This is a genomic window from Vibrio sp. 10N.286.52.C3 (assembly GCF_041468865.1).
Taxonomy (GTDB): Bacteria; Pseudomonadota; Gammaproteobacteria; order Enterobacterales; family Vibrionaceae; genus Vibrio; species Vibrio crassostreae_C.
The window spans coordinates 170794-228464 of the sequence record NZ_JBFRJM010000028.1 but is presented as its reverse complement, the minus strand read 5'-3'; the positions used below and the strand labels follow the sequence as shown (position 1 = coordinate 228464).

The window sequence follows — 57671 nt, the reverse complement described above, 5'->3', positions numbered from 1 at the left end:
TTTTAGTGGTAATTTAAATGCTCAATAATGAATGTTGTGATTAAGGTAACTTATATTTTATAAATTTCATACGTATGGTTTAAGTGCTGTGTATCTCACTTTGATATTAATTTTAGTTCTATGAAGGTTTGGCAATTAATGAATTTCGTAGAAACGGTAAAGCTTCATCTTTCAGGCGTTGGTTATCCAGAGGCTAGTGTTAAAACAGGGCAGGTTCGATCTATATCGGCGCTCGTTTATAAAACCATCAAAAACAAAGATATCTCTAATGTTTTGTCCCTGTGTACTCAATTGCTTGAAGAAAGGGATTGGGCGTTAGGTGTTATTGCTTACGACTGGGCTTTTAGAGTAAGAAAACAATATTCGAAAGAAACGTTTCCAATCTTTGAGCATTGGTTAATGGAGTATGTCATTGACTGGAATGATTGTGATGACTTCTGCACTCATGCGTTTGGTGAGTTACTGTCTCAATACAATGAGTTGTTCGAACTCATAACCAAATGGGTCGAGCATTCGAATTTTGCTGTACGTAGAGCTGCTGCTGTCATCTTAATTTATCCGATCAATCAGAATCGATACTCAGCGTTGGCTCCGCTTTGTGTGGCAGATCTATTGCTAGAAGATGGACATGACCTCGTGCAGAAAGGATATGGTTGGATGCTTAAAGTCCTCAGTAAAAAGGAACCTCAACAGGTTATTGGTTATTTAAACGCTAAGCATGCCGCAATACCAAGAGTTGCTTTTCGCTACGCGATTGAAAAGCTGGACGATAAAACTAAGCGAGAGTTAATGTTACTTTAACCACTGGCACTCCTCAAATCATCATCAGAATCCGGTGTGATTAATTATAACGATTAAAATAGGAACCCAAGGTGCAAGAACAAACTAGAGGACTCGATCGAGAAGGGTTCATTCAAAATCTTTATTCGCCAAAGAACATTGCGCCTGAATTTCAAGAAGTGGTGTCAGCAGTCGTTGATTCGCTGCTAAGAGAGCTTCCAGGTCAAGTTGATGGTATCTACTTGTATGGAAGCGTGCCTGGAGGAACGGCCATTGTTGGTCGCTCTGATTTGGATGTTTCTATCGTACTCGCTACGCCTGTTGGTCAGAGAGAAAAGGAAGTATTTAACCTACTTTCCGGCACCATACCCCAAACCTATCCGCAAGTGACCAAGCTTGATATCGATCCTGGCTTCCTGCGGGATGTTCTGCAACCCAACGAAGAATTCCATTGGCAGTTTTGGCTCAAGCATTGTTGCTGTTGTATTTGGGGGAATGATCTATCTATAAAGTTTCCACGATATAAGCCCAGCAATGAAATAGCCCAAGCTCTTAATGGCGATTTATCGACTTTTCTTAAGCAAATGCCCTCGAGTTTCAAAACAATGACTGATGCGGATATCGTTAAGGTAATTGGTAAAAAGTTAGTGCGAGCGGCGTATTATTTTGTGGCTGAGCAAGACGGCAGTTGGTACACCAATCTGAGCCAGTGCGCTGCAGTCGCCAAGCGCTATTACTCCAATCAAAGCGACGATATTGAGCTAGCTCATCAATACGCTCTCGGAAATTTGATATCTAAAACAGAAGCTTTTGAATTGTATGAAAGGCTGAGTAAAAAGCTTGTTGTAAATTAAGCATTAACACAAGCTAGAACAACAAACTTAACTACCTTTGTAACGGCTTTAGGAAAATTAGATGGATGTCCACGAGTGTGTTTCTTTTATCATGCTGAAGGAATCGCAGGTATTACTAGAAAAGCGTAGTGAGTCTAGGGAGACCGATCCCGGTTTAATCACTATACCTGGCGGCCATATTGAACACGGTGAAAACCAGGTTCAGGCGCTGTTTCGTGAACTTGATGAAGAGCTTAATGTTGTTCCGATTGATTACCAATACTTGTGTTCGCTTTACCATCCTACGAAGGAACTTCAGTTGATTCATTATTTTATCGTGAGTGACTGGGAAGGAGATATCACCGCTCAAGAGGCTGATGATGTTAAGTGGTATTCACTAGGTTCAGCTCCTGTTGGTATAGCAGCCGATGGTATTGCTTTGAAAGAAGTAGAGCGCGTGGGTAGGTATCTTTAGTTTGGATTCGATAAGATGTTTTGGACGTTTTTTGAGGGCTCAAAAACGGTGAAACCCCGATGTTGGTAGCATCGGGGTTTCGAATTTCTAGATTTCTCGACTGGTAAGATCGATTATCTTTTCTATGCAGAAGGCTGGATTAATCCAATCTTATTCCTTGGTAGGGAATTAGATGCGGATGAAGTCCATGTGCTCAACTTTTGGCTTGAACGCGTGACGTTGAACGTCTTGTGGCTTAACCTTAACTTCTGCGCCGTCAATCAGTAGAGTGATTGCTTCGTAGAATTCAGGCTTGTCCATTTGGTTGATCACGTCAGCGTGAACAAGTTCGATAGCTACAGCTTCAGCTTCGCCACCGTAGATTACAGCTGGGAATTTACCAGCGTGACGTAGGCGGCGGCTCGCACCTTTACCTAGTTCAGTACGTACTACTGCTTCAAATTTCATAGTTTTACTCTCAAATTAGTAAAAATTAACTTCACACCTCAATGCGACCTTGAGTGTGTGGTAATGCTTAAACATAAAAGTTCATGCTTAAGCGAGCGCGGATACTAACATCACATTCCAATATGAGCAAGTCAGAAGCCCATCTCAAAGTGAATTTCCTTCGATAATGGGTTCGTTTGGAGATAAAACGTTCGCTAACGCTTGTTTAGCGCATTTTACTCCCTTTTACATCGCAATCCTTATCTATTTATATCACTGCTAAATCATCAAGTTAATGAACGGAAAATGAATGTTTGCCTAAGACTTGGTTAAGTCTTAGTTCGTTAATCTTATTGTTAATTAAACAGCTGAATGAATAGGTGAAAATATGGAACCGGTAAGCATTGTCGTAATTACGCTAAACGAAGATAAACGCATTAGCCGCTTGATGGAAGAGTTGAGCGCGCAAACCCACCAAGAGTTTGAAGTGATTGTTGTCGACTCGAACAGTGAAGATAACACAAGAGAAGTGGCACAAGCTTATGAAAACGCGTTGCCAAAGTTAACTGTCCATCACATGGAAAATCGTGGTGTGAGCCTTGGTCGAAACACAGGTGCTTCATTGGCGAAATATAACAGAATTCTTTTCTTAGATGCCGATGTGAGCTTGCCTCGAAACTTCCTTGCGAAAGCGCTTTATGAACTAGAAGAGAACAAGCTTGAAGTGGCCGGAGTATACATGAGTTCGAAAGGTCTGCCGCTTGTGCACAAGTTTGGTTACGGGCTATTTAACGCAGGCTTGTTTACTACCCAGTTCTTTTTCCCAACGGCGATTGGCGCGTGTATTTTCTCGACGAAACGAGCGCATGATGAGATTGGCGGTTTCGATGAAGAGATCGTACTGTGTGAAGACTGTGACTACGTAAAACGTGCGAGCAAAACATGGCGATTTAGATTCCTGAATATGACTTTTGGGTTTGACCCACGTCGTTTAGACCAAGATGGCGTTGTGAAGACAGGCTCTACTTATCTTAAAGCCAATGTAAGACGCTTCTTTAAAGGTGAAATGCGTAACAACGAGATGAACTACAAGTTTGGTCACTACAAAGAACAGTAAGCGTTGAGGTTGTTATGTTTGATGGACTAGGGTTGTTTCTGGGAGCATTGGGTGATGCTCTCATTGGCCCAAACCTATTTGTACCGGGAGAGCCCTTCTTTATCGCAGCGGGCTTTCAGCTGTATTCAGGTGCATGGATGGCGTTGGTTTTAGTGATGCTAGGTGGTTTGCTTGGTGACCAACTCAGTTATTTCATTGGTTATAAATACGGTGCTAAGGCGCAACGAAGGCTCATTAAGTTTCGTCCTAAAACCAAAAGATTAATTGCGCGCTGCCGCTATCTGGTTGCTCGCAAAGGCACGTACATCATTCTTTTTGCTCGTTTGTTAGGGCCTATTGCTTGGGTTGTGCCATTTATAGCTGGCTCGCATCGTGTACCGTGGCGCAACTTCAGTGTATTAGCCTTTATCGGCTTGGCCCTTGGTGGCGGACAGTTTGTTGCTTGGGGTATGTTACTGGCACACGGCGTTGAAAACTTTCCGTGGCTTAATAGCCTTAAGATATTTATCTCTGAGCATCATAGTTTGATCGTCGGGGTATTAGCGGTATTGGTTTTCACCATTATTGGTTATCGAATGAAGTGGCGACGTTTGGTACTTAAGTCGAGTGCGCTGTTATTGGCGTGGGTATTGTTTGCAAATTACGCACACTTTTTCTGGAAGGCCGATGATTTTCAGAATCAACAAGGTACGGCTCAAATTAGTAAAGTAGATTGGAACTCGGTTTCCTATAAAGCATTCCCAGGGAAATCGTCATTCTATTCAGCACAAGCGATCAACGTGATTTATGTTGGCGCAACCCCAAGAGATTTAATGCAGCAATTAGGCTGGATAGAGAATCAAACCTTTTCTAGAAATGAGATTGAATGGGCTGGTTATCTCGCATTGCTCAGAGACAAAACGCCGCCAGTGTCCGATTTATATTGGCGAGATAAGCCGCAAGATATGGCGTTTCAATTGCCGGGTAACCTGATGAAGCGCAGCCATATTCGCTGGTGGCGTGCTGGTGTTGATATTCAAACTAATCAGCCTCAATGGTTAGGCGCAATCAGCTATGATGATGGCCTTAAAGTCACTCCTTATTCAGGTATTGTGACCATACTTCATAACATTGACCCTAACGTTGATGAAGAGCGAGATAGGCTCGCTAATCAGATTCGTACGTTACTGCCTGATATTGAGTTAGATAAGTATCCATTGGCAACTGTGGAAGTGATCGATGAAGATCATGATTATTATACTGATGGTAGAATTTTAATGATTGGAGCAACGACCCTGAGTGATGATTCCCAAGCTTGGGATGTCGCTGTGAACGATATATAGAGTTTGTATATAAGGTCGATAGAACTAAGCCCTAGCATTACGTTAGGGCTTATTGTGTTTAACTTTTACTTAGCTTGTTCAGCCTTTACTTATTTTAAGTACCAGAGAGGCTTTTAATCCGCCCATTGAGCTCTTGCCGAGCGTTAAGCTGCCTCGGTAACTGTGCGCCATTTCATTTACGATGTTAAGCCCCAAGCCTGTTCCTGGTGTGGTTTCATCGAGTCGAACGCCACGTTTGGTCACTTGCTCAAGTTTCTCTTCAGGAATGCCTTGGCCATCATCTTCAATCACCAATTCTATGTTGCCATCGTCGAGTTCATTTGCATGGACTCGAATAATGCTGCTCGCCCACTTGTAACTGTTCTCGAGTAGGTTACCGACCATTTCATCAAGATCGGTTTTTTCTACCGCCACTTCAATCTCAGAGTCTAGCTCGTTAATCATGGTGACTTCATTGGCGGCATACACTTTATCAAACGCCATTGAGATCGCTTCGACACGCTCGCAAGGTGAAGACTTCACAGAAAGAATGTTCATTGCACCGGCCATACGCGCTCGGCCAAGGTGATAATCTATTTGGCTTTGAATCTGATGAATGGGCTGTTGCAGCAGTGCTTTGTCATCCTCGGGCAGTCGCTCTATCTCATTTTTCAGAACGGAAAGCGGTGTTTTCAACGCGTGAGATAGGTTTCCAGCGTGGTTGCGAGCTCGCTCCAATAACTCTTGATAGTGGAAGAGTAGGGCATTGAGGTCAGAAACTAGCGGAGAAACCTCTTTCGGGTAGTTATCGCTTAACCCTTGTTGCTCGCCGTTTCTTAACATTACCAGTTCACGTTGCATCTTGCTGAGTGGTAATAACGACCAACTGACTTGAATGCCGATGAGCAGTAGCACACCCACAAACAACAACATCAGAATCAACCATACTTGACTAGTAAGCTCGGTCAATGTGGATTCTAGTGGGTCTTCATCAATACCTATGGTGATGGTAACGGGCTCATTTAGTTCAGGTAAGTAGATGTCTTGCTCAATGTAAATCAGCTTCTCATCTTGTGGCCCTTTGACCGATGTGTGGATAGGAGAACGCTTGATGGTGAGGTCTTTGTCCCATAGAGATCGAGCTCGAATAATCTGGTCTTGGGTAGCAGCTCGCCAATAAATACCACTGTAGGGTTGGTTAAACCTAGGGTCAGACAGACGCTCTGCCATGATGAGGTTACCATTGTCGTTGGTTTCTATGTTGGCGGTTAACTCGTCCATGGTTAGGCTGAGCTGTTGCTTGACGTCATCGACCAAGTAATCGTTAACCAACTTAGGTATTCCAACGCCTGCCGCTAATATCATCGCACCTAGCCAAAAAGCCGCGGCGAGGAGCAAGCGGCTTTTTAGACTGATGTTTTTCAGTGTTCGTTTTTTTAGATTCATACGTTATCAGCCTGTCTTTGCTCATCTTGCTATGAGAACAACGATGGTCAGCACAGGCTGTCCACTTAATTGATGGTTGTGCTTAAATTGACGACTGCTCTTAGCTTAATTAAATACAGCATTATTCAGCATTCAGTTGGTAGCCAAGGCCACGAACGGTTTTGATGATCTTAGGTGCGATTTTCTTACGAATACGCCCGATAAACACTTCCACGGTGTTTGAATCGCGGTCGAAGTCTTGTTTGTAGATGTGCTCAACCAACTCAGTGCGCGAGATAACCTTGTTTTGGTTATGCATGAAGTAAGCAACAACTTTGTACTCTAATGCTGTCAAGCTGACGGCTTGGCCTTGCCATAACACTTTAGAACTGCGTGTATCTAGGCTTAAATCACCAATTTGAAGTATCGGTGCCGCACTGCCTGACGCTCGGCGCAGTTGAGCTCGGATACGGGCAATCAGCTCGACCATCTCAAATGGCTTAGTTAGGTAGTCATCAGCACCGGCGTTCAAGCCCTCAACACGTTGAGTTAGCGTGTCACGAGCACTTAAGATAATCACTGGCGTGTTGATGTTTTCGTCTCGAATGCCTTTTAATACCGTTAGGCCGTCAAGCTTAGGTAAACCTAAATCGAGGACAATCGCGTCCCATTCTTCTGACGTTGCACGGTAGAGTGCGTCGATACCATCTTGAGAGAGCTCTGGAACCCAGTCGGCCCCCTCAAGTGTTTCAATAATTTGTTGGCCCAAACGAGGCTCATCTTCAACGACTAAAATTTTCATAATTGTTCTTCTAATTTCTTCTAATGACTGTTCGTCGTGCTTAGCTCTTCGTCGTACGTAACTAGTCGCCGTGTTTAATTGCGTCTTTAAAGTTGCGGCCTTTGATCATAAGCATTTCTAACGTCTCAGCGTTGTATTCGACTTTGATGATGTTGTTTTGGTAATTGATTTTTAGTTCATACACCCAAATGTCGTCATCTTCTTCTAGTTCTACTTTAATGATTCTGCCATGAAGATCGTTTTCAACCGCCGCATACATTTCTGAGAAAGGGCGAATGTAGCCTTCTCGTACGGCTTCATAGACTTCGTCTTGATCTTCTTCAAATTCGATGCTGGTTCCTGCTTTATGAACGTCCTGCACTAATTCATGACCATTATGATGTGAGTCAGCCCATGCGCCAGCAGAAACAAATAAGCCTAAGCTTATAGAAAACAAAGAAATCATAGCTTTACTAAACATAGCGAATCCTAGAGAAGGTTGATAGCGTTCAGTATAAAAAAGTAATTCTGAACAGAAAGTGAACCTGATTAATAATGAGAATTTGATACCGAAAAACTTAACGCTTAAATGACGCAGGCTTTAATACATAAGATTAATTGCCGAGTGTTAAGAACGTAAGACTTACTTTTATTCTTAACCTTAACGCTGCTGTAGTTCGTCTTCGAATATCTTGTCTCTCATTTTCCAAAAGCGTCCGACTTTACGGGCAATCACGAATTGAGGTGGGCGGAATCTATGTTGGTGAGCAACCACTTTCGTCGGTGAGGCTTCTTCGAAAGGGCGATGTCTGTCTGCAAGGTGAGGGCGAACAAACTGGTCTTTGAAGTTCTGCTTCTGCTTTTTGCTGGTTAATGACCAAAACTCATGCACTTGCGCTTGGTTTTCTCCGCGATAGGTGACCTTAAGTTGTGATTTACCTTTCTCGTCTTTAAGCACGTTGAGGTCCATTTCCAAGCATTCAAATACCAAGGCATCTTTTAGGTTCAGTGCTTCTTTTAGCTTTTTGTCTGGGTCGACTAAGGTTGCATCGCACTCATGACAAATGCGCGCAGCAATGTCATTATCAGCACCACATTCACCGCAATATTTCGCTCGGAAGCGATAATTACAGTGCTCGCGCTCGCCCGTGTCTTCATCGGTAAAGTAGCCTTGGCATTTGCGCCCAAAGTGCTCAAGCAAGAAGCCATTGCTGTCTAGCTTGCCCCAAAAGTTATTATTGAAGCCGCACGCAGGGCAAGGGATGGTGATGATTTCACTGTCTGAATCGGGTTTAGGGTCGCCAACCTCAGGTTGGTAGAGGTCGTAACTGTTGCCCGCATAGTCGAGCACCAAACACTCTTTTTTACCCGGAGATAGGCGTAAGCCACGGCCAACGATTTGTTGATACAAACTGATGGATTCTGTCGGGCGCAAAATCGCGATTAAATCGACGTGTGGCGCATCAAAACCTGTGGTTAATACCGATACGTTAACCAAGAACTTGATTTTACGTTCTTTGAAGTCGCTGATAATTTGGTCACGTTCGAGAGTTGGTGTATCACCAATCACAATTGAAGCTTCACCTTCTGGCAATAAGCCGAGGATCTCTTGCGCGTGTCGAACGGTCGCAGCGAATACCATGATGCCTAGTTTATCTTGGGCTAGGTGAATAATCTGATCGACAATCTGTGGGGTCGCTCGTTTCGATTGCTCGATCACCATGTCGAGTTCTGCTTCTTTGTAGCGACCAGTGCTCGCGGGCTTTAACTGCGAAAAGTCATAGCTCAACACGGGTGCATCAATCATGCGTGCAGGAGTTAAGAAACCTTCATCGAGCAGGTAACGAATCGGCAGCTCAAAGATACAGTCGCGGAAGAAACGTGGCTCATCTGAACGCACTTGACCGCGAGTGTGGTATTGATAAATCCAACCCATCCCAAGACGATATGGGGTCGCTGTTAATCCAAGCACCTTGATGCCCGAATTATTCTCGCGTAAGTGAGTGATGACTTTCTGATAACTACTGGTCTTTTCATCGGGAACACGGTGGCATTCGTCGATAACCAACAGCGAAAATTGGTTAGAGAATGAATCGAGATTTCGCACCACAGATTGCACCGAAGCAAACACGACTTGTTGGTCGGTCTCTTTGCGTCCTAAACCCGCAGAGAAAATCGAGCCTTTCAGCCCGTAACCTTCATACTTTTCATGGTTCTGTTCAACCAACTCTTTTACGTGAGCAAGCACCAACACTCGACCTTTCGCAAGCCTTGCTAACTCTGCAATCACAAGGCTTTTTCCTGCACCTGTCGGAAGCACGAGCACTGCCGGAGTTTGGTGTTTTCTGAAGTAATGAATCACTGATTTTACAGAATCAGCTTGGTACGGGCGGAGTGTATACATATCGCGTCTTGTAAGAAGGAAAACAAATAGTGTGAAATAGCTCAACTAATTGAGCAAAGGTGACTATAATACCCGACTTAGATTAGTTGAGGTATTCATGCGTTTAGATAAATTTCTGTGCGATGCATTAGGCGTCACTCGAAGAGAAGCAACACACTTATTAAAATCCAAGGCAGTGACAGTAAATGATGTCATTCAAAAAAGCGGTTCACTCAAGGTAACTGAAGAGTGCGTTGTCGAATGGCAAGGCAATGAACTGAATGTTCACGGCCCACGTTACATCATGCTTTATAAGCCTGAAGGCTTTGTTTGTTCGCATGAAGATAGCGCAAATCGTATCGCGTTTGAATTACTTGATGAAATCAAAATGGACAAGCTGCACTTTGCTGGCCGTCTAGATATTGATACAACAGGTCTTGTGTTGATTACAGACGATGGTAAGTGGTCTCACCGTATCACTTCGCCAAAGCACAAGTGCGAGAAGACGTACCGTGTGTGGTTGGTTGAACCTGTTGAAGACGATTACGTTGAAAAATTCAAAGAGGGCATCCAGCTTAAGAGCGAAGATGGCCTAACACTTCCTGCACACCTAGAAGTTCGTGCAGAGCGTGAAGTATTGCTAACGATTCACGAAGGCAAATACCACCAAGTTAAACGTATGTTTGCTGCTCTTGGTAACAAGGTAGAAGCACTACACCGTGAACGTATTGGCGAAATTGAGATGGACGAATCTTTAGAGTTAGGTGAATACCGTTACCTAACGCAAGAAGAAGTCGATTCAATCTGGAAATAGCCCTTTCGTTGTAAAGCCGACCATGGATAGCGTCGGCTGATGATGTTGACTGGTACTAGGAAAGTCTCAGCCAATCTTTGACTCGCGTACTCACGCTAGTCCCTAGCTCTATCAGTTGAACATTCGGAGAACCATGCAAACATCGACCTCACAGAGCCAAAGCTCCCAACTAGAAACACCTCAATTAGGCTTAGTGCTGTTTTTGATTCTAGGTGCGATTGGTGCACTTACTCCGCTAGCCATTGATATGTATCTGCCAGCGATGCCGACCATTGCTAAAGATCTTGGTGTGACGGCGGGTGAGGTACAAATCACGCTAACAGCCTATACCGCAGGTTTCGCGCTGGGGCAGTTGCTGCATGGCCCGTTGGCGGATAGCTATGGTCGCAAGCCTGTACTGCTTATTGGTGTGTTCTTGTTTGCTATCGCTTCTATGGTGAGTGCGACAACTCATGGCATTGAAGCGCTGACTTACATCCGTACCGCTCAAGGTTTTGCTGGTGCTGCGGCGGCCGTTATCATCCAAGCGGTGGTAAGAGATATGTTCGATCGTGAAGATTTCGCAAGAACCATGTCTTTCGTTACTTTGGTGATGACAGTTGCGCCATTGGTTGCTCCGATGATTGGCGGTTACTTAGCGTTGTGGTTCGGTTGGCGTTCAATTTTCTGGGTTCTGGCTATTTTTGCGGTGATCGTGATTCTGGCGGTATCGATGAAGATCCCAGAAACGCTTCCTGCAGAAAACCGACAACCATTGCGCTTTAAAACAACGATTCGTAACTATGCTCGACTGTGTAAGAACCCAACGGCGATGGGCCTGATTTTCTCTGGTGCATTCTCATTTTCAGGGATGTTTGCGTTCTTAACGGCAGGTTCATTCGTTTACATCGATATCTATGGCGTTCGCCCTGATCTGTTTGGCTACCTGTTCGGCTTGAATATTGTTGCTATGATCTTGATGACGAGCATCAACGGTCGAATCGTTAAGAAAGTGGGCTCTCACGCTATGCTCAGAGTCGGTTTAACCATTCAACTGTTTGCGGGCTTAGGTCTGTTAGTCGGTTGGATGTTAGATATCGGTTTGTGGGGTATTGTGCCATTCGTGATGCTGTTTATCGGCACACTGTCTACCATTGGTAGTAACTCAATGGCGCTACTTTTAAGCGGATACCCGAATATGGCAGGCACAGCATCTTCGCTTGCGGGCACATTAAGATTTGGTACTGGTTCTGTGGTGGGAGCAATTGTTGCAATGCTACCAAGTGACACTGCAGGGCCAATGGCTATGGTGATGGCAGCATGTGCAATACTGTCAGCATTACTATATTGGACATTAGGAAAGAAGGCATAATGTCAAAATACTATATTGAAATTCAGAAGTTAGTGAACGATGCGCTGGGCGAGCTATATGCTCTGCATAAGTCTGGCAAAGCGATCGACGCGCCTATAGCGAACAACCTTTATCTTGTTCGTTGGGTAACAAAAGCGATTAAATCTCAAGCTTATGATCGCGTGATTGTGCCTGACTTAGTTCGCTGGCAGAAACAGGGTCGCTCAAAAGGCAACAACTCTGATTTAACTTTTACCTTTAAACGTATTTCTGCGTTTTACGGACGTTTTTTCCCTGAAGGCGAAGAGCCTAAAACGCTAAAAGACAGTGATGTTGAAGCGTTCATGGACAAAATGTACGAGATGGGTTGGAGCGTATCGAGTGAAGACGAGCTAACGACTGGCGGCAAGATTCAATTCTTCACCGATGGCGAGCACTCTTTTGCTTTATGCGGTAAACAGTGTGACGACTCTTTCGACGGGGAGTTGATGGTTAAGCCAATGAACTGGTTTGTTCGTGGCAACCATGCTGAGTTCATCCAAGCGGCGATGGGAGCGGGCTTCATGCTTCACAAAGTAACGGACTATAAGTCTGCGGTGAAGTATCACGGTGAATACATCGTTTACCCTGCTAACCAAGGCAACCAACTGGCTGAGATCCCAATTAGCGTTATCGGCTAATAGCGGATTCGAGATGAGAGATACGAAGAGCGGAATTATCCGCTCTTTTTTGTCTCTCATAGCGCGTGTCGCTAATTTGCTGTTAAGTCTTTTCGCATCCCGTTACCCGAATCCCGCATCTGCTTTTAATCCTGTTCTTTAGCTTGCTTCTCAATTGCCTTCACCATGCCTTTAAAAATAAACAGGTGGGCTGGCATCATAGCAAACCAATACAGTAACCCTAGAAACCCCTTTGGATGCCACCAAGCCGAGATATTCAGCTCGCGAGAGTCACCGTGGTCAGAGACAGTAATCTCGAGTCGCCCTAAACCGGGGCCTTTCATACCGAAAAGCAGAGATAAAAACTGATTCTCTTCACAGCGAATGACCTTCCATGAATCGATTTTGTCACCGACTTTTAGGTTGGGCCCTTCTGGCATTTGTCGAACCGGTACACCGCCACCGAAAAGAACATCCAACCATTCGCGTGTGCGCCATAAAGTGTTAGCAAAGAAGTAACCTTGCTTCGGGCTTCCGATTTGCTGAGCAACATGCCAAAGCGATTCCAATGAAGCGCTTGAGGTGATACTTGCGCCTGTTTTCTTCGGGTAATAGCCATACCCAGCTTGCCAGCGTTTGAATGCGGTTTTATCAAAGCCCCATACATTGCTTTTGACAAAGTTTCCTTCAGCGTGAATGGCTTGTTCAACCATATTTTCGAACGAGATAAGCTTCTGAGGGTACTTTTCTCTAATGATGGTCGAACTGGCGATGAAGTCGTGCTTTAAGCCTGCAAGTAGTGCTCTACCTATGTTAGACGGTACAGAAGTCACCACACCTAACCAATATGAAGCAATCTTTGGTGTCAGTAGCGATGTCGCCCATAGTCTGAGTGGACGATCGGCGGTTTTAGCAATATGAGCAAATTGGTTTCGGTAAGAGACAATATCCGGCCCGCCAACCTCAAAGGTTTGGCTTTCGCTAGGCGTGTCTTGTGCGAGTTTTAGTAAATAGTGGTTCAGGTTCTGCAAAGCAATCGGGTTGGCTTTAGAGTCAACCCATTTTGGCGCAATCATAATCGGCAAGTTGTACACGAAATCTCGCATGATCTCGAATGCCGCAGATCCTGGGCCAATGATCACGCCAGCTTGAAGTTCGGTAACGGGTACAGGCCCTTTACGAAGCAATTCGCCGGTTTTCTTTCTCGCTTGAAGGTGCTCTGAATCACCAGTCTGAGGCTGTAAAGAACTCAGGTAGATGACGTGTTGATTCTTTGGCCCAAGAGCAGAAACAAAGTTACGGGCTAAGTTCAGCTCATAATCGATAAAGTCGTGGCCTTCCGCCATGCCATGGACGAGAAAGAAGATAAGATCAAAGTCGGGGACTAAGGCTTGTGTCGCAGCTTGATCGGCCAGATCAAGATACTCAAGCGATAAGCTTTCGTGAGGCTCGGTCCGTGCCTTTAAATAGTCGATATGCCTTGCTGCTGCCGTGACTTGATAGCCTTGCTCAAGCAGGAGAGGGAGGAGTTGCGAACCAACATATCCAGAAGCGCCTAAAACCAGTACTTTCTTCATTGTTACTCCATTTATATCTGTGGTTAAAAACCGAACATTGATATAATAGCGCGATATTTATCTTTATTCATCAATACGTTCCGTTTAGGTATCTCTCTATGTTGCTCTCTTCAATTATTCATCACACACGAGGTGATTTTGTTCGCAGGCTTATTGCGATTGCACTGCCCATCACCTTGCAGAGCATTATGTTTTCAAGCCGAGGCTTGGTGGATGTATTGATGTTGGGCCAACTTGGCGAAGCAGACATCGCAGCTGTGGGGGTGGCGAGCCGAGCGATGTTCGTGACGACCATTATGCTGGTGGGTGTTACCACGGGCGGTGCTCTTCTTACTGCTCAATATTGGGGCGCGGGTAACAGACAAGGTGTGAGAGAAAGCACTGCGCTGACGTGGCTGGTGTCGACACTGTTTGCTTTACTGACTATCGCGTTTTTCGTTTCATTTCCTGCACAAATCATGGGCGTGACGACCGACTCTCAAGAGGTCATCAACTTAGGCGTTGAATACATCGTAATTACGTCATTTAGCATGCTAGCGGTATCGTGTGTCAGCAGTATGGCTGTGGGTTTGAGAGCGATGCACAAACCCGGGCTAAGTACATTTTTCAGCGGTATCGGCATCCTGTCTAACGTGTTCTTAAACTGGGTGCTGATCTTCGGTAACTTAGGCTTTCCTGCGCTTGGAATCAAAGGTGCGGCGATTGCGACGGTACTGAGTGGCGCGATTGAAGTCGCGACTTTGTTTGGTTATCTCTATTTCTCTAAGCATTTATTAGCATTTAAGTTTTGCGATATTAAAGCGGCAGCTTCGATTGATAAGGTGGTTCGCTTCTTGAAGCTGTCTCTGCCGACCACGTTTAACTTCTTAGCATGGGCGGGTGGTTTGTTTGCTTACCACGCGATCATGGGGCAATCGGGCGTTCAAGGTCTGGCTGCGCTATCGGTCATGACGCCGGTTGAATCTATCTCATTGAGTTTATTGATTGGCCTTTCGAATGCGGCAGCTGTTTTGGTGGGTAATCAACTTGGTGCGAAAAACAATGAAGCGGTTTACTATCAAGCGCTTGGCTTAACAATTTTGTGTTTCTTAACTAGTATTGTTGTAGCCGTTTTTCTCTATTTCGTTCAAACGCCAATACTTAATGCCTTTAGCGCACTGACGGAAGAAACCAGAGCCCTCTCAGAGAAGTTCATTCTGATCCTCTGTGTGGGTATTGTCATTCGCTCGGTGCCATTGACTGTGATCGTTGGGGTGTTGAGAGCGGGTGGTGATGTGAAGTTCTGCCTCTATCAAGATTTGATTGCTCAGTGGGTGATCGGTATCCCATTGGCAGCCATCGCGGCTATCTATTTTAAGTTTCCACCTGAGTGGGTATATCTGCTTTTCCTAACGGAAGAAGTCCTCAAGTGGGGCGGGTCGCTCTATCGCATGAAAACAAGAAAATGGATTAAAAACTTGATAGGAAGTTGAAGTAGGGCGCACCAATCGCATCACTTTATCGTTGGCGTGTGATCTATCTTTCAAAATACTTCCTCCTAACAGGGAATTAGTGTAGATTCTCCTTCCAAATTCTAACTAATGCGAGCTGTTTAATGTTAAAGCTGTCAGACCTATGTAAAGGCTATGTCGATGGGGGGGAGTTTCACCCTGTTTTGCAAGGTGCTGAATTAACATTAAACCAAGGTGACCAGCTGGCATTAATGGGAGAAAGCGGTTCAGGTAAAAGTACTTTACTGAATCTTATCGCGGGCTTAGACCTAGCGGACTCAGGTGAAATCGCTTTTCCTCACTTCAATATGCACGACTCAACCGAGCGTGACCGCACCGCTTATCGCAGAAACAACATTGGCCATATTTTTCAGCAATTCAACTTACTGCCAACGTTAAATATTGCCGATAACATCCGTTTTTGCCGCCAGTTAAAAGGCTTACCTGAAGACAAAGGTCTCTGGAGACAGATTCTCTCTGCTTTAGATCTTATGCCTTTACTTGGCCGTTACCCTGAAGAAGCGTCTGGTGGCCAACAACAACGTGCGGCCATTGCGCGTGCGCTGTATATGGAACCAAAAATATTGCTGGCCGATGAGCCGACCGGTAGTTTAGATGAGCGTAATGCAGAAGCGGTAATGCGTTTGCTGACCTCTTTGGCTCGTCAATTAGAATGTACGTTGCTGTTGGTAACACACAGTGAAAAAGTAGCTCTGCATATGGATGGTAGGATCCGTCTGCAAGGAGGGCAACTGCATGTTATGGCCCGTAGTTAAGGCACTACTCGGTCACTATCGACGTTACCCACTGCAGATTATTTTGGTATGGCTTGGTTTAACCCTCGGCGTATCACTTTTGGTTGGTGTTACTGCTATCAACCAACACGCCAAGCAAAGCTATGCGCATGGCGAAAAACTCTTTTCGAATCCTCTTCCTTACCGTATTCGACCAAAACACAACGCCAATAAAATCCCGCAAGGCTTTTATATCCAACTTCGCCGTGAAGGTTTTCAACAGTGTTCTCCTCTTGATCACCATCGTATCACTGATGAAAATGGCGCAAACTTCATGGTTGTCGGTATAGATCCTGTTTCTATGCTTCAGCTACAACCTGGTATAGCGTTAAAAGATCTCACCGCTTTGAACCTCATGAAGCCACCATATCCAATCCTTGTCAGTGATGATCTTGCTGAACACATGGAATGGCACAACGGTGATTACATCCCTTTGATGGATGGTTCTGAACTTGGTCCTGTGGTTGTTGATCAAAATAATATGATTAATGGTACAAGGTTGATTGCGGATATCTCCTTGCTCCGAATGCTTAAACGAAGTGCTGGGCTTTCAGTGATTGCTTGTTCAGACATGCCCACTGAGAAGTTTGAACGTCTTAAAAATATGTTACCTAATGGTTTGACGATCTCTCGTAGCTCTAAGGCAGAGCTTGAGTCGCTGACCAGTGCGTTCCACTTAAACCTAAAAGCGATGGGTATGCTGTCGTTTGTGGTTGGCTTGTTCATTTTCTATCAAGCAATGTCGCTTTCTTTTATTCAGCGTCAACCGTTAGTCGGGATTTTAAGACAAACGGGTGTGTCTGGTTGGCAACTGACTAAAGCGCTCTGTTTAGAGTTACTGCTATTGGTTTTACTGAGCTGGATCTGCGGCAATGTATTTGGCGTGATGCTAGCAAACCAATTGTTACCTGCCGTATCTTCAAGCTTGGGCGATTTATACGACGCTAACGTCGGCTTAACGATCGACTGGAATTGGCGTTGGAGTGGTTACAGCTTACTGATGGCATTGATTGGTGCTTTCTTAGCGTGTGCGTGGCCACTGGTTCGTTTACTTAAGTCTCAACCGATTCGTCTGTCTTCTCGTTTGTCTTTGATGCGTTTTGCGGGTACCGAGTTCACTTGGCAAGCGTTGATTGGCTGTGGCTTCTTGGTTGCTGCTGTTGCTGTGTATCAAGCCCCTCAGACTCAAGAAACGGGTTTTGCGATTATCGCGCTAATGCTGATCAGTGTGGCGCTATTTACCCCGTTTTTGATGTGGAAGTTATTTAACAGCCTCTCTTATTCGTTGCGCTGGGTTCGTGCTCGCTGGTTCTTTGCTGATGCAGCTTCCAGTATGAGCTACCGTGGCGTGGCGACGATGGCGTTTATGTTAGCCTTAACAGCCAATATTGGTGTAGAAACCATGGTCGGTAGCTTTAGAGATACCACTGATAAATGGCTAACACAGCGTTTGGCTGCCGATCTGTATATCTACCCAACCAACAATGCCGCTGCTCGTATGAGTAATTGGTTATCCGACCAACCTGAAGTGGATTCGGTTTGGTGGCGTTGGGAGAAAGATGTGGCGTCTCCAGTCGGTAGTATTCAGGTGGTCAGTACGGGGCCTTCTGAAGGTGAGCTAGAAGCGCTGACGATCAAATTAGGTATTCCGAATTACTGGTATCACTTACATCACTCTAAAGGCGTGTTGATCAGTGAATCGATGTCTCTCAAGCTGGGGATTCGCCCTGGCGACTACATTGACCTCTATGATAGTCTCGGCTCTGGTTGGCAGGTTGTCGGTGTTTATTACGATTACGGTAATCCTTACCATCAAGTCATGATGTCGCATCGAAACTGGCTGTATGGCTTTGCAGGGCGGGGTAATGTCGGCCTTGGGGTAATACTCAAAGACGATGTGAATTCATTAGGGCTTCGCAGCCGATTAGAAAGCGTATTCAGGCTTGGCTCCGAGCGCGTTTTCGATAACAACAACATCCACAGTCAAGCGATGCGGGTGTTCGATAGGACGTTCGCGATTGCAGATACATTAGGTAACATCACCTTGGTTATCGCCGTCTTCGGTATTTTCTTTGCGACGGTTGCGGGAGAAGTGTCTCGCCAAAGGCATATTTCCTTGCAGCGCTGTTTGGGTGTCTCGGCGAAAGAACTGATCCTGACAGGTAGTTTGCAGTTGTTTGTGTTTGGGCTTATTTCCTCCTTAATTGCGATTCCGCTCGGATTAGCGCTAGCGAGCCTAATTGTTGATATCGTGATAAAGCAGTCTTTTGGGTGGTCACTTGAGTTACAAGTGATTCCTTGGGACTATTTGCAGACATTTGCATGGGCCATGGCAGCATTGATGCTAGCTGGTGCTTTACCAGTGATGAGAATGATTCGGAACACTCCGATGAAGTCACTGAGGGATGCGCTTTAGTATGTTTTTACGGAATACTTCAACTAAGTTAAGACAACGAATTCTGTCTTCTCTGCTATTAATCAGTTTCTTCGGCATCTTTTTAAGTGTTTGGGGTTATTACTCCTATTTCATCGATCCTGGTGAAAAGGGCGTGAATGAAGTTAACTCAATATTGGTTAATGAACACTTCAATGTGTTCGAACCTGTTTTGCCAGACCGTAATGTTTCGCTACCACAAGATTTTAAGTTCCACCCAGAGTTTCAGCACGAGTGGTGGCATTACTTTGCATCTTTGAAAGGTGATGATGGTAAAGACTATTCGGTCCAGTGGAGCTTTTTCCGTATCGCAACGGACGAACGTGAAACACCAGGGTGGCAAAGCCCTCAAGTCTATATCTCAAATGTAGTGGTCTCTTCTAAGTCCAAAGTATGGAAAGAACAGCGCATGGCTCGTGGCGGCATTGGCCAAGCGGGAATGACTAATCGTCCATTCAGGCTTTGGATTGATAACTGGAACTGGCGTGCACTCGGCAACACCCCATTCCCAGGACGCCTTCAAGTGCAAACAGACACGTTTGGACTTGAACTCGACACCATTGCAAAAGGGCCCTATGTGCTCAACGGCGATAACGGTTATCAGAAAAAGCACGACTTATTACCTGTCGCGTCTTATAACTTCAGCGCTCCATTTTTATCGTTGAGTGGTGTGTTGAACCTAGACGGCGTTACCAAGGAAGTGGAAGGAACTGCGTGGGTACATAAAGAGTGGGGCAGTGGCTTACTTGGAGTGGGCCAACAAGGTTGGGATTGGTTTGTATTTAACCTCGATGACGGCACAGCGCTGAGCATTAACCGCTATCGTCATAACCAACAGTTGCCTTACATATTCGGGACATTAGCAACGCGCTCAGGCAAAGTTTACCAATTAACGGAATCCGACATTTCCATTCAACCATTGCAAAATACAACGTTGATGAATGGAAGACGGATGCCTTTGCAGTGGATCATTAACGTCCCTAAGCATGATATTAACCTCACAACGCGTATTATACGCAGGGATATGTGGCTTCCATTTGTCATACCATATTGGGAAGGGCCGATTAAGGCGAGCGGGAGTCATGAAGCGACAGGCTTTATGCAGTTAACTGGCTACTAAAAAACACCTAAGGCTATAATTTGATAGCCTTTTTTTATGCCTGCGCCTTTTAGCGTCCCCCAATGAATTGTGCATACAGGTTCGATGATCTCATCTATACTTAATTCATGGTGCATAACAACATTATGGAATATACGACGTATTGTTTAGTATTTGTAGGAAAAACCGAAGTTAAACATCCGAAGAAGTGATTATCTATCAATTAAACTTGGATATAAACTCGTGGTTATTCTTTGTTATTCGTTTATTTAAATAATAAATATAAGGGCGAAATCATGACCGACGTCATCCGTGACTTCTTTAAAATGGAATCTGCTGGCGGCATCATACTAGTCATCGCTGCGGCGATCGCAATGTTTGTAGCAAACTCACCACTGAACGAAATGTACCAAGGTGTACTTCACAGTTACGTTCTTGGTATGTCTGTGTCTCACTGGATTAACGATGGCTTAATGGCTGTCTTCTTCCTTCTAATCGGCTTAGAAGTTAAGCGCGAACTTTTAGAAGGCGCATTAAAGTCTAAAGAGACAGCAATCTTCCCAGCTATCGCAGCTGTGGGTGGTATGCTAGCTCCTGCACTTATTTACGTGCTATTTAATTCAAGTAACCCTGAAGCGCTTCAAGGTTGGGCTATCCCAGCAGCGACTGATATCGCATTCGCATTGGGTATTATGGCTCTTCTTGGTAACCGTGTACCGGTTAGCTTGAAGGTGTTCCTATTGGCTTTAGCAATTATCGATGACCTTGGCGTTGTTGTTATCATTGCACTGTTCTACTCAGGCGACCTATCAACGCTTGCGTTAACGGTTGGTTTCATCGCAACTGGTGTGCTGTTCATGCTAAACAACAAGCATGTAACTAAGCTGAGTGTGTATCTCATTGTTGGTGCAATTCTGTGGTTTGCAGTATTGAAGTCTGGTGTTCATGCAACGCTGGCTGGTGTAGTGATTGGTTTTGCTATCCCACTGAAAGGCAATAAAGGTGAACATTCTCCGCTGAAGCATCTAGAACATGCTCTGCACCCATACGTCGCTTTTGCAATCTTGCCAGTCTTTGCTTTTGCAAACGCAGGTATTTCATTGGAAGGTATCTCAATCTCAAGCCTAACAGGTATGCTACCGCTTGGTATCGCTATGGGTCTATTGATTGGTAAGCCTCTTGGTATCTTTGCATTCAGCTGGGGTGCGGTGAAATTGGGTGTTGCTAAGCTCCCTGAAGGTGTGAACTTTATGAACATCTTCGCAGTATCTGTCCTGTGTGGTATTGGTTTTACAATGTCTATCTTTATTTCATCACTAGCATTTGGCCCAACGAATGTAGAGTTTGATACGCTTGCTCGATTAGGTATCCTGATGGGCTCAACGACTGCAGCTATCTTAGGTTACTTCCTGCTAAGTATTTCTCTACCGAAAACTAAGCATCAAGAAGTAAAACTATAATCGGTAGTCGGCTCGCTTAATAGGGAGCCTACTCACTGAGTAACAAGTCAACTTCTGAGTAGCAAGAAGAGTCACAGAGTCTCCCTCGACTCATGTGACGACAAAGAACAAAAAAGCCGTGATGGGCAACCCTATCACGGCTTTATTGATCTTATAACTAAGCTGCTGTTGTTCGACACTCGCTCTATGTCACATCTAGATCCACAGTGACAATGTCACGCTACTTTTCAAGCGTGGTAAATATGGTCCACTCCTCGACGATCTGTTCGCTTAGTCCGACAACTGTGGCTGTTACTCGGCGGTTCAGTGCATGAGACGTAGCATCGTTGCCATCGCTCTCTAAGCGGTTTTCACCGTAACCAACAACTCTTACTCGGCTCGGGTCGATACCATTCGACAACAGTTCATCTTCAACGTGGTGAGCGCGTTTCTTTGATAGCTCTAAGTTGTATTGACTCGCGCCGACTTTACTGGCGTAACCTTGAATCTCTATCGATGCACTTTGGTAGGTTTCTAAGAACTCAGCCATAGTGGTGATTTGATCTGAGAAGATAGGGTTAACTTCATAGGAGTCATTGGCGAAAAGGATGTTCAGCCGTCTGACTTCTTGCGAGCTAACCGTCTCTCCACAGCCTTCGTTGTCTACCAGAGACGACTCTGGTGTGCCAGGACAGGTGTCTCGTGCATTGACCACACCATCGTTATCATCGTCTTGCAGGTCTGAAATTTGCTCCGCTTCTGGCGTTTCTATGTAGGGCTCTTCATTTTGGCTAGAGCATGCACATAGCGTTATCGTTAATGCGGAAAGTAATAAATAAGGTCTCTTCATCATTAATACTCCACTGCCGTTGTCCACTCGTCTGGAATGTCGACCAGTAGAGCGTTCAATAGAGAGCCTGTCGCGTTCATTACACGGTATTTAGCGTACTGTTCAGAGTAATGCGCATCTAAGTAATCTTTGCGGGCTTCAAACAATTCGTTTTCAGTGTTAAGCAGATCAAGTAGCGTACGTTTGCCGATTCGATATTGTTTCTCATAAGCGATAACGGTTTCTGACGCCGAATCCACGTGATCAGACAAGAAGTTCTTTTGTTGTAACGTCAGATCCAATGCACTCCAAGAGAGGCGAAGGCCTTCTTCAACTTGTCGATAAGCACGATCTCTTAGATCTTTTGCTTTATTGAGTTGGTAAGCTGCAGCTTCTGAATTAGCACTATCGGTACCACCGTTGTAGAGGTTGTATCGCATTCTCAACATTGCCAAAGTCTCTTGGCTCGAACCTTCATCGCCTCCAGCATCATCTCGCCATGATTGAGATGCCTCGATAGAGAACGTCGGGTAGTTAACCCCTTTTGATTGTTTGTACTGGAAGTGCGCTGAATCGACATCTGCAGTCGCGACTTTGATGACTGGGTGTTGGTCCAGAGCATCAACAAGCGCGTCTGATAATGACAGAGGAATCATAGAAATATCGGCTCTTGGGTAGACTAAGCCAAGCGGTTCTTGACCCACTATTCTTCTAAATTGGGTGTGGGTATCAATTAGGTTGTTCTGTGCGGCTAATAAGTTGCCGTGAGCTTTTGCAATCCTTGCTTCTACCTGAGATACATCTGCGGTTGAGCCTATGCCTGAGACTGCACGCTTTTTGATGTCTTTATAGATTTTCTTGTGGATAGCGAGGTTACTTTCCGAAAGGGCTAAAACTTCAGTTGCTTTGACTGCATCTAGATAGATTTGTGTTACCTCCAGCGCTTTGTCTTCGGCATCCGCGAGCAATTGCAAACGAACCGATTCTGCTTCTGCGGCAGTACGATCAATATCATTGAGAGTCGATGAACCATCCCACAGCAACTGAGTGAGGGAAATCGTCGCTTCCTTTCTTGTGAGATCGGTATCGGGGCCGTTATTTGGTGCAGGGTTTATGCCTTCGTAACCAATACCAGCATCCAGGTCGATACTAGGTCTATAAGCACCACCTGCGGCGTCATTTCGTTTCCGTACACTCACAAACTCATTAAAGATACTCTTTATCTCAGGGTTTGTAGCCAAGGTAATGGCTACGGCCTGTTCTAAAGTTTGAGCAGATAGTGGAGCTACAATAACTAAGCAACACATAATAGGTAATTTCAACAGTCTCAAAGTAGGTCTCCTTCTACTTTTAAAAGCTCCCGCCGCTTCCCAACAAGCGTTTAACTACTTAATTGAAAAGGGTATTAAACGAAGCTTAGGACATCTGCAAGAAATTGCTAAGTTTGTTGGCTTTATTTCGAATGTAAGTCTCTATCCTTATTGATTAATTTACCAATAGTAGCAAGTGGCAAGCTTCGAATGGATGCACCGTAAATAGAGGAAACGTAGTATTAGGTTTGGACTCAGATAGGTAAACGTTGGCTAGTAGGTTGTTTGAAATACGAGTTCCAGTGATAACAATGTGCCAAGCATGGTAGTTCGATTTTTAGTAAAAAATGACAATATAAAAAGAATCGATCGCGCTGTTTAGTTTGTAGTTGTAGCTGTAGCTGTGAAGAGGGGTAAGTAAGGCTCACTCTCGTCCCAAACAACAAACAAAAAAAAAGCCCAAACCAACGTGGTTTGGGCGGATACAAGTATAGGAGTTAATAAGGAAAATGCAGTAATTAAGAAAGCAGTGAGAAGAACAAGTTTGACGGCCTGTTAAACTTCTAAATACGCTGTTTTCTATATAATTTATGACCCACCATTTCCATTTCAGTTCCAAGAAAATTCATTATTTTTTTCTTTTTTTGTAAACATACAGCGATTCAATCGGTTAGTGCTGAGTTTTATTAACTGGTACGACCAATTTGTGAAAATGTGATGTTGCTTGCTTGTTAAATAAATGTGCTAAGCGTATATTTCAAACAGTTGTTTAATACGAGTGATTGAAATGGCACCAAGAAGTACAACCAAAGACAAAATCTTAGATGTGGCTGAAGGCTTATTTGCTGAGCACGGTTTTAATGACACCTCTTTACGCACGATTACGAGTAAAGCGAATGTCAACTTAGCTTCAGTGAACTATCACTTTGGCGATAAGAAGACTCTGGTTCGTGCGGTACTCAATCGTTACTTAGAAGCATTTATGCCAGCACTGCAAGATGCATTAGTGAACTTAAACTTGAACGAAACGTATTCTATGAGTGACGTGTTTGAGTCTCTGAGACAGCCACTAAGAGCACTTAATGATGTTAGGCCAAATGGTACAAGCCGGTTCATGTTACTTATCGGCAGAGGCTATACAGATGTGCAAGGACACTTGCGTTGGTTCATTACTACCCGTTATAGCGAAGTACTTTCTTTGTTTACAACGTCAGTAATGAAGGCGAATCCGAACCTCACTCAAGAACAGTTATTTTGGCGATTACACTTCACCCTAGGGACTTGTGTATTCACCATGGCATCAAGTCAGGCTCTGGTAGAAATTGCAGAGAATGACTATGACAGAAAGATAGATGCTAAGGCAGTGGTCGATATTCTTATTCCATATTTAGCCGCAGGCATGTCAGCAGAAGAATAAAACAATAAAAAGCGAAACATTCACAACCAATATAGTGAACAAAAGGATCTGAACTATGAGCTCTCTAAGACAAAAATGGGTAAGTGACCCAGCTTTTAAACTCTTTAAAAAAGTACTACCACCACTATCTAGCACCGAGAAAGAAGCGATGGAAGCGGGTAGCGTGTGGTGGGACGGAGAGCTGTTTTCTGGTAAACCAGATTTCACTAAGCTGCATCAATACCCAAAACCTCAGCTGACAGCAGAAGAGCAATCGTTCATGGATAATGAGCTTGAAACCTTGCTCGCTATGCTTGATGACCACCAAATTGTAAAAGAAGATCGAGACCTTCCTGAAGAGGTGTGGAACTTCTTACGCAAAGAGCGTTTCTTTTCGCTAATTATTGCGAAAGAGTATGGCGGTCGTGAATTCTCAGCACACGCTAACTCAACTATCGTAACTAAGATTGCGACTCGCAGTATCAGTACTGCGGTTTCAGTAATGGTTCCAAACTCTCTTGGTCCTGGTGAGCTGCTGTCTCACTACGGCACTCAAGACCAAAAAGACTACTGGCTACCTCGTCTTGCTGACGGTACAGATATCCCATGTTTCGCACTAACAGGCCCAGAAGCGGGTTCTGATGCGGGTGGTATCCCTGATGTCGGTACTGTGTGCATGGGCATGCACGAAGGTAAAGAGACGCTAGGTATCAAGCTTAACTGGAACAAACGCTACATTACACTAGCACCAGTGGCGACGGTACTTGGTCTGGCTTTCAAACTTCACGATCCAGAAAAGCTACTGGGTGACAAAGAAGACATTGGCATCACTTGTGCGCTAATCCCGGCTGACCACGAAGGTGTTGTGATTGGTGAGCGTCATGACCCACTTGGTCTTGCGTTTATGAATGGTCCAACACGCGGTCACGATGTATTTATTCCTATGGAATGGTTAATCGGTGGTGCCGATTACGCAGGTAAAGGCTGGCGTATGCTGGTGGAATGTCTGTCTGCAGGTCGTGGTATCTCATTACCCGCACTTGGCACGGCGATGGGCCACCTAACGGCGAAAACGACCGGCGCATACGCTTATGTTCGTAAGCAGTTCGGTATGTCGATTGGTAAGTTTGAAGGAGTTGCAGAGAGTTTAGGTCGTATTGGTGGCTTAACGTATCTACTAGAAGCGACTCGTACACTAACAACTACTTCACTCGATATGAAAGAGAAGCCGGGTATCGTTACGGCTATCGCGAAATATCACATGACAGAAATGGCGCGTACTATCCTGAATGATTCAATGGATATCCACTCTGGTCGTGCAATTCAAGATGGTCCAATGAACTACTTAGCTGCGCCTTACCTAGGTATTCCAGTTGCTATCACAGTAGAAGGTGCGAACATCTTAACTCGCAACCTGATGATCTTCGGTCAAGGTGCGACACGTTGTCACCCATACGTGCTAAGCGAAATGGAAGCGGCAGCAAACCCAGATGAGAAGCAAGGTGCGAAGGATTTCGATAACTTGTTGTTCAAGCATATCTCTCACGCAACTAAGAACACGTTTGGTGCGGTCGGTGCGGCATTGACAGGCTCTAAGTTCATTAAAGCGGATATGAGCGGTCCAACGAAGCCTTACTACCAAGACTTAACTCGCTTGAGCCGTGCGCTTGCAGTGAGTGCGGATTTCGCAATGCTTACACTAGGTGGCGAACTGAAACGTAAAGAGCTTATCTCTGCACGTCTAGGTGATGGTCTAAGTTACCTATACATGGCGTCTGCAGCGCTTAAGAAGTATGAAGATGAAGGTCGTCAACAAGCTGACCTAGACTACGTACACTACGCGGTTCAACACTGTTTCCATAACGCGGCTAAATCGCTACAAGAAGCGTACAGAAACTTCCCGAACAAGATGGTAGGTAAAGTACTTAAAGGTCTAGTTTTCCCTGTCGGTAACCACTTTGAAAAACCAAGTGATAATCTAACGGTACAACTGGCAGAAAGCTTGATGACTCCGGGTGCACACCGTGAACGTCTAACTCACCTTTGCTACATAGGCAAAGAAGAAGAGGATAGTGTTGGCCTAATGGAGAATGCGTTCAATGCGATGTACAGCATCAAGCCTCTCGAACGTAAGATCTTCAAAGCAGTGAAAGAGGGCAAAGTGGCTCGTAAAGGTCTATTGCAAGATAAACTTGCTCAAGCACTGGCGGCAGATGTTCTTACTCAAGACGAAGTTGACCAAATCATTGCAGCAGACAAACTTCGCTACGCAGCGATTCAAGTTGACCACTTCAGTCATGATTACAGTGAAACTTTGACGCGAAAAGAGTTAAAACCTAAGCTAAATAGCGTTGCTTAGATAAAGAAATGACAAAAGGCACCTTATTAGGTGCCTTTTTTTGTTTTTGTCGTAGAAGTTGCAATAGAGGCGTTAACAAATGGTGACTTAGTCAGCAAATATTCGCTGAGTGCTCCAACCACTTGCATTTTCGCCACATTTTTACAGAAATTAGATGCCATTTGCGTACGAAACTTTTATCCTTAACCTGATTTTTTAAGGAAGTTGAATATGATCATCAAACCTCGAATTCGCGGATTCATCTGTACTACAACACATCCAGTCGGTTGTGAAGCTAATGTAAAAGAACAAATTGCTTACACAAAAGCTCAAGGCCCAATCGCAAACGCACCTAAACGTGTACTAGTTGTTGGCTCTTCAAGTGGCTACGGCTTGTCTTCACGTATTGCGGCTGCATTTGGTGGCGGCGCTTCAACTATCGGTGTTTTCTTTGAGAAAGCCGGTACTGAGAAAAAGCCTGGCACAGCTGGTTTCTACAACTCAGCAGCGTTCGACAAGTTTGCTAAAGAAGAAGGCCTATATTCAAAAAGCCTGAACGGCGATGCTTTCTCTAACGAGGCGAAACAGAAAACAATTGACCTGATCAAAGAAGATCTAGGCCAAATCGATATGGTTGTATACTCACTGGCGTCTCCAGTGCGTAAAATGCCAGAGACTGGCGAAGTAATTCGTTCATCTCTAAAGCCTATCGGTGAAACGTACACGTCAACTGCGGTTGATACGAACAAAGACACAATCATCGAAGCAAGCGTAGAGCCTGCAACTGAAGAAGAGATCAAAGACACTGTTACTGTAATGGGCGGTGAAGATTGGGAACTTTGGATCAATGCTCTTTCTGAAGCTGGTGTTCTAGCGGACGGTTGTAAGACGGTTGCTTACAGCTACATCGGTACTGAACTAACGTGGCCAATCTACTGGGATGGCGCACTAGGTAAAGCTAAGATGGATCTAGACCGTGCAGCGACAGCGCTGAACGAGAAGCTAGGCCAAACTGGCGGTACTGCAAACGTTGCTGTTCTTAAGTCTGTAGTGACTCAAGCAAGTTCTGCAATCCCTGTAATGCCTCTTTACATCGCTATGGTGTTCAAGAAGATGCGTGAAGAAGGTATTCACGAAGGTTGTATGGAACAGATCTTCCGTATGTTCAGCCAACGTCTATACAAAGAAGACGGCAGCGCGCCAGAAGTGGATGAAGTGAACCGTCTACGTCTAGATGACCTTGAGCTTCGCGAAGACATTCAAGATCACTGTCGTAACCTATGGCCTCAAATCACAACTGAGAACCTAAAAGAACTGACTGACTACGTAGAGTACAAAGAAGAGTTCTTGAAGCTATTTGGTTTCGGTGTTGAAGGTGTTGATTACGAAGCTGACGTTAACCCAGCTGTTGAATTTGATGTAGCTGACATCTAATTCAAGTTATCGAATCTAAACGAAATAGGCGCTCATTGAGCGCCTATTTTTTTGTCTGCTATTTGGTTCAAGAGATTAAGAGCAGATATGGGATTCGAGTGGCGGGATGCGAAGAGATTTAAGAGCGGATACGGCTACCGCGATTCGAAGGGGGACAAGAGTAGAAATAAGGGATGAAGAGAGTTAAGAGCAGGAGTGGGGAAGAAGGCTTGAACCGCTTAAAACAGGTTATAAAAAATGCACTAACCCAAAGTGAATTAGTGTATTCGAAATATCTAAGCTTGGCTGCTTTTAATGCAGCAGATGCTAGCTAATTATGATGATGAAAGTACCTGCTAAGGTCATCAATATATTGGCTATCGCATAAGTACCCGCATAACCCAGAGCCGGAATCGTTGAGCGAGCGTGGTCATTTACGATGTCCATCGCTGGAGCGCAAGTTCGCGCGCCAATGATTGCACCGAACAACAAAGCTCGGTTCATCTTCAATACGTAAGCGCCAACCAAGTAAGCGAAGAATACTGGCAGCACACTCACTACTAGGGCAATACCTATTACCTGTGGGCCAACTTGGGTTAAGTGCTCAAATATCTTACCACCGGCGCTCAAGCCGATACCGACCATAAAGAACATCAAACCGAGGTCTTTGACCATGTTCAGAGCACCTTGAGGCACATAACCGAAAGTAGGGTGGTTCGCTCGTAGGAAACCAAGCATGATGCCCGATAGAAGCAGGCCAACCGCGTTACCTAGCCCAAACGATACCTGACCGAATGTCATGGTGATCAAACCAAACAAAATACCCAAAATGAAGAAGCTACAGAAGGCCATCAAATCCGCCATTTGGCTGTGGATTGAGATGAAACCAATTTTCTCAGCTAGGCCGTGCACTCGACTCTTTTCACCACTCACCTGTAGGACGTCACCTTTAGAAAGCACGATGTTTAAGTCCATCGGCATTTCAATCTGAGCACGTACTACGCGGTTAAGGAAACAGCCGTATTCAGACAGGTTCAAGTCTGATAGGCGCTTACCTGCGATACTGTCACTCTTAACGACGATCTCTTCTTCCACGATACGCAGATCGAGAAGGTTACGGTCGAAAACTTCTTTACCGTTACGGAAGCTTGGGTCTAGACGAGCGTGGCTATCTGGGAAACCAACCAATGCGATCTCATCGCCTTCTTGCAGAATTGCATCACCATCTGGATGGGCAAGAATACCATTACGTCGAATACGCTCGATGTAACAGCCTGTTTGGCGATAGATGCCCAGTTCACGCAGATTCTTACCGTCAGTCCAAGAGATGAGCTCTGGTCCCACTCGATAAGCACGAATAATGGGCAAGTAAACCTTACGCTGACCTGAAGCGCCTAACCCACGTTCTTGGGCGATTTGCTCTGCCGAGTCGTGTAGGTTCACTTTTTGAAGTTTTGGAATCAAGCGAGCAAACATAATCATACTGATTAAGCCAACCAAGTAAGCCATCGCGTAACCGACTGAAAGGTTTTCGATAATCAGGCTCAAGTCCATGTTTCTTGGTAATTCTGCAAGCCCAGAATTCAGAGCATCTTGAGCACCTACCAATATCGGCGTTGCTGTTAAGGCACCTGCCATCATGCCTGCAGATAAACCAAAGCCTAGGCCAAGGTAATGACTACTGAAATAGGTTAGGGCAATTGCGGTAGAAAGTACCACAAGGCTCAGAATGAGGTAGTGCTTACCGTCTCTGAAGAAGATACCGAAGAAGTTTGGTCCAGCTTCAATGCCAACACAGTAGATGAACAGCATGAAACCAATGGTGAGCGCATCTGCGTTAAAAGAAAAGCCAAGATGTCCCATGATAAGGGAAGTAATCAAAACACCGATTGAATTACCAAGTTGGAGGCTACCGAAACGAATTTTACCAATGGCTAATCCAATCGATAAAACAACAAAGATGAGGAGAATGGGGTTTTGTTCTAACAGAAAAACAACGTCGATATTCACGGTGGTCGCTCAATAATTGGCGTGGAACACAGGGTAAGTTTGAGAGGTGAATTGTATCTAAATATAAATAAATTATAAGCAATATTTTGTTAATTTACTTGATTTTGACCTTATTCTTATTCCGTATGAAAACTGGTCATAAAAAAGCCCGCTACAGTGAGCGGGCTTTCTATAAATCGTACAGTCTAACGCCTAAATGGGTCAGCTGTTTAAGGCTTTAGCCCTGATTCTCGTTTGAGAAATCCTAGCTTAGTCGAAAAGACCTAGGTTTTCTTTTGCGTATGCTTCAAATTCTGTGCAGCCGCCGATGTGGTCTTGGTCGATGAAGATTTGTGGAACTGTATCGACAGGTTTACCAACAGTCTTCTCTAGATCAGCTTTGCTGATACCTTCAGCGTGGATGTCAACGTAACGGTAGTTGAAGTCATCGCGTTTAGCTTTAAGAGTTTCAGCATGCTCTTTTGCACGAACACAGAATGGGCAAGCAGGGCGACCAAAAATAACTACAAACATTTAATTTCTCCTAAATACGGGATGAGGCTCGTTAACTCGATTATGTTAACTATTCTTTAGTGAATGCCACTCAAAATTTCATAAAACCAACTATGCCTCAATGCCATGGGGAAATAAAGATGGAATTACCTCTTAATACAATAGGTTTTGTCTATCAGAGCAAATAATGGTCACAAAAAGGATCCATGCTGATTTCTGATGGGTATTCAGATTGATTACCCTTAATTTAAGAGTGTGAATTACCCCTAAGAATACGACATTAATCCATCTTTAATGCGACAAGTTGCACCTCGTCAAAAAAAGCGCATACAGAACGAGGCATCTTAATACTGATGCACTATATAAAGGCTAAATTCCAATAACCAAGAGTTCGCAGTTTTGTTCGGTCATAGGCGCAGGAGGCACCATGTTTCAATTTATGACATCTACAAAGATCATCTTTGGTGATGGAGCACTTTCCGCTTCATTGTCTCTCTTTAATCAATATGGCTACAGCGTGCTATTGGTTACAGGCAATACATTAGAGCGCACTTCAATTGTTACTGACTATCTTGATGCGCAGAGTATGCGTTATCAGCACATTGCCGTTTCCGGTGAACCTAATATCAAAATGGTTGAAGAGGCGGCTATTTCTGCTCGTCGATTTAAGCCAGATATGGTTGTCGCCATGGGGGGCGGTAGCGCCATCGATATGGGCAAAGCGTTGGCTGCGGTTTTACCTAATCAAGGCAATTTATATGACTATGTTGAAGTGGTCGGGCGTAATGTTCCTCTTAAAACCAAACCACTTCCGTTTATCGCAATTCCAACCACAGCGAGTACCGGCGCCGAGGTCACTAAAAACGCGGTGCTGAAATCAGGCCAAGACCAAGTAAAAATCAGCCTGAGAAGCCCAGACATGCTGGCCGACGTTGCGATTGTCGACCCAACCCTAACTCATGGAACCAATCTATATCTATCTGGGCGAGGTGCGATGGATGCCTTTACTCATCTAATGGAAGCCTACGTGTGTGGTGAACCGAATCCGTTAACCGATATGATTTGTGAAGAAGGGCTGCGTAAGTTGAGTGGTTCTGTGGTTAAAGCGTGTGTTTATGATGAGCCTCAAGCGCGTTCTGATCTTGCTTTCGCTTCTATGCTCGGTGGTATGGCGATAACTAATGCCAAGCTTGGCGCAGCCCATGGTTTAGCCTCCGCACTAGGAGGTAAGATTTCTGCGCCTCATAGTGTGATTACCGCGCGTTTAGCGCCGTTTGTGATGTTGGAGAACATAGCCGTTGCAAAAGAGCAGCAAAGAAGCGACATCCTAGCGCGTTATCAGCGAATCGCTCAGATAGTAACAGGTAACGTAGAAGCAATAGAAGAGGAGGCAATTTCTTGGTTATCGGAAGTGCTTGATACGCTTAAGTTACCCAACTTGTTGGAATTTGGTGTCTGTGAAGCCCAGTTTGATGAGGTGTCTGCCGACGCGCTCAAATCAGTGGCGATTAAAGGAAACCCTTTGCCGCTTAACCAAGAGAGGCTCGTGCATATTTTGAAGCAAGTATGCGAGAAGTGCAGTTGTAGAGAAGGGCATCATGAGGGAGCTTCAATGAATCAAATTGGGCAAGAGCCAGCTGTCGAGTCGAGCTTTACCATTATCAATTCTTATGCGTCCGAAAACAGCGTGGTTGAGAAGGGCAATAGTTGGACTATCTAACGGTCTTAAACTTGTTCGTTGTATAAGTCATTTTATACAGACAAATAAAAACGGAGCTCTAGGCTCCGTTTTTTTAATTCAACTTGTTCTCTGGTCATCTGTTTTCAGTTCATGACTAAGCAGATTAGAACTGAGAGTACTTCTCGTAACGTGAATCACGAAGTGACTCTTTGACGCGCTTTAGGTTCTCTCTGAAACCAGAACCACGACGTAGCGTAAAGCCTGTCGCTAGCACATCGATAACCGTCATCTGAACAACGCGACTTGCCATTGGCATGTAAACGTCAGTGTCTTCTGGAACATCCAGAGAAATAGACAACGAGCTCGCTTTATCCAGTGGAGAATCTTTTGCTGTGATAGCAATAACTGTCGCACCGTTTTCACGCGCTAAGTTTGCAATCTCAACTTGGCTTTTAGTGCGGCCAGTATGAGAGATAAGAACAATAACGTCGTTATCACTGCAGTTAATGCAGCTCATTCGTTGCATCACGATGTCTTCGAAACATGTGATTGGGATATTAAAACGAATAAACTTGTTTTGAGCATCTTTGGCGACAGCAGAAGAGGCACCCAGTCCGAAGAACGAAATGCGTTTTGCTTGAGTCAGCAAGTCAACAGCACGGTTTACTTGCATCGCGTCTAGACTGTTTTTAGCAACGTCTAGACAAGCCATAGTTGATTCGAAAATCTTATGCGTATAAGCATCTGGACCATCATCTTCTTCAACATTACGGTTCACGTAAGGTGTACCGTTTGCCAAGCTTTGAGCTAGGTGAAGTTTGAAGTCAGGGAAGCCCTTTGTGTCTAATCGACGACAGAAGCGGTTAACTGTAGGCTCACTCACGTCAGCCATTTTAGCTAAGGTAGCAATGCTAGAATGAATTGCAGTTTGAGGGGAAGCCATAATTACTTCGGCTACCTTGCGCTCAGACTTGCTGAAATTTTCCAGGTTTTTTTGTATTTTTTCTAATGTATTCATAGTGTTCACAAGGGTATAGAGAACAACTTGCTAGTTAATATCTTTTACCAGGGGGTATGGCTGAAGCAAATATCAGTAAACACAAAGCCAAATGTATATTTGGTATCGTAAATACTGCTGCGTCAAATAGATATCAAGCTAACTAGCACCATAGAGTCAGTATAAACCCAACATACTATTTACTAATACAAAAACAGGGCATGAATGCTTAAGAATATGACAAACCTCAACAAAATTTTAGAAAACTACAGAATTGGAAGAGAGTTTGAGCAAAAAGAATGCAAAATGGGTATGAACTGACAGCTTAGTTACATCAAAAAGAAAGAAATTTTCAATTTGATGCAACTAAAATTGAATGACTATGCGTTGATTTGCGTAACCAGTTTGTTGATTTTGCCCATCAAGTTTGGTGCTAGTTTAGAGATCTCACGCTGTTCTTCAAGCACTGACGAAAGAATGTCATTGCCTGTTAGTGGGTTTGCTAATACCACGCGGAAAACGATGATTGGCTGATGTACCCATGCTTCAGGGTTTAAGCGTGTACGTGACACGAAAGACTTACCTGTTTCACGCTGCTTCTTCTGAATAAACTTAGTCAGCTCATTGAGCAACTCATTCAGTTCGACACGATGTTCAGGCTCAGCTTTAAGCAGTGCCGCTTTGACTGACTCAGGGACATAGCGATAAGTCAGTAGGCAAAGCTCAGGTTCTGAAACCAGCTCGAAGTCGCTCTGAACTTTAATTAGGTCGGCAAAGTAGCGTGCTTTGTTAATGCTTTGGTCTATCAGCAGTTCATAACCTGGGCGGCTAATGATGTGCATTGCGGCGTAAACCAGCATTGCCATGCCTGAACGAGAACCTTCTAACGTATGGCTGCCTAAATCTTTTGAGCCCTTACGAAGAATGTATTGAGCATGATGTTCAATCGCAGTCATCGCATCTGGCTTCTTAAACAGAACCATGCCCGCACCCATAGGGATATAAAGCTGTTTATGCGCATCAATCGTGACTGAATCCGCGAGTTCAATACCATCAAGCAGATGACGATGATTGTTAGACATTAGAGTCGCACCGCCCCAAGCAGCATCAACGTGGAAATGACAATCGGATTCGGCACACACCTCAGCAATGTCTCTTAGCGGGTCGATATTACCGGTTTCGGTTGTACCAGCCACACCAATGACGGCGAAAGGTTTGATCTTGTTCTGCTTGAGTTGCTCAATCTTGAGTCTTAGATCATCAGTACAAATACGGTTGTCGTTATCTGTTTTAACAGACACTAGACCTTCTTGACCAATACCAAGGACATCCGCGGCTTTTTTCAGAGAGTAGTGGCCACGTTCAGAGACTAAGATGGCAAGGCCTTCGTAGTCGTAGTGCTTCATGGCTTTAAACAGGCCTTCTTTTTCTACACCTTTGAACGAACCTTGCGCTTTTAGTGCGTTGTTACGTGCAACCCAGAGCGCTGTAATGTTCGCGATGGTACCGCCAGAACAAAACGCACCTAAAGAGTGGTTTGCGCTGTGCATCCAACGAGAATAAAACTGGTCACTATCTTGATAAATCAGGCGATGTAACATGCCCAGAACTTGACGTTCTAGGGGAGTGAAAGCTTTTGAGGTCTCGATTTTTACTAGATTCTGATTCAACGCAATCATGATTTTTGAAAGCGGCATCAGGAAGTACGGCAACGCAGAGGTCATATGGCCAATAAAACTTGGCGAAGACGTGTGAACCGAATGAGACACAAGAGAATCGAGGAGATGCTCAGTATGTTCAGAAACAAACTCAGGCTGCTCTGGGATATGAGCATTTGAAAAATCTTTCTCAATTTCACGTAGCGGCTTTTCTTCAGCCACAATATGTTCACGTAAGAATTGATTCAGGTTTCGTGAAAGTTTGTCTTCAATTTGAGTGAGTGTTGAATCTGGGCCTTCAGGTACCGTGAAGATACGTAGAAGACTGTCGAAGCTAACATCTGCTGTTTTTTGTTCCGTAACCATAGCAAGCGAGTTATTTTTCTAATATTGACGCGAGCGGGACAATCTAAACGAAAACGGGAACAATGTCCCGTCTTAATTATGAAATCCAACTTCTCGAAAAAGCATATTAAATGCGGGGTTATTTACACTTAATCGCTTCAAGTTTACTGATCGACTGGTTGTAACGCTGCAGCGCTGAGTCGATTTGCTTAGGGTGACTAAGCAGCTCTGCAAAGGCAGAACGTAGTTCGTAGTTTTGAGCGTGAGGCGTTGATTGGCGGTCATCGAATGTTGTTTTCGCGATTTTACCAAGCTCATCATCACGTGTTGATAGCGTTTTAATGTCGTGTTGCTCAAGTTGCAACCAACCTTCTACAGGTTGCTCTGTTGCCACTTTGCTTGAGTCGTTTACTAAGTAGTAGTGAACCGCAGCACGGTTAAGCTCAAAGTGGTGCTTACGACCTTCTAGGAACCACTCACTCACTTCTGTTAGCTCTGGATATTGCTCAGAGGTTAATGCAGCAAGGTCGGCATACCAATTCAAAGAAGCGTCGATGTACGCATCATATTTTTTTGCTTGGCACTGGTTTGTCTCAGACATTGAATCTGCTGCAAAAGAGAAAGTAGAAGTTGAAGCTAGCAGTAATGCGACGCAAAGGCGTTTCATAGTGGTTCCTTTTGTAAGTTTATTCTTTTTATAACTTTGTCGTTACAGGTTACCGTGATCGTTATTTGTTGAGCAATGACACTTAGTGTCTTTTTATTTCGGTAACTGTATCGGTGTCTTAGGCATTGGTATTCGAGTTGCATTCTAATCTAAAACAAACGCTATTCCTGCGATCTAGTTAGCAAGAGATACAAAGAACAACATCAATATCGGAACAAGCAAGCTGAGGATAAAGCCACTGACGATAGCGATAGGCACACATCTAACGCCGCCTGTTGTTTGAATGACCGGTAAGGTGAAGTCCATCGCAGTCGCACCAGCATAACCAATGGAAGTGCATGGGTAGCTGCGAATTAGCACTGGAATCAGTACCAAGGCAACTAACTCTCTTAACAGCTCAAGCATGAAAGAAGCGCCACCATAGACAGGACCAAAGGCGTCACCCATTAAGATACCAGCCAGAGAGTACCAACCAAATCCAGAAGACATTGCCAAGGCTTTGAACAGAGGGATATCTAGGATGTAAGCCGCGATTACACCACCTAACATTGAGGTGATGATAATGGTGATTGCGATAACCATACCGTGCTTGTTGAGTAAGATCTGACGAAGTGTGAGTCCGCTATTACGCAGCTGAATGCCGATAAAGAATAGAAGAACAAACAGAATCCATTCGCTTGCGGTATCAACCCAATCAAGGCCAATAGGCAGCACTAAGCCAGCGATTAGCCCTGAACCTACCACTAAGATGAGTTTTGCAGATTCCATCGCCATAGAAGAGAGGGGAAGCTTCTTCTTGCTACTGTCGGTTTTGAGTGGCAATAACTTATCAATAGCGGGCAGTGCCATTAGGTTACATACGCTTAAGCAGACAAAGAAAGTGACGGTATATAGAAGGATTGTCTGCAGGTTACTGCCTAGGTTATCGAGGGCGGCTAAGCTTAGTCCCATTAACGCCAGAATCACGTAGATCAACCGCGATGTTGAGCGGTTGATAAATTCTAATGTCTGAGCGTTCGAAATTGCAAAAAGATACCCCACGACGAGTGGCGCAAATATAAAGATCATCCCTGTAAACATGCTTTCCCCATTGCATTTACTTCATATTACACTTACTTGTAATTTAACAGTGACTTAGAAGCCGCTAGTATTGATCACGTCGCTTAGCTTTGCATTAAAATCATGCTTGCTCAAGTTGCTTAATTTATAAAGCACCTCTGCACCTGTCACGTTAAGTTCAACTTCGTGATCATCGATGTTCTCATCCTTGTTTCTGAACATCAGCAGGTGGTTAGCGATTCGAGCGATATCTAAGTAAGAGACTTCACGCTGTTCGTGGTTATTGATGGTATTGCTGCACACATCAATAAAGTCGCTGTCGAAGCCCCAACGGTTAAGCACCAATTTACTGGTAGCAGAACATTGGTCTTGGAAGATTTGTAGAGCGATGTCGTGATCTAGGTAATTGCCATTTTCGAGGTAGAGGTGGTATTCGCTAACCAAACAGAACAAACCAATATCAGCCAGTAATCCAACAAGCAGCGATTTTTCATGCTCAAGGTAACGGTATTCAGTAGGGGAGAGCTCTTTGAAGCTGTTGGTAACAAGCACCATAGTAGCGCCCAGCTCTTTTGATACAGAAGCGCTCTGAACCAATACCTTATTACATTCTTTACTGAGGTTGACTGAGTGTTTGAGTTGCTCAATAGCCTGAGCCGTCACGATGTCACGTACTCTTAATATGCCAAGGCGCGACACCGCCGTCATAATATCAACACAAGTAATATTACGTCGGTTAAAGACGACAGAGTTAGCCACACGAATGACAATAGCAGCGAGGCCTGGGTCTTCGAGTAAGCACTCGGCAACGTCAGCAATCCCAGTTGATTCAAGGGTACAAAGCGATTGAATCTTCAGTACAACGTTAGGGATAGGAGGAAGTGTTATTTTTCCCGCTGAGATAGAATGTCCAACAAGTTGGGCAAACTCTGATTCTAGACCCTTTAAGAGAAGAGCCTTATTTTGAGGTAGCCAGAAAAACGATAAATGATTCATATAAAAAGTAAAAACAGGTCTGTCCTGCCATTTTACAAGCCACGATGCTGCGAGGCAATACTCACCCGTCTACATAACCTTTAATAATTTGAACCGGTGTATCACTAGGTGTCCAAATTCAAGCATGGTTTGATAGTTTACTGTGAAGTCAATCATGAAAAACCGGAATACTCAATTGATTGATGTGAACTAAGTCCAGACTTATTTTTCTTTTCGAAGTATGATTTATTTAAAGGTGAAAAACGAAACCATAATATTCACCTATAGAATAACAAAATAGATTTAAAATTTTCGCATAACAAGCTGCTTGTCTGGTGATCAACCTAATCGGGGTAATTTGATTAAGGATCAACGGATATGACCGAGACAGCATTTATTAATTACGTGAATCAATTTGGTGAGCATCAAAAACGTTCTATGTTCGGAGGTATTGGCCTCTTTCAAAATGACGCTATGTTCGCTTTATTGAGTGAAGGTTGTTTATTCATTAGAGGTGGAAAATCATTAGATAAAAAACTGACCGATCTTGATTGTGAAAAGTATCGTCATGTAAAGAAGCAGACAACAGCAACCGTAAACTATTACGACATTACGGATCTGTTTACCTGTGAACATCCTGAATTGGATAGTATTATTCGTACTTCAATCGATAATTCAATTCAGCAGCGTAGCTTCAAGAAGTCATCAGCTAGCCGTAGATTAAGAGATCTACCAAACATGCAGCTTACGTTAGAGCGCATGGTTAAAAAGGCGGGTGTGGATGATGTTTCAATGTTTATGCAGTTGGGCGCACCTGAAGTGTTTAATAAGGTTCGCGAAGCGTACGGAAACGATGTTGACCTAAAACTACTTTGGAAATTTGCGGGTGCAATTGATGGTATTCACTGGAAACTATTACAAGAGCCACGCAAGCAGCAATTACTGAAGAGCTGCCACTAAAGAAGTTTGCCTTATATGCTTAAGATTACTGTCAATAAAAAAAACCGAGGAATGTCCTCGGTTTTTTTGTTTCTGTCTTAGTCGGATTTCTTAAAAGACTAAGTATCAAAAGGCTAAGTGCTCGTTAAGAGCTAGCTTGGCTTTAAGTATTAGTACTTGAAGCGAGCAGTGAACATAAGTTGGTCACCGTAGAAGTCGTTAATACGAGCTTCAGCGCCTAGAGAGAAAAGCTCTGTAGAGTGGAAACGCGCGTAAACAGAACCTGTCCAATCATCGTTGTCATCGATAGAAACGTAACCACCTTTACCACCAACTTCTAGTTGTGGACCAAGCCATTGGCGAACACCAATGTTGATTTCCATACCGATATCAGTAGAGCTTGAGTTCTCAGGTTGAACGATACGAGCTAGCATTTCACCTGTTAGGTCTGCCCAGTTGTTTAATGGAGCGTGGAAACCAAGACCTACAGCTGAGTCGTAATCGCTTTCAAATTCTGAATCGATACGTGCTATAGCGTGAGCGTTCGGGTGAATGGACTTACTGAACGCACCACCAAATGTTACTGGGCTAGCACCGATACGTGCTTCAAAGTAATCATAGTTAAAGTTGCTCATTACCTGTGGTTGTTCATCAACAGCTAGTGCTTGACCAGAAGCCAATAGCATAGCGGTAGTAAGTAGAATTTTGCGCATAACGACCGTAAACCTATATTAGTGTTAATTCCTTTGGTTTGAGACAAATCGGCAAACCATAAACATTGAGACAGTTTAATCTAACTCACGGAAAAGTAATCCTTTAAAATGTAAAACCTTACTCATTTAGTTAAAAAACAAGCAAATTAAGGATCAGTATGTAACGGAGATCTCATGTTTAGGGCGAATGAGAAAAATAGACGAGCGAATTATCCAAAATTTGTATACATTCGGAAGGTTTTTATATCGGATGACGCTATTCTCAGTATCCATTAACCAATCAGTGCTATTCACCAAAACTGGTGCGTTTATCCGCCATTGAAGTCAGTATGCGCTCGGTATCTAAGATGGAAGTCCAGTTTAGCAATTGCTTGTCGTTGGCAATGACATAGTCAGTCAATTGTTGAGTAATCGTGTCTCTCAGTTGGTCGCCTTGCCAAGGTTTTGAAATATAGAAATCAAGTGCTGCGTTGTTAATGGCTGTGACGGTATCTTCTAGCCCAGCTTGCCCGGTGAGCAACAGCTTACGCGTTGGTTTAGTAGCGTCGTGTTGGTTGAGTTCGATCAGAAAATCAATGCCGGTTTCTTCTGGCATGATGTGGTCGCATAAGATTAACGCGAGCTTAATACCATCTTGTCCCATTTCTTTGATTACTTGCTTGGCTTCATCGACCGACTCTGCACCTTCAACCAGAAAGTTCTCTTCAAATATCGCCAAGTCCTGAAGGACACTATTGAGAACTTCAGGTTCATCATCGACACATAAAATTAGGTACTTATTCATGAGGTGCTCCTTCTTGTTTGAATGGAAGCCACACTTGCATGTTTGTATGGCTGCCTACCTCTGACTCCACCAAAATAAACCCTTGATGAGCCGAAACGATTTGTTGAGAAATGGATAACCCAATCCCTAAACCAAAGTTGCCTTCTTTTTTAGTCGTGAAGTTTGGGTTGAAAATGGTGTTGATGTCTTCTTTGGCAATGCCGTGGCCAGTATCGGAGATTTGCACCACAAGAAACGCGTCGTCGCCTTTTGTCTGTTGAGAAGTGGTGATGGTCACTTTTCCTCGTTCAGATAGGGCATCGAGCGCATTGGAGATAAGGTTGGTCCACACTTGTTGCAGCGAGAGCGACTGGCACAATAAAGGCGGTAAGTCGGTATCGTAATGCTTTTCGAGTTGGTGGTGTTTAAGCCTGTTTTCGAAGATCACTAAGGTATCTTCAAGCCCTTCGTGGATATCTGTGTAGTGGCGAACTTCTTCATCTTCTCTAGCATAGCTTTTTAAGCTTTTGACCATATCGGCAATACGCTTGCTGCACACTTGAATTGAGCGGATAGAGTTTCCAACATAATGGTAATGCTCTAAGTCATTGAGCAGCTCTTTGCCTGCGACAGGGGACGCCTTTAATGTGTTTAGAACCGTAGAGTCTTGGCTTAGGTTTAGTCTCACGGCTTTTTTTGCTAAAGCACGGTCATTAATCGTCGACGTAAGATGCTTTACGAGCTGTCTTTCTTGGGCTGTTGATAGCGGCTTAGCTAACTTTGAATGTGTCAGTACGTCAGTCCCTTTATTGGACTCTGGAACGGATAGGTTTGCCAATATTTGGTCGAGATGGTCTGACAGAGTTTCGATGCTTCTTAATATGGCAGCAATCGGGTTATTCAGCTCATGTGCGACTCCCGCGACTAGCTGCCCGAGCATCGCCATTTTCTCTTTCTCGATCAGTTGTTGATGTGCAGACTCTAATGATTCTAGTGTCTGCTGCAGTTTGATCTTATTGGTGATGCTGCGTTGCAAACGTCGATTAAAATGACGGAGCAATAGATTGGTAAATAAAGGCAGCAGGGTATTGTTTGAATGCATCACCTGAGCAAAGCTATCTTTATCCAGTTTGATAACGCGAGTCTGCGTTAGGGTGATCGCCGTAGAAAACGAAGGCTCGCCTGTTACAAATGACATCCCGCCAACAATGTTCCCTTTGGAGTGACGTACCACTTCCCGCTGTTGCCCAAGTTCATCTTTCTTATAAAGAGCTGCTTCACCCTCAATGATCAGCCATAAAAAGCGATTGTCTTCGCCTTCCACAGTGAGTAGATGCTCGGGGGAATAGTCACGAATGGCCTTAGTTTTGTCATCTTTTGAGAAGACATCCTGCAGAGCACTGACGACGCGTTCTGCAAGGGCATTATCCGAAAGCTGGTGGTAATCGTGAATGAAACCCGATTGGAAAGAGTGAATCTTTTGCTCAATGTGCGCTCTGAGTAAGCGTTGTTGATCCAATGCATCGCTGTAAGAGAGCAGGTTTTCTGAGTCGTATTGGATAACAAAAGAGGTCAGCTCTTTTTGCGCTGATTTGAACAGAACCTGATCTTGAACCGGTTTGGTTAAACAGTGGTTGAGCCTACCTTCATTCACAGCGGTTAAAATGGATTGAATGTCTGACGAAGCGCTGACTAATATCGTTCTTGCGGTATTACTATGGGGCAGCTGTTGAAGTTCAATCAGGAATTGCACGCCATTAAATTCAGAATGATGATGAGTGATCACCAAGGCAACGGTTTGGTTGTGATCATGAATATCTTCTAATGCGTGATGTGCGTCTTCTATGTTCTCGGCAGTATAAATATCGAATACAGAAGCCAACGGAGCCAGCTCCGAACGTATTCTTTCAATGCTAACCGGATTATTGTCCAAACAGATAACAGCGTATTGATTCACAGCTCAACCTTAATAGTAGCGACGTCTTTAGCCTAGCAAGAACCGCCGAATAAGGATGAGAGCTAGCCGTTAATTTATTGAGGCAATCGAAGTATCGAGCAATAGGCTGATTTAACTCAATGTTTCTTGTTTGCTACTGATGGGTTAGACTAAAAAAAATAGACACGTGTAGAAAGAGAACTCATGGAACAGTTAAGAAAAATTGGTGCTATTGGCGGAGCAATCTCACTGGCACTTTGTTGGCCGCTAGCGGTTGGGCAAATTGGACAAAATGCGATTACCGATGGCGTTGCAAAGCTTAACAATTCAAGCATTCAAGCTGAGATCGTGGAATACGATAGAGGTTACTTGTCTTCCAACGTAACCACTCGTTTAACTGTGACGGATGAAAACCTGAAAGAGCAACTTGCGATTGATGGGTTGCCGAGTGAGTTTGTCATAAATAGTGAGGTTAGCCATGGTTTGGTGAGTCTAAATGCACTGTCGACGTTTGAGAATACCGATATTCTGCCTTTAACTCTGACCACTAGTACTGAGCTAAACGGCAACACTGACTTTAACTTTGAGTTAAGCCAGTTCAATCACCAAGGTTCTGATGAGAATGGGACTTCGGTCTCGATCACTAAATCGAATATTTCTGGCCATGCGACTGTTTTAGGCCAAGTTGATTACGAGCTTTCAATCCCTTCAGTTCAAATTGACTTTGAAACCGGTGAAGAGGTAACGCTGTCTAATCTGAAAGGTGTGGGTTCAGGCCAACAAGCGAAAGGCTACTGGTTAGGTACTCAGAATTTTACTATCGATAGCTTCTTGGTTTCAGATTCTGCAATGCAGCCTTTCATGACCATTGAAAATTCTAAGTACGATTTTGAATCACATCTAGATGAAGCAACTAAGCGTCTGCGCAGCAACCTCAGGCTGGATATCGCAAACATCGAGACCAGTGAAGGCCAGTTGAACAACCTAAACGTCGATTTTGAAATGTCGAAGTTGGATAGCGAGTCGTTTGAGAAAATCTTTGAGATTTACCAATCTAATCCTGTGATGACGCAAGAAGACGTTGCAGAGATCATTCCATTTATCGATATCCTGTTTGCTAAAGGTTTCGACCTTTCAATGAACAACATGTCGTTAGAGTTAGGTAAGGGACAGTTCGAATCTAAGTGGTTGGTGAGCGTGCCGGAAGGGACCGAAAACATCAGCAGCAACCCTTCGATGATCATGCCTGCATTAACGGGCAACGTTCACTCTAGCTTCTCAAATGAACTTGTTAAAGAGTATCCATTCATCCGTGAAGGTATCGATGAATTGCTTGTGATGGAAATGATCAAGGAAACAGACAGTGGTTATGAAATCAGCGCTGACTTAGAAAATGGAAACCTAGTGTTCGAAAATGGACAAGAAATTCCATTAATCGCTCTACTTATGCCGGTTTTGGTTCAATAAACAGAGCAGGCGTGAATACTGATAGGGTGATTTAGCAGGTTAAGCTTAAACATTTTATACGGTACAAAACAAAAGAGGTCTTAAGACCTCTTTTGTTGTTTTTATGTTGGGTAAAACATGGTATTACTTGCATAGTTATTATTTAGCAGGAGCAATCATCCCCATGGAACTTACATTAGATAACGTATTCAACTTCAGTGCTGGCCCAGCTGCACTGCCTAAACCGGTAATGAAACAAGCGCAAGCGGACTTTATTGATTGGAATGGTTTAGGGACTTCCGTGATGGAAATCAGCCATCGCAGCAAGGAATTTATTCAAGTTGCTGACGAGTCCGAACAGGACCTACGTGATCTTCTGAACATCCCAGACAACTACAAAGTTCTTTTCTGTCAGGGGGGCGCTCGTGCTCAATTCGCTGCTGTTCCTCTAAACCTTTTAGGTGATGCGACGAAAGCGACTTACATTGATGCGGGTTACTGGGCAGAAAGTGCAGTGACTGAAGCGAGCAAATATTGCGAAATCGATGTATTCAACGCGAAGACGTCAATTGATGGTAAAGCAGCGGTTGTTCCAGCTAAAGATTGGAAAATTGACCCGGAAGCTGCGTATGTACATTTCTGTCCGAATGAAACCATCGATGGTATTGAAATCAGCGAGCTTCCTCAAACGGATAAGCCAATCGTAGCGGATATGTCATCTAACATTCTGTCTCGTAAGATTGATGTGTCTCAGTACGGTGTTATCTACGCGGGCGCGCAAAAGAATATCGGCCCTGCGGGTATCTGCATTGCAATCGTACGTGATGATCTACTCGAACTCGCAAACGACGTGTTGCCGAGTATTCTGAACTACAAAGTACTTGCTGAAAAAGACTCAATGTTCAACACACCACCAACCTACGCTTGGTACCTATCAGGCCTTGTGTTCAAGTGGCTGAAAGCTCAAGGTGGCGTTGAAGCGATGGAGTTGGTGAACAAAGAGAAAGCAGCGCTGCTTTACGATGCAATCGATAGCTCAGCTTTCTACAAAAACGATGTTCACACTGCAAACCGTTCTAGAATGAACGTGCCGTTCCAACTGGCGAAACCTGAGTTAGATGGCAAGTTCCTAGAATTGGCTGATGCTGCAGGTCTGAAATCACTGAAAGGCCATAGAGCAGTAGGTGGAATGAGAGCTTCACTTTACAACGCAATGTCTCTGGAAGGCGTTCAAGCGCTGGTTAGCTTCATGAAAGATTTCGAAGAGAAATACGCTTAATCGATGATAGGGCTTTGACTGATAAATTGCTTATTTGATTTTTATTGTGTCGAATGCACCGAACGAGATAGATGCCGCTTTTGCGGCATTTTTTTTGTCGTTAATAATAAAGGGTATGGTATGTTGATTTATTGTAAGAACAGTCATCCAGAGATATGACGGATGTATCAGAATGAGCAGACCTTTCTCTTAAAGCGAGAGTATCAACTGTTATTTAGGCACTTTTTACTATATAACGTGTCGCCCAAAGCTAGGTCTCTAATCATGAGCAGTGAGCGATAAGCCGCATCGCCCGGTTTATTGATGGGCGATTAAAATCCAACGTCTAATTTTTACCACAAGGAACCAAGTGTGAGGTTATTGAGTCTATTTGCGATGCTATTTCCGGCCGTTGCTTGTTCGTCCACACTTGAAATATGGGCTGGTATTAATTATGAAACGGCCGATTATGTAAAAGAACATATCGAAGCGACGACTGATCATCGTGTAGAAATTCGTTCGTTTGACGTCAACAGTATTCGTTCTGAACTGCTTGTTGCTGATCCTAGAGACAATACCTTTCCCGACGCCATCTGGGTTCCTTCTGACTTCTTAGGTCTAACTGAATATATCGATTTAGCGACGCTTCCTGATGCTTGGGTCGATACCCAACGCTATGAGAAAAAAGCGCTCGATGCAGTGGTCATCAACGGTGAGCTTAAGGCGTTACCGGTTGGTATTGGAAACCAAGTCGTTCTGTATTCGAGCAAGCCTCAAGCGCAAGTCGTGACATGGGAGAGCCTAATTGAACGCTCTGCTCAGTCCGATCAAGTGAGCGTGCTTTTTCCCAATCCAAACATGTACTTCTATCTAGCTTTCTATCAGCTTTTTTCTGAAGACTTATTATCGTCGAAGAATGTTAATGGTGAAGGGTTAGTTGCTATCTTTGATTTCATCGACATGTTGCAGCAGAAAAAAGTCATCGAATCATCGTGCAGCGATATTTGCGCGAGGCAGAGGTTCATCAATGGGGAAGTCGAGTTTTTGATTGACGGTGATTGGGCGTTCAGCGAACTCGATGCCGCCTTTGGTCGAGATTTGTACATCAATTCGTTGCCGACCTATCGTGGTGAAAGTATGTCTTCATTTAGTGGCGCAAAGGTTTTTGCTGTCACGGAAAAAGGCATGCAAAACCCAGATAAGAAATTGGCTTTGAAAGAAGTCGTTCAATACCTGCAATCAAACAGTTTCACCTCTTTAGCTCACTCGAGTGCCATGGTTTCGCCGTTTTATGAGGTTAATCAACGCCGTGTTGAGGAAGGTAACCAGACACTTTCAAATATGTACGATGAGTTTCAAGCATCGCAAATGATGTCGAGTGACTACAAGATGGCGATCGTTTGGGAGGCATCGGCTCGGGCGTATCAGCGTTACAAGTCAGGGATGCCAAAGAGTGAACTGCATAAATTTTACAATGATTTTGTTCAATATTACTCGGCGAATATGAGGGTAAGAGATTGAAGCTATCATTAAAATACACCATGGGCTTGGTGTTGCTGGCTTGCTCAATGCTTCCTGTTTACCTAGCGGGACAGTTGATTCTCAATAAACAAAACCAAAGTTCTTTAGAGCAAAAAGAAACCAAGCTGGACAACTCTACGACCGGTATTCGTCAAACCGTACAAGAGCAAATTAAGCTGACGGCGAGCCTAACTCAATGGTATTCGCATGACCGATCATTGATTAAAGCGGGTGGTAATATCTTTTTCTCGAGTGTTGTTTGGGACAAGATGGATAGCTTCAATGCGCTAGCGGAGAGTGTGTCCGCGACTTATATTCTGGACCAAAACTGGAAGCCCATTTATGACAGCAAAGGCAGCTTGTACCATTTTGAGCAGAGCCAGTTATTAGAAAGCTTGAAGCGTCCTCAATCGGTTTATGGGCAAGGGAAATTGTTCCACACCGAGTTTACCGAAACTGAAGTGGCGGATAATGCCGCTGCAGGTATCGCTTTTGTCGCGCCGATTTTACCTTATCGTTTGATAGAAGGTTCTACATACACGCCGCAGGGTTATCTTGTGGTTCTTATGGGGTATGACAGACTTAAGACTAAAGTGACGCCTTTCCTTTATCAAAATGAGTCGGTTGAGTTTAACTATATTGATTCAACGGATGCTCAATCTTCTGAACAAAGTACGAACATTATCTCTATCGACAGCACATTCTTTACCGACAAATTGGTACTGAACGTCAAACATCATATTTCCGACAGTGAGCGTTTATTAGAGATGCAACAAGCTCAGGTGGTCTTTGTCAGAATATTGGTGGCGACGCTTGCCATCTCGATTGTGTTTGCTCTGTTCCTAAGCCGCTGGTTCTCAGGGCAGTTAAACTTGTTGGCTGAATCTGTTACGTCGTATTCGCATAACCAGTCACCGACTCATAGTGTGGATGAACATCGTTTTACAGAGTTCGTCACGCTGAGTCGTTTATTGGAAACCTTGTGGGGTCGCATACAATATCAAGTCCGTGAGCTTACCGAAAGTAACGATAAACTCGAAAGATTTAATGTTCTGCTAGAGGACTTAGTTGAAGAGAAAACCAGCAAGTTAACGTATTCGCTCGCGCGTGAAGAATCCCAGAAGCATCGTCTTTTGAAGATCGTTCAGTTTGCATCATCAAGACACGCGGCTGAATATCGGTTGATTCCTCAAATGGTCGATCAAGAGTTAAAGACATTACTTGTTCAACATTCGATTCAGTTTCATTTTAACCGGACTGGCGAGGCTGACCTGATACTCTGTGACTCACAGGGGACGGCGATCGGGTATTTTTGTTCAAGTTCATTTGATGTCCTCAGTGAAGAAGATCTTCTGATTTTTGACATGTACCAAAAACAGTTAGCTGGTTGGCTAGAGCTCGAAAATATTACACGGATTAACATGCCGACTGGCTGTTTGAATCGTAAAGCTTTTAATGAAGATCTCGAATTCAGTAAACGCAGCATTAACGACAATCAAAATCAGATTTCTTTGATCATTATTGATATCAATGGCTTGAAAACGACCAATGATGTTCATGGGCATGAGATCGGGGATGAGCTGATACAGCGCTGCGTAGACGTAATCAGCCACGAATTGACACCTGCCAGTAATCTATACCGTTTGGGTGGAGATGAATTTGCGGTGCTTACCTTAACGTCTGGTGAGTCGAGTTCGCTCAATGTCGCAAAGATGACTGAGCAGTTGTACATTGCTCAGGAGCAACAGGCAATCGAGACTAAAGCGGGTATCTCTATTCCTGTCAGATTCTCGATTGGTGCAGCCTCTAGTAATTCAACAGACGTTGAGCAATTGTTCTCAGTCGCTGATGAGAATATGTATCAGCAAAAGCGTCTTTATTACCAAACGTTGTCTGTGGTTGGGAAGTAATAATGCCAATCACGCTGACAAATAGCGATCACGATTTTCGACGTCCATTAGAGCGGAACTGCTGCGGTGTGACGTTATAATATGTTTAAACGCTTATGGGAAATGCGCTTAGTCGGGCCAACCGTTGCTTAAACACAGACGATAAAAATGAAAAAGCCCACCAATGGAAAGTTGATGGGCTTTGTGTTTGTATTTAGCTTACGTAACTCAGCTAGAGCCAGAAACTCTTCAGAGGCATCTCAGAGTCAAAGTGATGAGCAATTTGCGCTTGGAGTAGCTCAGCGGTCGCAATAGCGTCAGTTAATGCATGATGCGGCGTGTAGTCGGGCAGATGGTATCGACGACGACTCTGACCCAGTCTCACTGAAGCTGGCTTCTTACCTTTCAGCTTGTTCCACAAGCCGCCAGCCAGTTTATTTTGGATCTGAGATTCAATCTCCAGCGTGTCGAGGACTGGGAACTCAATGCCTTCACCGAGTCGCACTTTCAATGCATTGTCCAAAAAGTCACGTTCGATACGACGATAGTGAACCACAGGGATATGTCCCGCCATTGATTCTAAGATCTCGCCCAACACTTCGCTAAGGTCTGGCGCATCAATGATGTCATTGTGAGTGATGCCATGAATCACGACAGACTCTTCTTCAAGTTTCTGTTTTGGTCTTAGAGTCCAGTGTTTGGCTTGTCGCAAGTAGATGCGATTGAGCGTAAATGGCACTAAACCAATGGTAATGATGCCGTCTTTGTTTGGGTTTAACCCCGTCGTTTCAAAGTCGACAGCCAAGAACATCACTTCTGAAAGTGGCGTATCAGGCGCAGGAAGAGGCTGGCTGTAAAAGTACTTTAAGCGCTCGTCTCTCGCTCGTTCTAGCTTCTGAGCAAACTTAAATGGCCAATCGACCGCAGGTGATCTGAATAGTTTGTTCATAGGCCCTACTTAAACTTGTTGCTGGCTTGATAACGGAACTTAAGGAAGTTTTGTGCATTACTTAATATTTGGAATGCATCCTTTAGGTTACGTCGTTCGAAGTCAGACAGGTTCTCTGGCTCGATGTTGTTATCGGGCTCGATGTTGTTGTCGACATCGTGTGCTTGGTGGCGAATACGAACCAGAGAGATAAACTCCATCGCATCTTTCAAATCTTGAGCTCGGCCTTTCGGCAGAATACCAGCGTCGATAATGTCATCTAAACGTTCGAACGAGTTCTTAGAGCGAGACGCTACCGCGAGCGAGTGAACACGAATCAAATCGGCGAGTGGCGCAGTACCACGACGCTTAAGGTTGATAGAGTTGTTGTGACGGCCATCTTTCTCCATCACGAAATCTTTGAAGAAGCCGAGCGGAGGTGTACGGTTGAGTGCGTTACGTGCAAGACACGCCAAGAAGCGGTTGTTCTTACGTGCGCGTCGAACAATAAAGCTATTCAATTGCTCAGCCCATTTCAGGCGACCATAAACGCCATCTAAGTCGAAGAAGATTGAAGCATTCAACAGGGCTTTCGGGTTTGGATCATCAATCCAATCGGCAAAGCACTCTTCCCATTGGCGGCGAGTCATACGCCACGTTGGGTTAGTCGCCATGATGTCGCCAGTACAGTACACATAGCCACACTGATCTAAGCCATCACAAATGAAGGTCGATAGCTCCTCAAAGTATTTACCGTGCTTTTTCTCGTCGTAGGTATCATCAAGAATAATTGCGTTATCTTGGTCTGTAACCAGCAACTGCTCATCACGCCCCATAGAGCCGAGTGCGAGGAAACAGTAAGGAATAGGCGCCTTGCCCAATTTCTCTTCGCCCAGTTCGATAATTCGCTGCTTAAAGCTACGACCAATTACCGACATTGCAGTACCCACCATGTGGGCATTGGCATCTTCGTTAACTAAGCGTACAAAGCTGTCTTTCACTTGCTCGGAAAGCACCTTCAGATCTTCGATACTTTGTTGCTGGAAGATACTACTTACCAATAACAGCGAGTTTTGAGACTCATAACGAACAATATCGGTCGCTTCGATAATACCAATCGGCTTCTTATCTTTAAGTACTGGTAAATGATGCACGTTATAGCGAAGCATGGTCATCATAGCTTCGTATACATAAGCATTATGGTCGAGTGAGATAACCTCGGGTGTCATTACGCTGGATACTTCATCCGAAGGATCGAGACCTTCGGCGAGGACACGCGTACATAAATCTCGGTCGGTGATGATGCCAATCACGGGTGTTGAGTCATCTTCATCATCTTCAACGATATCTGGATCGATGATCAGCAAAGAGGAAACATTATCTTGCGCCATCATGGTTGCAGCTTGCTGAATCGTGCGCGTTTTTTCGATCATTGGCGCTTCGCTGGTCAGCAGCGTTTTAACCTTGGATGTTGTTAGGTCGTTAGCGTCGTTGCTGTCTGAGTTGGCTTGGCGCAGTCGCGCGTTATCTTCTACTTCTACGAAATCGGCAAAGGAGTCGTAGTTGTCGTAGAGCTCTTGGAAGATAGGCTCAGGAATGCAGTAGAGAAGAGTATCTTCGGTCGCTTTTACTGGGAAACGAACCTTGTTGTTGGTCAGTAGACCCATTTGCCCGAACAAGTGGCCTTCATCAAGGCGGTTATAGAGTTCGCCTTTACGACGGTAGACTTCGACTTCGCCACTTCGAACGATGTATAAGTCATGAATTTGATCACCAAAGTGAATGATAGGGGTATCTTGGCGGTAATAAGAAATTTCCACGCTACTGGTCACTTTCGCCAACATCTCCTCAGGGAGTTCTGTGAAAGGGGGGTATTGTGCCAGAAAGTTTTGAATCTCTAATAACTCAGCATCCATAATGATCATCCATTGGTTTGTATGATTTCATGGTACAACATTTGATAATATTTTGCCGTCACAAATCAATCTGTGAGCTAAAACCTTTTTAAAGTCTTATGGATAGACTAACCTTTCAATTAATGGAGTGACAGTTTAAGGATGATAGGAATGTCGAAGTGGAAGCTTAGTTTTGTATCTGCGGTTTTTATGTTTTCTCCAAGTTTGTGGGCGGACACTAACGCGGTGGATATTTTAGATTACGACCATATTTATGCCACGGCGCATTCGGGCAGTTTAAATGAAGATGCAGGAAGTAATAATAACGCCTCGTCGTATGGATTAGGCGTCAGTTACGCGATGACGGATGATTGGTTGTTGCTGGGAGACTACAGCGCACGCTTTATTCACCCTGATGACACCACAACTCGAATTGATACGCTGATGCCAGGTGTTGGTTACCGTTACAGCATTAAGAAAGATTTAGATATAGTGGCTTACTACCTGCTTGGTATCACAAAAGGTAAGGTTGAAGATAATGACACCAACCGAACTGAATCTTCAGACACTGAGTTCATCCAAGGGGTAAAAGCTGAGCTTAACTATGGCTTTGCGAAACGTTGGATAGCTAACGGGAGTGTGCAAGTGAATCGAAGTGACCTGTTTGATGAAGAGGTCTATCACTTAGGTTTACGTTATCTAGTGACCAATAAGTTTGCGATTGGTGGGTCATATCAACATCGAGATGGTGAAGGTAAAATTCGTAGCGAGCGTACTCACGAGCTAGGAGTGGAATTTTTCCTAGAGTATTAGCCAGTAACGAAAAGGCTAAGTGCACTAATAGCTCTTATATACAAAGAGACAGACACAAAAAAGCCAGCTTAATTGCTGGCTTTTACACATCTATTGGTCTGCAAATACAGGTTTCGCTTTTCGATTAAAGAACCGCAGCGATACCTTTACATAGAGGACCCATGTTTGACTTAGTCATACCAGCAACACTGATACGGCCAGAACCAACAATGTAGATTGCGAATTCGTCTTTTAGGCGAGTTACTTGCTCTTTGCTTAGACCTGAGAACGAGAACATGCCGTTTTGACGTTCGATGAATGTGAAGTCTGCATCAACACCTTCTGATTTCAGTGTCGTTACGAATAGTTCACGCATCTCTTGGATACGGTCACGCATTTCTGCCACTTCTGCTTCCCATTCAGCACGTAGATCAGCATCACCAAGGATGTGAGTAACGACAGCACTGCCGTGGGCTGGTGGGTTAGAGTAGATAGAGCGGATAATGCTCTTAACTTGAGAGAATGCTGTCGTTGCTACGTCTGCTGATTCAGCAACCAGAGTGAATGCACCAACACGCTCGTTGTACAAGCCGAAGTTCTTAGAGAACGAGCTAGCAACAAGGATCTCTTTGTTGTATTGAGCAAAAATACGTAGGCCAGCAGCATCTTCTTCAACGCCTTTTGCAAAACCTTGGTAAGCAAAATCGAATAGAGGCAGCAGTTTCTTCTCAGCAACCAATTTAGCCAGTACTTCCCACTCTTCAGTTGTTGGGTCGATACCTGTTGGGTTGTGACAGCAGCCGTGAAGAAGAACGATATCGCCTTCAGAAGCTTTCTCTAGGTCAGCAACCATGCCAGCGAAGTCTTTGTCTTTAGTTTCAGCGTTGTAGTAGCTGTATTGAGCAGTTTCGATACCCGCAGCTGCGAAAACGCCGTTGTGGTTAGCCCAAGTTGGGTTACTGATCCAGATTTTCACTTCGCCCAGTTGGCGCTTGATGAATTCACCCGCTACGCGAAGTGCACCTGTACCACCTGGAGCTTGTGCTGTTTTAGCGCGTTGAGATGCAACGATCTCTGCGTCTGAACCGAAAAGAAGTTTCTGAACCGCTAGACCGTATTCAGCTGTACCTTCAATCGTTAGGTAAGATTTGGTTTTTTCGTTTTCAAGAAGTGCAGCTTCTGCTTTCTTTACTGTTTTAAGTACTGGTGTTTGACCATCTTCATTTTTGTAGATGCCAACGCCAAGGTTGATTTTCTCTGCACGAGAGTCTTTTTTAAACTCTTCAGTAAGGCCGAGGATAGGATCGGCGGGAGCAGCTAACACTTTTTCAAACATAATCTTCATCCATGTCAATTGAGAGGGGATAGTATCTATGGGTAGTTATACCTGTATGGAATTTTTAAGACAATACGAAGTGAACAGAAAGACCAAAAAAAATCCATTTCAATCAGATTTATTGACTAAAGAGGATATTTGATAACAAAACACCCTACGGATTAACCTATAGGGTGCAAGAAGTTAGTGGATTTTGAATAGATTACGCTGGTTGAGCAATAAAGCTTTCGCGCTCGAGTTCACTCGCTACATTTTTGCCATCTTTGTAGGTCGCAGCAATTGAAACAAACGCTTGTTCGACGACCAGAAAAGCTTGGACAACTTGCGGATCAAAATGCGTCCCATTGCCCTCTAAGATGATCTGTTTAGCTTGTTCATGAGTAAAGGGTGGCTTGTAGACTCGCTTCGAGATGAGCGCATCATAAACATCAGCTAATGCCATTAAACGGCCAGATAACGGGATATCTTCACCAGACAACTGATTAGGATAACCACTGCCATTCCATTTCTCGTGGTGAGTCAGAGATATCTCCTTTGCGACTCTTAAGAAAGAGCTACTTCCCAACTGCTTTTCTGCAATAGATAACGCTTCAGCCCCAATCGCGGGGTGACCTTTCATTATCTCAAACTCTTCGTCCGTCAATTTGCCCGGCTTCAATAACACACTATCAGGCACACCTACTTTGCCCACGTCGTGCAAAGGCGCAGATTTGTAGAGCAACTCGATGTAGTTTGGTGTTAACAAGCTTGAGTGGGTCTCTGACTTGCTAAGCTCTTGTGCGAGTACCTTGACGTACTCTTGAGTTCTTAGGATATGTGCGCCCGTTTCATTGTCTCGAGATTCAGCCAATGCCGATAAGCTCACAATGGCCACGTCACGTGTGGTTTTCACTTCGTTTTGCGCGGTTTCAAGGCTATCAAGCATGGTATTGGTCATAGATGCCATTGATCCAAGCTCGTTGTAGCCGAAAATAGGTAAGCGAACGCCTTGCTCGCCATTGGTGACTTTGTTTAATGCGTGCTCTTGGCTTAGGAGAATACGCTTAATTAGCTTGCTCCAAAGCGTCATGATGGTTATCGCGTAGCCACCCAGTACCACAGCCAAATAAATAAACTCTTTGATCACGCTGATCTTGCCGGTGCCATCCAATAAGCGGTCAGGGTTATGTTCTAACCAGAAGATGTCTTTGACAGCAATCATCGTCAACATAGTCGTCAGTGTTACCAGAAGCACGATAACCAAGCCTATCATCTGCTTGACCAGTGAACTTCTTTCACCAACCAGTTGGAAGTCGAATTGTCCAGTCGTCTCCATTTTATCCATTTGGCTGAGCTTGGCATTCAATTGAAGAATGGTTCCGGTAAAGAAGCCGAATAGACTCATGCCAAACAGCACCTTCAAATTACTATCTATGGTGAATTCATAGCTTAAGTTGTAGTAGAGCGCGAAAGGCACACTTGCAGCAAAAAATAGCAGGGTATCGAGTTGCGTGAATCGGCCTTGCTTGACCAAGGTATGTTGCGCCAATGGGTAACGACGTGCGAGCCATAATAAGATAAACACAATACTGACTTGTGTGAAAATCTCTAACGTCGTTAAGCTATCGAGCATAGGGCACACCCGACTGCCATAGGTGCCAAACAGCACGCCAGCAATGACGTATAACTTAGTCGTTAGCGATTGATTGTAATTTGAAGTATCCATCGGTAAGCCTTTGTTCTCATTCTTATTAGATTTACGCATTCATTGATTCACGACTTTAGAATTGCGAATGATTAGCATAACTGACGTGAATAAGACCGGAAATTCTATCGATAGCTTTCGTGGATTGATACAAGAAACTGGTTTGTGTTAGAGATTTGTTAGCTAGGTGGGGGTTATTGCAGCATTTTTATGAAGATACTTGAATAGCCCCGGTCGAGGGTCGAGGCTATTCAGTCTGTGTATTGGGTTAGAATCGCGCGTGATTGAGTTCGCTATCTACTTTAACCCGTTACTTTTTGAGATTGATTTCAGCTTCGATTGAGCCGGTTTCAATCTCAGGGTGAGACGCTAGTTTGTCTGCAGCCCATTGGTTGATGTGTTTCAGAATAGCAGACACCGCGTGTTTTTCCGTTGGTGCTTGGTCTTGTTCGACATCGATCTTTTGCTTTGGATGTGAGCCTGTCGCATCTTCAGCAATATGGAGCCAATCTGGGTGCCAGTAATATGGCTGACCGCTCGGTGTTGTCCAACTGTGAACACCGTTTGACTCTCCTTTATAACTTAATTGGTCTGCTTCTATTTTTTTCATTGTTATCTCGCATGTTTTTGGGTTACATCAAATTATTGAGGTAGAAAGCCAACTTAGCTCCTACCTTGGGTACAAACTTAGCAAAGCTTACAAAGTTATCTGTGAACCAATTCACACTATTGTGGAAATTAGGTGCGATCATATGGATAGCAGCAATAGTTGTTGGCGTAAGTGATAAAATCACCGGCTCACAGAATTTCTCTAGGTAGTACAATTAGATGGCGCGTTATGAAGAGCTTGCAAAGGATATTCGAACTCAGATAGCCAACAATACGTGGCGATCCGGAGAGAAGATCCCTTCGGTACGCATGAGTTGTCGAAATTACAACGTCAGCAATAGTACTGTCTTACAAGCCTACCAGTTGCTAGAAAGCGAAGGGTGGATCATCGCTAAACCTCAGTCGGGCTACTTTGTAGCGCCAAGGCTGGACGGCGTTGACTACGCACAGCCACTCGTTAGTGAAAAGAAAGCCATTAATGACCGCTTATTTGATTTCTTGAAGTCGAGTTCAGCCGAAGGTGTGATTCCTTTCGGCTCTGCATTCCCAGATCCCGACCTTTTCCCGTTACCTACCTTGACTCGAAACCTTGCCAGCGCGGGTAGGAAGATGACTGGCGCGAGTGTGATAAATAATTTACCACCGGGCAGTGAGTCCTTGAGAAGGCAAATCGCACAGCGTTATCTGCAGCAAGGGATTACGGTTAATCATCAAGACATCGTGATTACGTCGGGTGCTATGGAAGCGCTCAACTTGAGCCTGCAAACGGTCACCAAGTCGGGTGATAACGTCGTGATTGAGTCTCCCGCCTTCTATGGTGCTCTGCAGGCTGTCGAGAGGCTCGGGCTTAACCCTATCGAAGTGGACGTTTGCCCAATCAATGGTTTGAATATAAAGCAGTTTGAAAACGCGCTACAAAACCAAGATGTTAAAGCGTGTTGGCTGATGACGACTTTTCAAAACCCAACGGGAACCAGTTTGTCGGAACAGGCAAAGCGCCGTGTGGTAGAGATTGCAGAACAGCATGGAACCTACATTATTGAAGATGACGTGTATGGCGATCTTTATTACGAAGGGCATAAGCCGAAGCCACTAAAGGCCTTCGATAAGACCGATTCCGTCTTGCTTTGTGGGTCGTATTCAAAAAGTTTGTGTCCTGGTTATCGAGTAGGGTGGGTTGTGAACACGCGTTTTAACGACGCGATTCAAAAGTTACAGCTTCTTTCTACGTTATCGAGTAGCGCTCCTGTTCAACTTGGTGTCGCTCATTTCTTAACGCATGAAAGCTACGACAATCACCTTCGTAAACTGCGTAAAAACCTTGTCGTCAGGAAAGAGCGATTTATCGATGTCATTAAGCAGTACTTTCCGCATTCAATCGAGATTGAAGAGCCGGCTGGTGGTTACTTGATATGGATTCGCTTTTCTGAAAAATTCGACAGCCAACAGTTTCATCAACTGGCTATCGAACAAGGTATTAGCGTTGCATCTGGCGATCTGTTTAGTGAGCATGGCAGAGTGGATAACGCGATACGATTGAACTTCTCTTATGAACTGACAGAAGAGAAAGAACAGGCGCTCATCTGGCTTGGCAAACTGGCACATCAACTTACGCACTCGTAAAACCTTAAGTCC

General features: G+C 44.3%; 47 protein-coding genes. 24 read left to right on the top strand and 23 right to left on the bottom strand.

Annotated elements, in window-relative coordinates:
- Window positions 1–138 precede the first annotated feature (138 nt).
- The 3 genes from AB4138_RS11995 (at window position 139) to AB4138_RS11985 (ending at window position 2088) form a co-directional block, all read left to right on the top strand.
- On the top strand, window positions 139–801 hold the full coding sequence (locus AB4138_RS11995) for a DNA alkylation repair protein (protein ID WP_372183073.1): 663 nt from the start codon (window positions 139–141) through the stop codon (window positions 799–801).
- A gap of 71 nt (window positions 802–872) precedes the next feature.
- Window positions 873–1634 carry a nucleotidyltransferase domain-containing protein gene (locus tag AB4138_RS11990; protein ID WP_372183072.1) on the top strand — a complete coding sequence of 254 codons (762 nt, stop codon included), beginning with the start codon at window positions 873–875 and terminating at the stop codon, window positions 1632–1634.
- Between the two features lie 61 nt (window positions 1635–1695).
- Window positions 1696–2088, top strand: a complete 393-nt coding sequence (locus tag AB4138_RS11985; RefSeq protein WP_137001722.1) for an NUDIX hydrolase — start codon at window positions 1696–1698, stop codon at window positions 2086–2088.
- Between the two features lie 168 nt (window positions 2089–2256).
- Here AB4138_RS11985 and rplY read toward each other — a convergent pair whose 3' ends face one another.
- On the bottom strand, window positions 2257–2535 hold the full coding sequence (gene rplY / locus AB4138_RS11980) for a 50S ribosomal protein L25 (RefSeq protein ID WP_017060373.1): 279 nt from the start codon (window positions 2533–2535) through the stop codon (window positions 2257–2259).
- Between the two features lie 367 nt (window positions 2536–2902).
- Between rplY and AB4138_RS11975 the strand changes: the two genes are divergently transcribed.
- The gene (locus AB4138_RS11975; RefSeq protein WP_372306185.1) at window positions 2903–3631 is read left to right on the top strand and encodes a glycosyltransferase family 2 protein; all 729 of its coding nucleotides are present in this window, start codon (window positions 2903–2905) and stop codon (window positions 3629–3631) included.
- Window positions 3632–3645: 14 nt separating this feature from the next.
- The gene (locus AB4138_RS11970; RefSeq protein WP_372306182.1) at window positions 3646–4953 is read left to right on the top strand and encodes an LssY C-terminal domain-containing protein; all 1308 of its coding nucleotides are present in this window, start codon (window positions 3646–3648) and stop codon (window positions 4951–4953) included.
- Between the two features lie 78 nt (window positions 4954–5031).
- Here the strand turns inward: AB4138_RS11970 and AB4138_RS11965 are convergent, their stop codons facing one another.
- From AB4138_RS11965 to AB4138_RS11950, 4 genes are all read right to left on the bottom strand, one after another.
- Entirely contained in the window at window positions 5032–6378 is a 1347-nt protein-coding gene (locus tag AB4138_RS11965) for an ATP-binding protein (RefSeq protein ID WP_372306179.1), read from the bottom strand.
- Window positions 6379–6499: 121 nt separating this feature from the next.
- Window positions 6500–7159: a response regulator transcription factor gene (locus AB4138_RS11960; protein ID WP_017060377.1), complete on the bottom strand. Its 660-nt coding sequence runs from the start codon at window positions 7157–7159 to the stop codon at window positions 6500–6502.
- Window positions 7160–7220: 61 nt separating this feature from the next.
- Window positions 7221–7619: a PepSY domain-containing protein gene (locus AB4138_RS11955; RefSeq protein ID WP_017066076.1), complete on the bottom strand. Its 399-nt coding sequence runs from the start codon at window positions 7617–7619 to the stop codon at window positions 7221–7223.
- A gap of 180 nt (window positions 7620–7799) precedes the next feature.
- Complete coding sequence (locus AB4138_RS11950; protein ID WP_017066075.1) at window positions 7800–9542, bottom strand: DEAD/DEAH box helicase; 1743 nt, start codon at window positions 9540–9542, stop codon at window positions 7800–7802.
- A 97-nt stretch (window positions 9543–9639) separates the two neighbouring features.
- Here AB4138_RS11950 and rsuA point away from each other — a divergent pair, with 97 nt between their 5' ends.
- The 3 genes from rsuA to AB4138_RS11935 all read left to right on the top strand — a co-directional run bounded on the left by rsuA (window position 9640) and on the right by AB4138_RS11935 (window position 12345).
- The gene (gene rsuA, locus AB4138_RS11945; protein WP_372074199.1) at window positions 9640–10335 is read left to right on the top strand and encodes a 16S rRNA pseudouridine(516) synthase RsuA; all 696 of its coding nucleotides are present in this window, start codon (window positions 9640–9642) and stop codon (window positions 10333–10335) included.
- A 133-nt stretch (window positions 10336–10468) separates the two neighbouring features.
- Window positions 10469–11686, top strand: coding sequence for a Bcr/CflA family multidrug efflux MFS transporter (locus tag AB4138_RS11940; protein ID WP_136974835.1), 1218 nt, complete (start codon window positions 10469–10471; stop codon window positions 11684–11686).
- On the top strand, window positions 11686–12345 hold the full coding sequence (locus AB4138_RS11935; RefSeq protein ID WP_372306176.1) for a DUF2913 family protein: 660 nt from the start codon (window positions 11686–11688) through the stop codon (window positions 12343–12345). Before AB4138_RS11940 ends, AB4138_RS11935 begins: the two co-directional genes overlap by 1 nt.
- Window positions 12346–12470: 125 nt before the next feature.
- Here the strand turns inward: AB4138_RS11935 and AB4138_RS11930 are convergent, their stop codons facing one another.
- Entirely contained in the window at window positions 12471–13901 is a 1431-nt protein-coding gene (locus AB4138_RS11930; protein ID WP_017066073.1) for a DUF2867 domain-containing protein, read from the bottom strand.
- A gap of 98 nt (window positions 13902–13999) precedes the next feature.
- Here AB4138_RS11930 and AB4138_RS11925 point away from each other — a divergent pair, with 98 nt between their 5' ends.
- The 5 genes from AB4138_RS11925 to nhaA all read left to right on the top strand — a co-directional run bounded on the left by AB4138_RS11925 (window position 14000) and on the right by nhaA (window position 21178).
- The gene (locus AB4138_RS11925) at window positions 14000–15373 is read left to right on the top strand and encodes an MATE family efflux transporter (RefSeq protein WP_017060384.1); all 1374 of its coding nucleotides are present in this window, start codon (window positions 14000–14002) and stop codon (window positions 15371–15373) included.
- Between the two features lie 122 nt (window positions 15374–15495).
- Entirely contained in the window at window positions 15496–16167 is a 672-nt protein-coding gene (locus tag AB4138_RS11920; protein ID WP_017060385.1) for an ABC transporter ATP-binding protein, read from the top strand.
- The gene (locus tag AB4138_RS11915; RefSeq protein WP_137001714.1) at window positions 16148–18601 is read left to right on the top strand and encodes an ABC transporter permease; all 2454 of its coding nucleotides are present in this window, start codon (window positions 16148–16150) and stop codon (window positions 18599–18601) included. Before AB4138_RS11920 ends, AB4138_RS11915 begins: the two co-directional genes overlap by 20 nt.
- Complete coding sequence (locus tag AB4138_RS11910; protein ID WP_017068753.1) at window positions 18591–19739, top strand: lipocalin-like domain-containing protein; 1149 nt, start codon at window positions 18591–18593, stop codon at window positions 19737–19739. The genes AB4138_RS11915 and AB4138_RS11910 overlap by 11 nt, the downstream gene beginning before the upstream one ends.
- A 275-nt stretch (window positions 19740–20014) precedes the next feature.
- The gene (gene nhaA, locus AB4138_RS11905) at window positions 20015–21178 is read left to right on the top strand and encodes a Na+/H+ antiporter NhaA (RefSeq protein WP_372074202.1); all 1164 of its coding nucleotides are present in this window, start codon (window positions 20015–20017) and stop codon (window positions 21176–21178) included.
- Between the two features lie 220 nt (window positions 21179–21398).
- Here the strand turns inward: nhaA and AB4138_RS11900 are convergent, their stop codons facing one another.
- On the bottom strand, window positions 21399–22010 hold the full coding sequence (locus AB4138_RS11900) for an OmpA family protein (RefSeq protein ID WP_017060388.1): 612 nt from the start codon (window positions 22008–22010) through the stop codon (window positions 21399–21401).
- Window positions 22010–23317, bottom strand: a complete 1308-nt coding sequence (locus AB4138_RS11895) for a TolC family outer membrane protein (protein WP_372306173.1) — start codon at window positions 23315–23317, stop codon at window positions 22010–22012. The genes AB4138_RS11900 and AB4138_RS11895 overlap by 1 nt, the downstream gene beginning before the upstream one ends.
- Before the next feature lie 766 nt (window positions 23318–24083).
- On the opposite strand from AB4138_RS11895, the gene AB4138_RS11890 reads away from it, so the two are divergent.
- From AB4138_RS11890 to fabV, 3 genes are all read left to right on the top strand, one after another.
- Window positions 24084–24713 carry a TetR/AcrR family transcriptional regulator gene (locus AB4138_RS11890; protein ID WP_017065403.1) on the top strand — a complete coding sequence of 210 codons (630 nt, stop codon included), beginning with the start codon at window positions 24084–24086 and terminating at the stop codon, window positions 24711–24713.
- Between the two features lie 55 nt (window positions 24714–24768).
- Window positions 24769–27051, top strand: coding sequence for an acyl-CoA dehydrogenase (locus tag AB4138_RS11885; protein WP_372134043.1), 2283 nt, complete (start codon window positions 24769–24771; stop codon window positions 27049–27051).
- Between the two features lie 210 nt (window positions 27052–27261).
- On the top strand, window positions 27262–28464 hold the full coding sequence (gene fabV / locus AB4138_RS11880) for an enoyl-ACP reductase FabV (protein WP_017065406.1): 1203 nt from the start codon (window positions 27262–27264) through the stop codon (window positions 28462–28464).
- A 306-nt stretch (window positions 28465–28770) separates the two neighbouring features.
- Here fabV and AB4138_RS11875 read toward each other — a convergent pair whose 3' ends face one another.
- Window positions 28771–30453: an aspartate:alanine antiporter gene (locus tag AB4138_RS11875; RefSeq protein WP_017060395.1), complete on the bottom strand. Its 1683-nt coding sequence runs from the start codon at window positions 30451–30453 to the stop codon at window positions 28771–28773.
- A gap of 249 nt (window positions 30454–30702) precedes the next feature.
- Window positions 30703–30966, bottom strand: coding sequence for a GrxA family glutaredoxin (locus AB4138_RS11870; RefSeq protein ID WP_009847069.1), 264 nt, complete (start codon window positions 30964–30966; stop codon window positions 30703–30705).
- Window positions 30967–31372: 406 nt separating this feature from the next.
- Here AB4138_RS11870 and AB4138_RS11865 point away from each other — a divergent pair, with 406 nt between their 5' ends.
- Window positions 31373–32665: an iron-containing alcohol dehydrogenase gene (locus AB4138_RS11865; RefSeq protein ID WP_017060396.1), complete on the top strand. Its 1293-nt coding sequence runs from the start codon at window positions 31373–31375 to the stop codon at window positions 32663–32665.
- Window positions 32666–32789: 124 nt separating this feature from the next.
- Here AB4138_RS11865 and AB4138_RS11860 read toward each other — a convergent pair whose 3' ends face one another.
- From AB4138_RS11860 to AB4138_RS11840, 5 genes are all read right to left on the bottom strand, one after another.
- Window positions 32790–33644 (bottom strand): MurR/RpiR family transcriptional regulator, encoded by an 855-nt coding sequence (locus AB4138_RS11860; protein WP_004734686.1) that lies wholly within the window; start codon window positions 33642–33644, stop codon window positions 32790–32792.
- A gap of 359 nt (window positions 33645–34003) precedes the next feature.
- On the bottom strand, window positions 34004–35647 hold the full coding sequence (gene panP / locus AB4138_RS11855) for a pyridoxal-dependent aspartate 1-decarboxylase PanP (RefSeq protein WP_372134023.1): 1644 nt from the start codon (window positions 35645–35647) through the stop codon (window positions 34004–34006).
- A 118-nt stretch (window positions 35648–35765) separates the two neighbouring features.
- Window positions 35766–36293: a hypothetical protein gene (locus AB4138_RS11850; protein WP_017066066.1), complete on the bottom strand. Its 528-nt coding sequence runs from the start codon at window positions 36291–36293 to the stop codon at window positions 35766–35768.
- A 174-nt stretch (window positions 36294–36467) separates the two neighbouring features.
- Window positions 36468–37373 (bottom strand): lysine exporter LysO family protein, encoded by a 906-nt coding sequence (locus AB4138_RS11845; protein WP_017071961.1) that lies wholly within the window; start codon window positions 37371–37373, stop codon window positions 36468–36470.
- 54 nt (window positions 37374–37427) lie between these two features.
- Window positions 37428–38348 carry an HDOD domain-containing protein gene (locus tag AB4138_RS11840; RefSeq protein ID WP_372306170.1) on the bottom strand — a complete coding sequence of 307 codons (921 nt, stop codon included), beginning with the start codon at window positions 38346–38348 and terminating at the stop codon, window positions 37428–37430.
- 357 nt (window positions 38349–38705) lie between these two features.
- Here AB4138_RS11840 and AB4138_RS11835 point away from each other — a divergent pair, with 357 nt between their 5' ends.
- Window positions 38706–39287 carry a TfoX/Sxy family DNA transformation protein gene (locus tag AB4138_RS11835; RefSeq protein ID WP_017060401.1) on the top strand — a complete coding sequence of 194 codons (582 nt, stop codon included), beginning with the start codon at window positions 38706–38708 and terminating at the stop codon, window positions 39285–39287.
- Between the two features lie 149 nt (window positions 39288–39436).
- Here AB4138_RS11835 and AB4138_RS11830 read toward each other — a convergent pair whose 3' ends face one another.
- The 3 genes from AB4138_RS11830 to AB4138_RS11820 all read right to left on the bottom strand — a co-directional run bounded on the left by AB4138_RS11830 (window position 39437) and on the right by AB4138_RS11820 (window position 42699).
- The gene (locus tag AB4138_RS11830; protein ID WP_017065409.1) at window positions 39437–39979 is read right to left on the bottom strand and encodes a hypothetical protein; all 543 of its coding nucleotides are present in this window, start codon (window positions 39977–39979) and stop codon (window positions 39437–39439) included.
- A gap of 286 nt (window positions 39980–40265) precedes the next feature.
- A complete protein-coding gene (locus tag AB4138_RS11825; RefSeq protein ID WP_017065410.1) occupies window positions 40266–40763 on the bottom strand; it encodes a response regulator in 498 nt (165 codons plus the stop codon).
- A complete protein-coding gene (locus AB4138_RS11820; protein ID WP_372306167.1) occupies window positions 40756–42699 on the bottom strand; it encodes an ATP-binding protein in 1944 nt (647 codons plus the stop codon). Before AB4138_RS11820 ends, AB4138_RS11825 begins: the two co-directional genes overlap by 8 nt.
- Before the next feature lie 183 nt (window positions 42700–42882).
- Here AB4138_RS11820 and AB4138_RS11815 point away from each other — a divergent pair, with 183 nt between their 5' ends.
- From AB4138_RS11815 to AB4138_RS11800, 4 genes are all read left to right on the top strand, one after another.
- Window positions 42883–44145, top strand: a complete 1263-nt coding sequence (locus AB4138_RS11815; protein ID WP_372306164.1) for a DUF945 family protein — start codon at window positions 42883–42885, stop codon at window positions 44143–44145.
- Between the two features lie 163 nt (window positions 44146–44308).
- Window positions 44309–45403 carry a 3-phosphoserine/phosphohydroxythreonine transaminase gene (serC, locus tag AB4138_RS11810; protein WP_017065411.1) on the top strand — a complete coding sequence of 365 codons (1095 nt, stop codon included), beginning with the start codon at window positions 44309–44311 and terminating at the stop codon, window positions 45401–45403.
- Between the two features lie 351 nt (window positions 45404–45754).
- On the top strand, window positions 45755–46903 hold the full coding sequence (locus tag AB4138_RS11805) for an extracellular solute-binding protein (protein ID WP_372134020.1): 1149 nt from the start codon (window positions 45755–45757) through the stop codon (window positions 46901–46903).
- 20 nt (window positions 46904–46923) lie between these two features.
- Entirely contained in the window at window positions 46924–48813 is a 1890-nt protein-coding gene (locus AB4138_RS11800; RefSeq protein ID WP_372306227.1) for a GGDEF domain-containing protein, read from the top strand.
- 211 nt (window positions 48814–49024) lie between these two features.
- Here the strand turns inward: AB4138_RS11800 and AB4138_RS11795 are convergent, their stop codons facing one another.
- Window positions 49025–49741 carry a 3'-5' exonuclease gene (locus AB4138_RS11795; RefSeq protein WP_372052352.1) on the bottom strand — a complete coding sequence of 239 codons (717 nt, stop codon included), beginning with the start codon at window positions 49739–49741 and terminating at the stop codon, window positions 49025–49027.
- 5 nt (window positions 49742–49746) lie between these two features.
- A complete protein-coding gene (locus tag AB4138_RS11790; protein ID WP_048609207.1) occupies window positions 49747–51636 on the bottom strand; it encodes a DUF294 nucleotidyltransferase-like domain-containing protein in 1890 nt (629 codons plus the stop codon).
- 150 nt (window positions 51637–51786) lie between these two features.
- Between AB4138_RS11790 and AB4138_RS11785 the strand changes: the two genes are divergently transcribed.
- Complete coding sequence (locus AB4138_RS11785) at window positions 51787–52428, top strand: outer membrane beta-barrel protein (RefSeq protein WP_017068768.1); 642 nt, start codon at window positions 51787–51789, stop codon at window positions 52426–52428.
- A 124-nt stretch (window positions 52429–52552) separates the two neighbouring features.
- Here the strand turns inward: AB4138_RS11785 and AB4138_RS11780 are convergent, their stop codons facing one another.
- The 3 genes from AB4138_RS11780 to AB4138_RS11770 all read right to left on the bottom strand — a co-directional run bounded on the left by AB4138_RS11780 (window position 52553) and on the right by AB4138_RS11770 (window position 56037).
- Complete coding sequence (locus tag AB4138_RS11780) at window positions 52553–53743, bottom strand: amino acid aminotransferase (protein ID WP_017065416.1); 1191 nt, start codon at window positions 53741–53743, stop codon at window positions 52553–52555.
- 202 nt (window positions 53744–53945) lie between these two features.
- Window positions 53946–55487: an HD-GYP domain-containing protein gene (locus AB4138_RS11775; RefSeq protein ID WP_017071957.1), complete on the bottom strand. Its 1542-nt coding sequence runs from the start codon at window positions 55485–55487 to the stop codon at window positions 53946–53948.
- 250 nt (window positions 55488–55737) lie between these two features.
- Window positions 55738–56037, bottom strand: a complete 300-nt coding sequence (locus AB4138_RS11770; protein ID WP_017060414.1) for a hypothetical protein — start codon at window positions 56035–56037, stop codon at window positions 55738–55740.
- A gap of 218 nt (window positions 56038–56255) precedes the next feature.
- Between AB4138_RS11770 and AB4138_RS11765 the strand changes: the two genes are divergently transcribed.
- Entirely contained in the window at window positions 56256–57659 is a 1404-nt protein-coding gene (locus tag AB4138_RS11765; RefSeq protein ID WP_372306160.1) for a PLP-dependent aminotransferase family protein, read from the top strand.
- The last annotated feature ends 12 nt before the right edge of the window (window positions 57660–57671 follow it).

Coding starts and splice junctions, on each gene's coding strand:
- AB4138_RS11995 (WP_372183073.1), top strand. CDS start 139: ATGAATTTCGTAGAAACGGTAAAGCTTCATCTTTCAGGCGTTGGTTAT.
- AB4138_RS11985 (WP_137001722.1), top strand. CDS start 1,696: ATGGATGTCCACGAGTGTGTTTCTTTTATCATGCTGAAGGAATCGCAG.
- rplY (WP_017060373.1), bottom strand. CDS start 2,535: ATGAAATTTGAAGCAGTAGTACGTACTGAACTAGGTAAAGGTGCGAGC.
- AB4138_RS11975 (WP_372306185.1), top strand. CDS start 2,903: ATGGAACCGGTAAGCATTGTCGTAATTACGCTAAACGAAGATAAACGC.
- AB4138_RS11970 (WP_372306182.1), top strand. CDS start 3,646: ATGTTTGATGGACTAGGGTTGTTTCTGGGAGCATTGGGTGATGCTCTC.
- AB4138_RS11965 (WP_372306179.1), bottom strand. CDS start 6,378: ATGAATCTAAAAAAACGAACACTGAAAAACATCAGTCTAAAAAGCCGC.
- AB4138_RS11960 (WP_017060377.1), bottom strand. CDS start 7,159: ATGAAAATTTTAGTCGTTGAAGATGAGCCTCGTTTGGGCCAACAAATT.
- AB4138_RS11955 (WP_017066076.1), bottom strand. CDS start 7,619: ATGTTTAGTAAAGCTATGATTTCTTTGTTTTCTATAAGCTTAGGCTTA.
- AB4138_RS11950 (WP_017066075.1), bottom strand. CDS start 9,542: ATGTATACACTCCGCCCGTACCAAGCTGATTCTGTAAAATCAGTGATT.
- rsuA (WP_372074199.1), top strand. CDS start 9,640: ATGCGTTTAGATAAATTTCTGTGCGATGCATTAGGCGTCACTCGAAGA.
- AB4138_RS11940 (WP_136974835.1), top strand. CDS start 10,469: ATGCAAACATCGACCTCACAGAGCCAAAGCTCCCAACTAGAAACACCT.
- AB4138_RS11935 (WP_372306176.1), top strand. CDS start 11,686: ATGTCAAAATACTATATTGAAATTCAGAAGTTAGTGAACGATGCGCTG.
- AB4138_RS11930 (WP_017066073.1), bottom strand. CDS start 13,901: ATGAAGAAAGTACTGGTTTTAGGCGCTTCTGGATATGTTGGTTCGCAA.
- AB4138_RS11925 (WP_017060384.1), top strand. CDS start 14,000: ATGTTGCTCTCTTCAATTATTCATCACACACGAGGTGATTTTGTTCGC.
- AB4138_RS11920 (WP_017060385.1), top strand. CDS start 15,496: ATGTTAAAGCTGTCAGACCTATGTAAAGGCTATGTCGATGGGGGGGAG.
- AB4138_RS11915 (WP_137001714.1), top strand. CDS start 16,148: ATGTTATGGCCCGTAGTTAAGGCACTACTCGGTCACTATCGACGTTAC.
- AB4138_RS11910 (WP_017068753.1), top strand. CDS start 18,591: ATGCGCTTTAGTATGTTTTTACGGAATACTTCAACTAAGTTAAGACAA.
- nhaA (WP_372074202.1), top strand. CDS start 20,015: ATGACCGACGTCATCCGTGACTTCTTTAAAATGGAATCTGCTGGCGGC.
- AB4138_RS11900 (WP_017060388.1), bottom strand. CDS start 22,010: ATGATGAAGAGACCTTATTTATTACTTTCCGCATTAACGATAACGCTA.
- AB4138_RS11890 (WP_017065403.1), top strand. CDS start 24,084: ATGGCACCAAGAAGTACAACCAAAGACAAAATCTTAGATGTGGCTGAA.
- AB4138_RS11885 (WP_372134043.1), top strand. CDS start 24,769: ATGAGCTCTCTAAGACAAAAATGGGTAAGTGACCCAGCTTTTAAACTC.
- fabV (WP_017065406.1), top strand. CDS start 27,262: ATGATCATCAAACCTCGAATTCGCGGATTCATCTGTACTACAACACAT.
- AB4138_RS11870 (WP_009847069.1), bottom strand. CDS start 30,966: ATGTTTGTAGTTATTTTTGGTCGCCCTGCTTGCCCATTCTGTGTTCGT.
- AB4138_RS11865 (WP_017060396.1), top strand. CDS start 31,373: ATGTTTCAATTTATGACATCTACAAAGATCATCTTTGGTGATGGAGCA.
- AB4138_RS11860 (WP_004734686.1), bottom strand. CDS start 33,644: ATGAATACATTAGAAAAAATACAAAAAAACCTGGAAAATTTCAGCAAG.
- panP (WP_372134023.1), bottom strand. CDS start 35,647: ATGGTTACGGAACAAAAAACAGCAGATGTTAGCTTCGACAGTCTTCTA.
- AB4138_RS11850 (WP_017066066.1), bottom strand. CDS start 36,293: ATGAAACGCCTTTGCGTCGCATTACTGCTAGCTTCAACTTCTACTTTC.
- AB4138_RS11845 (WP_017071961.1), bottom strand. CDS start 37,373: ATGTTTACAGGGATGATCTTTATATTTGCGCCACTCGTCGTGGGGTAT.
- AB4138_RS11840 (WP_372306170.1), bottom strand. CDS start 38,348: ATGAATCATTTATCGTTTTTCTGGCTACCTCAAAATAAGGCTCTTCTC.
- AB4138_RS11835 (WP_017060401.1), top strand. CDS start 38,706: ATGACCGAGACAGCATTTATTAATTACGTGAATCAATTTGGTGAGCAT.
- AB4138_RS11830 (WP_017065409.1), bottom strand. CDS start 39,979: ATGCGCAAAATTCTACTTACTACCGCTATGCTATTGGCTTCTGGTCAA.
- AB4138_RS11825 (WP_017065410.1), bottom strand. CDS start 40,763: ATGAATAAGTACCTAATTTTATGTGTCGATGATGAACCTGAAGTTCTC.
- AB4138_RS11815 (WP_372306164.1), top strand. CDS start 42,883: ATGGAACAGTTAAGAAAAATTGGTGCTATTGGCGGAGCAATCTCACTG.
- serC (WP_017065411.1), top strand. CDS start 44,309: ATGGAACTTACATTAGATAACGTATTCAACTTCAGTGCTGGCCCAGCT.
- AB4138_RS11800 (WP_372306227.1), top strand. CDS start 46,924: ATGGGCTTGGTGTTGCTGGCTTGCTCAATGCTTCCTGTTTACCTAGCG.
- AB4138_RS11795 (WP_372052352.1), bottom strand. CDS start 49,741: ATGAACAAACTATTCAGATCACCTGCGGTCGATTGGCCATTTAAGTTT.
- AB4138_RS11790 (WP_048609207.1), bottom strand. CDS start 51,636: ATGGATGCTGAGTTATTAGAGATTCAAAACTTTCTGGCACAATACCCC.
- AB4138_RS11785 (WP_017068768.1), top strand. CDS start 51,787: ATGTCGAAGTGGAAGCTTAGTTTTGTATCTGCGGTTTTTATGTTTTCT.
- AB4138_RS11780 (WP_017065416.1), bottom strand. CDS start 53,743: ATGTTTGAAAAAGTGTTAGCTGCTCCCGCCGATCCTATCCTCGGCCTT.
- AB4138_RS11775 (WP_017071957.1), bottom strand. CDS start 55,487: ATGCGTAAATCTAATAAGAATGAGAACAAAGGCTTACCGATGGATACT.
- AB4138_RS11770 (WP_017060414.1), bottom strand. CDS start 56,037: ATGAAAAAAATAGAAGCAGACCAATTAAGTTATAAAGGAGAGTCAAAC.
- AB4138_RS11765 (WP_372306160.1), top strand. CDS start 56,256: ATGGCGCGTTATGAAGAGCTTGCAAAGGATATTCGAACTCAGATAGCC.